Origin of the sequence: Streptomyces sp. NPDC096176 (assembly GCF_044763255.1) — a bacterium.
Classification (GTDB): domain Bacteria; phylum Actinomycetota; class Actinomycetes; order Streptomycetales; family Streptomycetaceae; genus Streptomyces.
This window is the reverse complement of sequence record NZ_JBIWFV010000002.1, coordinates 610591-667368: the sequence shown is the minus strand read 5'-3', so window position 1 is coordinate 667368 and position 56778 is coordinate 610591. Positions and strand designations below refer to the sequence as shown.

General features: G+C 68.9%; 51 protein-coding genes and 3 pseudogenes (2 of these 54 cut by a window edge). 21 read left to right on the top strand and 33 right to left on the bottom strand.

Going from position 1 to position 56778, the window contains the following annotated elements:
• On the bottom strand, positions 1-606 hold the 5' portion of the coding sequence (locus tag ACIQ7Q_RS08285; protein WP_403857836.1) for a helix-turn-helix domain-containing protein. 315 nt of this gene lie to the left of the window's left edge; 606 of the gene's 921 nt are visible here — the first part of the coding sequence; the start codon lies at positions 604-606; its stop codon lies off the left edge, out of view.
• 313 nt (positions 607-919) lie between these two features.
• On the opposite strand from ACIQ7Q_RS08285, the gene ACIQ7Q_RS08280 reads away from it, so the two are divergent.
• A complete protein-coding gene (locus tag ACIQ7Q_RS08280; RefSeq protein ID WP_403857834.1) occupies positions 920-1414 on the top strand; it encodes an ATP-binding protein in 495 nt (164 codons plus the stop codon).
• 41 nt (positions 1415-1455) lie between these two features.
• Here ACIQ7Q_RS08280 and ACIQ7Q_RS08275 read toward each other — a convergent pair whose 3' ends face one another.
• Positions 1456-1692, bottom strand: coding sequence for a DUF397 domain-containing protein (locus tag ACIQ7Q_RS08275; RefSeq protein ID WP_403857832.1), 237 nt, complete (start codon positions 1690-1692; stop codon positions 1456-1458).
• Positions 1693-2021: 329 nt separating this feature from the next.
• On the opposite strand from ACIQ7Q_RS08275, the gene ACIQ7Q_RS08270 reads away from it, so the two are divergent.
• Positions 2022-2507: a hypothetical protein gene (locus ACIQ7Q_RS08270; protein ID WP_403857830.1), complete on the top strand. Its 486-nt coding sequence runs from the start codon at positions 2022-2024 to the stop codon at positions 2505-2507.
• Positions 2508-2574: 67 nt separating this feature from the next.
• Here ACIQ7Q_RS08270 and ACIQ7Q_RS08265 read toward each other — a convergent pair whose 3' ends face one another.
• Positions 2575-4668: an FUSC family protein gene (locus ACIQ7Q_RS08265; RefSeq protein ID WP_403857828.1), complete on the bottom strand. Its 2094-nt coding sequence runs from the start codon at positions 4666-4668 to the stop codon at positions 2575-2577.
• Positions 4669-5074: 406 nt separating this feature from the next.
• Complete coding sequence (locus tag ACIQ7Q_RS08260; RefSeq protein WP_403857826.1) at positions 5075-6217, bottom strand: DUF2786 domain-containing protein; 1143 nt, start codon at positions 6215-6217, stop codon at positions 5075-5077.
• Between the two features lie 155 nt (positions 6218-6372).
• Here ACIQ7Q_RS08260 and ACIQ7Q_RS08255 point away from each other — a divergent pair, with 155 nt between their 5' ends.
• The gene (locus ACIQ7Q_RS08255) at positions 6373-7098 is read left to right on the top strand and encodes an ABC transporter ATP-binding protein (protein ID WP_403857824.1); all 726 of its coding nucleotides are present in this window, start codon (positions 6373-6375) and stop codon (positions 7096-7098) included.
• A complete protein-coding gene (locus ACIQ7Q_RS08250; protein ID WP_403857822.1) occupies positions 7092-9263 on the top strand; it encodes an FtsX-like permease family protein in 2172 nt (723 codons plus the stop codon). Before ACIQ7Q_RS08255 ends, ACIQ7Q_RS08250 begins: the two co-directional genes overlap by 7 nt.
• A gap of 54 nt (positions 9264-9317) precedes the next feature.
• Here the strand turns inward: ACIQ7Q_RS08250 and ACIQ7Q_RS08245 are convergent, their stop codons facing one another.
• Entirely contained in the window at positions 9318-9845 is a 528-nt protein-coding gene (locus ACIQ7Q_RS08245; protein ID WP_403857820.1) for a lipoprotein, read from the bottom strand.
• A gap of 268 nt (positions 9846-10113) precedes the next feature.
• On the opposite strand from ACIQ7Q_RS08245, the gene ACIQ7Q_RS08240 reads away from it, so the two are divergent.
• Together ACIQ7Q_RS08240 and ACIQ7Q_RS08235 are read left to right on the top strand one after the other, a co-directional pair.
• A complete protein-coding gene (locus ACIQ7Q_RS08240; RefSeq protein ID WP_403858015.1) occupies positions 10114-10674 on the top strand; it encodes a sugar O-acetyltransferase in 561 nt (186 codons plus the stop codon).
• 148 nt (positions 10675-10822) lie between these two features.
• Positions 10823-12508 carry a bifunctional 3'-5' exonuclease/DNA polymerase gene (locus ACIQ7Q_RS08235; RefSeq protein ID WP_403857818.1) on the top strand — a complete coding sequence of 562 codons (1686 nt, stop codon included), beginning with the start codon at positions 10823-10825 and terminating at the stop codon, positions 12506-12508.
• A gap of 123 nt (positions 12509-12631) precedes the next feature.
• On the opposite strand, the gene ACIQ7Q_RS08230 is transcribed toward ACIQ7Q_RS08235, so the two are convergent.
• From ACIQ7Q_RS08230 to ACIQ7Q_RS08220, 3 genes are all read right to left on the bottom strand, one after another.
• The gene (locus ACIQ7Q_RS08230) at positions 12632-13888 is read right to left on the bottom strand and encodes a hypothetical protein (protein WP_403857816.1); all 1257 of its coding nucleotides are present in this window, start codon (positions 13886-13888) and stop codon (positions 12632-12634) included.
• 125 nt (positions 13889-14013) lie between these two features.
• Positions 14014-14523 carry a SigE family RNA polymerase sigma factor gene (locus ACIQ7Q_RS08225; protein ID WP_403857814.1) on the bottom strand — a complete coding sequence of 170 codons (510 nt, stop codon included), beginning with the start codon at positions 14521-14523 and terminating at the stop codon, positions 14014-14016.
• A 138-nt stretch (positions 14524-14661) separates the two neighbouring features.
• Positions 14662-14889 (bottom strand): hypothetical protein, encoded by a 228-nt coding sequence (locus tag ACIQ7Q_RS08220; protein ID WP_403857812.1) that lies wholly within the window; start codon positions 14887-14889, stop codon positions 14662-14664.
• Between the two features lie 137 nt (positions 14890-15026).
• On the opposite strand from ACIQ7Q_RS08220, the gene ACIQ7Q_RS08215 reads away from it, so the two are divergent.
• Positions 15027-17600 carry a polysaccharide lyase family 8 super-sandwich domain-containing protein gene (locus ACIQ7Q_RS08215; protein ID WP_403857810.1) on the top strand — a complete coding sequence of 858 codons (2574 nt, stop codon included), beginning with the start codon at positions 15027-15029 and terminating at the stop codon, positions 17598-17600.
• A 307-nt stretch (positions 17601-17907) separates the two neighbouring features.
• Positions 17908-18069, top strand: a pseudogene (locus tag ACIQ7Q_RS08210) (carboxyl transferase domain-containing protein); the annotation flags it as partial.
• 214 nt (positions 18070-18283) lie between these two features.
• On the opposite strand, the gene ACIQ7Q_RS08205 reads toward ACIQ7Q_RS08210, so the two are convergent.
• From ACIQ7Q_RS08205 to ACIQ7Q_RS08150, 12 genes are all read right to left on the bottom strand, one after another.
• Positions 18284-21598, bottom strand: a complete 3315-nt coding sequence (locus ACIQ7Q_RS08205) for a BTAD domain-containing putative transcriptional regulator (RefSeq protein ID WP_403857808.1) — start codon at positions 21596-21598, stop codon at positions 18284-18286.
• A 5-nt stretch (positions 21599-21603) separates the two neighbouring features.
• Positions 21604-22029, bottom strand: coding sequence for a pilus assembly protein TadG-related protein (locus tag ACIQ7Q_RS08200; RefSeq protein WP_403857806.1), 426 nt, complete (start codon positions 22027-22029; stop codon positions 21604-21606).
• The gene (locus ACIQ7Q_RS08195) at positions 22029-22451 is read right to left on the bottom strand and encodes a TadE/TadG family type IV pilus assembly protein (protein WP_403857804.1); all 423 of its coding nucleotides are present in this window, start codon (positions 22449-22451) and stop codon (positions 22029-22031) included. The genes ACIQ7Q_RS08200 and ACIQ7Q_RS08195 overlap by 1 nt, the downstream gene beginning before the upstream one ends.
• 1 nt (position 22452) lies before the next feature.
• Complete coding sequence (locus ACIQ7Q_RS08190; protein WP_403857802.1) at positions 22453-22830, bottom strand: TadE family protein; 378 nt, start codon at positions 22828-22830, stop codon at positions 22453-22455.
• Between the two features lie 29 nt (positions 22831-22859).
• Complete coding sequence (locus tag ACIQ7Q_RS08185; RefSeq protein ID WP_403857800.1) at positions 22860-23084, bottom strand: hypothetical protein; 225 nt, start codon at positions 23082-23084, stop codon at positions 22860-22862.
• 78 nt (positions 23085-23162) lie between these two features.
• The gene (locus tag ACIQ7Q_RS08180; RefSeq protein ID WP_403857798.1) at positions 23163-24050 is read right to left on the bottom strand and encodes a hypothetical protein; all 888 of its coding nucleotides are present in this window, start codon (positions 24048-24050) and stop codon (positions 23163-23165) included.
• Positions 24047-24958 (bottom strand): type II secretion system F family protein, encoded by a 912-nt coding sequence (locus ACIQ7Q_RS08175; RefSeq protein ID WP_403857796.1) that lies wholly within the window; start codon positions 24956-24958, stop codon positions 24047-24049. The genes ACIQ7Q_RS08180 and ACIQ7Q_RS08175 overlap by 4 nt, the downstream gene beginning before the upstream one ends.
• The gene (locus tag ACIQ7Q_RS08170) at positions 24955-26475 is read right to left on the bottom strand and encodes a CpaF family protein (RefSeq protein WP_403857794.1); all 1521 of its coding nucleotides are present in this window, start codon (positions 26473-26475) and stop codon (positions 24955-24957) included. The genes ACIQ7Q_RS08175 and ACIQ7Q_RS08170 overlap by 4 nt, the downstream gene beginning before the upstream one ends.
• Positions 26465-27301: a hypothetical protein gene (locus tag ACIQ7Q_RS08165; protein ID WP_403857792.1), complete on the bottom strand. Its 837-nt coding sequence runs from the start codon at positions 27299-27301 to the stop codon at positions 26465-26467. The genes ACIQ7Q_RS08170 and ACIQ7Q_RS08165 overlap by 11 nt, the downstream gene beginning before the upstream one ends.
• Positions 27301-27990, bottom strand: coding sequence for an SAF domain-containing protein (locus tag ACIQ7Q_RS08160; protein WP_403857790.1), 690 nt, complete (start codon positions 27988-27990; stop codon positions 27301-27303). The genes ACIQ7Q_RS08165 and ACIQ7Q_RS08160 overlap by 1 nt, the downstream gene beginning before the upstream one ends.
• A gap of 40 nt (positions 27991-28030) precedes the next feature.
• Positions 28031-28984, bottom strand: coding sequence for a hypothetical protein (locus tag ACIQ7Q_RS08155; protein WP_403857788.1), 954 nt, complete (start codon positions 28982-28984; stop codon positions 28031-28033).
• Complete coding sequence (locus ACIQ7Q_RS08150; RefSeq protein WP_403857787.1) at positions 28978-29553, bottom strand: hypothetical protein; 576 nt, start codon at positions 29551-29553, stop codon at positions 28978-28980. The genes ACIQ7Q_RS08155 and ACIQ7Q_RS08150 overlap by 7 nt, the downstream gene beginning before the upstream one ends.
• A gap of 465 nt (positions 29554-30018) precedes the next feature.
• On the opposite strand from ACIQ7Q_RS08150, the gene ACIQ7Q_RS08145 reads away from it, so the two are divergent.
• The 8 genes from ACIQ7Q_RS08145 to ACIQ7Q_RS08110 all read left to right on the top strand — a co-directional run bounded on the left by ACIQ7Q_RS08145 (position 30019) and on the right by ACIQ7Q_RS08110 (position 40151).
• Positions 30019-30864 (top strand): hypothetical protein, encoded by an 846-nt coding sequence (locus ACIQ7Q_RS08145; RefSeq protein ID WP_403857785.1) that lies wholly within the window; start codon positions 30019-30021, stop codon positions 30862-30864.
• 228 nt (positions 30865-31092) lie between these two features.
• Complete coding sequence (locus tag ACIQ7Q_RS08140; RefSeq protein ID WP_403857783.1) at positions 31093-32286, top strand: hypothetical protein; 1194 nt, start codon at positions 31093-31095, stop codon at positions 32284-32286.
• Between the two features lie 33 nt (positions 32287-32319).
• A complete protein-coding gene (locus ACIQ7Q_RS08135) occupies positions 32320-32694 on the top strand; it encodes a hypothetical protein (RefSeq protein ID WP_403857781.1) in 375 nt (124 codons plus the stop codon).
• Positions 32691-33290, top strand: a complete 600-nt coding sequence (locus tag ACIQ7Q_RS08130; protein ID WP_403857779.1) for a hypothetical protein — start codon at positions 32691-32693, stop codon at positions 33288-33290. Before ACIQ7Q_RS08135 ends, ACIQ7Q_RS08130 begins: the two co-directional genes overlap by 4 nt.
• Before the next feature lie 33 nt (positions 33291-33323).
• Positions 33324-35945, top strand: coding sequence for an ATP-binding protein (locus ACIQ7Q_RS08125; RefSeq protein WP_403857777.1), 2622 nt, complete (start codon positions 33324-33326; stop codon positions 35943-35945).
• On the top strand, positions 35942-38335 hold the full coding sequence (locus ACIQ7Q_RS08120) for a hypothetical protein (RefSeq protein WP_403857775.1): 2394 nt from the start codon (positions 35942-35944) through the stop codon (positions 38333-38335). The genes ACIQ7Q_RS08125 and ACIQ7Q_RS08120 overlap by 4 nt, the downstream gene beginning before the upstream one ends.
• 23 nt (positions 38336-38358) lie before the next feature.
• Positions 38359-39522 (top strand): C40 family peptidase, encoded by a 1164-nt coding sequence (locus ACIQ7Q_RS08115; RefSeq protein ID WP_403857773.1) that lies wholly within the window; start codon positions 38359-38361, stop codon positions 39520-39522.
• 29 nt (positions 39523-39551) lie between these two features.
• Positions 39552-40151 carry a hypothetical protein gene (locus ACIQ7Q_RS08110; protein ID WP_403857771.1) on the top strand — a complete coding sequence of 200 codons (600 nt, stop codon included), beginning with the start codon at positions 39552-39554 and terminating at the stop codon, positions 40149-40151.
• Positions 40152-40963: 812 nt separating this feature from the next.
• Here ACIQ7Q_RS08110 and ACIQ7Q_RS08105 read toward each other — a convergent pair.
• Positions 40964-42186 (bottom strand): annotated as a pseudogene (locus ACIQ7Q_RS08105) (transposase); the annotation flags it as partial.
• 341 nt (positions 42187-42527) lie between these two features.
• Here ACIQ7Q_RS08105 and ACIQ7Q_RS08100 point away from each other — a divergent pair.
• Positions 42528-43067, top strand: a pseudogene (locus ACIQ7Q_RS08100) (transposase).
• On the opposite strand, the gene ACIQ7Q_RS08095 reads toward ACIQ7Q_RS08100, so the two are convergent.
• From ACIQ7Q_RS08095 to ACIQ7Q_RS08040, 12 genes are all read right to left on the bottom strand, one after another.
• Entirely contained in the window at positions 43015-43269 is a 255-nt protein-coding gene (locus ACIQ7Q_RS08095; protein WP_403858031.1) for a hypothetical protein, read from the bottom strand. The pseudogene ACIQ7Q_RS08100 and the gene ACIQ7Q_RS08095 sit on opposite strands and share 53 nt — an antisense overlap.
• A gap of 15 nt (positions 43270-43284) precedes the next feature.
• Entirely contained in the window at positions 43285-43542 is a 258-nt protein-coding gene (locus ACIQ7Q_RS08090) for a hypothetical protein (RefSeq protein ID WP_403857769.1), read from the bottom strand.
• A 315-nt stretch (positions 43543-43857) separates the two neighbouring features.
• Entirely contained in the window at positions 43858-44937 is a 1080-nt protein-coding gene (locus tag ACIQ7Q_RS08085) for a glycosyltransferase (protein ID WP_403857767.1), read from the bottom strand.
• Entirely contained in the window at positions 44934-45983 is a 1050-nt protein-coding gene (locus ACIQ7Q_RS08080; protein ID WP_403857765.1) for a glycosyltransferase, read from the bottom strand. The genes ACIQ7Q_RS08085 and ACIQ7Q_RS08080 overlap by 4 nt, the downstream gene beginning before the upstream one ends.
• A gap of 92 nt (positions 45984-46075) precedes the next feature.
• The gene (locus ACIQ7Q_RS08075) at positions 46076-47224 is read right to left on the bottom strand and encodes a glycosyltransferase family 4 protein (RefSeq protein WP_403857763.1); all 1149 of its coding nucleotides are present in this window, start codon (positions 47222-47224) and stop codon (positions 46076-46078) included.
• Between the two features lie 21 nt (positions 47225-47245).
• Positions 47246-48010 carry a phytanoyl-CoA dioxygenase family protein gene (locus ACIQ7Q_RS08070; protein WP_403858013.1) on the bottom strand — a complete coding sequence of 255 codons (765 nt, stop codon included), beginning with the start codon at positions 48008-48010 and terminating at the stop codon, positions 47246-47248.
• Positions 48010-49299, bottom strand: a complete 1290-nt coding sequence (locus tag ACIQ7Q_RS08065; RefSeq protein WP_403857761.1) for a hypothetical protein — start codon at positions 49297-49299, stop codon at positions 48010-48012. Before ACIQ7Q_RS08065 ends, ACIQ7Q_RS08070 begins: the two co-directional genes overlap by 1 nt.
• 20 nt (positions 49300-49319) lie before the next feature.
• Positions 49320-50027: a polysaccharide deacetylase family protein gene (locus ACIQ7Q_RS08060; RefSeq protein WP_403857759.1), complete on the bottom strand. Its 708-nt coding sequence runs from the start codon at positions 50025-50027 to the stop codon at positions 49320-49322.
• Complete coding sequence (locus ACIQ7Q_RS08055; protein WP_403857757.1) at positions 50024-51073, bottom strand: glycosyltransferase family 2 protein; 1050 nt, start codon at positions 51071-51073, stop codon at positions 50024-50026. Before ACIQ7Q_RS08055 ends, ACIQ7Q_RS08060 begins: the two co-directional genes overlap by 4 nt.
• Positions 51066-51797, bottom strand: a complete 732-nt coding sequence (locus ACIQ7Q_RS08050; RefSeq protein WP_403857755.1) for a hypothetical protein — start codon at positions 51795-51797, stop codon at positions 51066-51068. The genes ACIQ7Q_RS08055 and ACIQ7Q_RS08050 overlap by 8 nt, the downstream gene beginning before the upstream one ends.
• A gap of 11 nt (positions 51798-51808) precedes the next feature.
• Entirely contained in the window at positions 51809-52771 is a 963-nt protein-coding gene (locus ACIQ7Q_RS08045) for a UDP-glucuronic acid decarboxylase family protein (protein WP_403857753.1), read from the bottom strand.
• Between the two features lie 533 nt (positions 52772-53304).
• The gene (locus ACIQ7Q_RS08040; RefSeq protein ID WP_403857751.1) at positions 53305-54231 is read right to left on the bottom strand and encodes an NAD-dependent epimerase/dehydratase family protein; all 927 of its coding nucleotides are present in this window, start codon (positions 54229-54231) and stop codon (positions 53305-53307) included.
• A 130-nt stretch (positions 54232-54361) separates the two neighbouring features.
• On the opposite strand from ACIQ7Q_RS08040, the gene ACIQ7Q_RS08035 reads away from it, so the two are divergent.
• The 4 genes in view from ACIQ7Q_RS08035 to ACIQ7Q_RS08020 are tightly spaced (at most 29 nt apart) and all read left to right on the top strand, a layout consistent with a single transcriptional unit that may run on beyond the window.
• Complete coding sequence (locus ACIQ7Q_RS08035) at positions 54362-55201, top strand: aspartyl/asparaginyl beta-hydroxylase domain-containing protein (RefSeq protein WP_403857749.1); 840 nt, start codon at positions 54362-54364, stop codon at positions 55199-55201.
• A 29-nt stretch (positions 55202-55230) separates the two neighbouring features.
• Positions 55231-56100, top strand: coding sequence for a hypothetical protein (locus ACIQ7Q_RS08030; protein WP_403857747.1), 870 nt, complete (start codon positions 55231-55233; stop codon positions 56098-56100).
• Positions 56097-56702, top strand: a complete 606-nt coding sequence (locus ACIQ7Q_RS08025; protein WP_403857745.1) for an LOG family protein — start codon at positions 56097-56099, stop codon at positions 56700-56702. Before ACIQ7Q_RS08030 ends, ACIQ7Q_RS08025 begins: the two co-directional genes overlap by 4 nt.
• A protein-coding gene (locus ACIQ7Q_RS08020) for an orotate phosphoribosyltransferase (protein ID WP_403857743.1) crosses the window boundary here: on the top strand, positions 56699-56778 show its beginning. 463 nt of this gene lie beyond the right edge of the window; only the first 80 of its 543 coding nucleotides appear in the window; its start codon is at positions 56699-56701; its stop codon lies beyond the right edge, outside the window. Before ACIQ7Q_RS08025 ends, ACIQ7Q_RS08020 begins: the two co-directional genes overlap by 4 nt.

Sequence of the window (56778 nt, the reverse complement as noted above, 5' to 3'; positions counted from 1 at the left end):
CGGGCGGCGCAGCGCGGCCTCGTCCAGCACGACGTGCAGCCGCGGGGAGCGTTCGGAGACGAGGGTCTTCTGCCGTTCCAGGCGCAGCGCGACGCGGCGGTCGATCTCCGCCGGGGGCGCGTCGGGCATACCGCGGGTGACGACGGCGTGCGCGTACGCCTCGGTCTGCAGAAGGCCGTGCACGAACTGCACTTCGTAGATGCGGATCAGCGAGGCGGCGCCCTCGAGGCCGATGTAGGTCTGGAACCAACCGGGCAGGACGTCGCCGAAGCTGTGCCACCAGCCGGCGACGTTGGCCTCCTTCGCGAGGCCGAGGAGGGAGTCGCGCTCGCGGTCGTCGGACACGCCGTAGAGCGTCAGCAGGTCCTCCACGTCCCTCGCCTTGAAGCTCACCCGGCCCAACTCCATACGGCTGATCTTGGATTCGGACGCACGGATCGAGTAGCCGGCCGCCTCCCGCGTGATGCCTCGCGACTCCCTCAGTCTGCGCAGCTGTGAGCCCAACAGGATGCGCCGCACCACCGAACCTCCGCCCGGACCCTCGGCGCGGGGGTCACCCCACGACCACGCTGCCTCGCCTGCCGCCACGACTTCGACCCTCCCCATCCCTGCTGCACTTCGCTCTGTTCGCGCAGCCCCGATGCTGCCTCGTGGTCCCCCCGAACCCCAAGAGCCGGATTCTGCCACCAAAAAGCTTCAGCCCGTACTCGTTCGGTTACGGAAACGAGAGGCCGCCAGGCTGGGAAGGAAAGAGATCCAGGGAAGAAATGAGCAAGAAACGGCACGGGTTCGGACAGGACTGGCACGTGCACGTGCATCTGCCCTTGCATCTGCCCTACGCATTCGGAACCATGGCTGTCGCGCACCTGCGTGCTCGTTCGTGTTGTAACGTCAGCCGCGATTTCCGGGAGTGCCTCGCATGGGACCGAATGGATCGACCATGCTCGAGCCGTTACGGCAGGGCCTCCCCCCGATCGACCCCTCGGCCGTCTCCACTTCGGCCTCCTGCGCCCTGCCGGCCCGCTACGAAGCGGTGCGCGGAGCCCGGCACTTCACCCGGAACACACTCCGCCAGTGGGAGCTCGACGAACGTTTCGACGATGTGGCTCTGGTCGTCTCCGAACTCGTCACCAACGCCCTGCGGCACGCCCTGCCGGCCGACAGCACCCCGCGTGAGCCCGCCAAGGAACCGCCGGTGCGGCTGCACCTGATGCGGTGGACGGGCCGACTGGTGTGCGCGGTACGCGACCCCAGTCACGACGGTCCCAGGTCACGGCAGTCCCACGAGGACTTCTCCGCCGAGTCCGGCCGCGGGCTCTTCCTGGTCGACTCCTTCAGCGACGGCTGGGGCTGGCACCCGCTCGCCGGGGCCCTGCGGGGCAAGGTGGTCTGGGCGCTGTTCCGCCTGGGCTAGGGCAGTGGTCGGTGGCCGCGGCCGCGGTTTCGACCCCCGGCTCACGCCACCAGATGGTCGAACTCGCCGTCCTTGACGCCCAGCAGCAGGGCCTCTATCTCCGCCGGCGTGTAGACGAGCGCCGGTCCTTCCGGGTGCCGCGAGTTGCGCATCGCGACATCGCCGCCCGGCAGCTTGGCGAACTCCACGCAGGAGCCCTGCGAGTTGCTGTGCCTGCTCTTCTGCCAGACGGCCCCCTGAAGCTCCGTGGCCGCCATGCCGTTGTACACGTGGTGCACAAGTCGCTCCCGGGGTGCAAGGTGCAGGTGTCAACTATCCCGGATCATAGCTCTGTTCATATGCCGATGCATGAGTCGTCTGCACGAGCAGATGCACGTGCACGGCGGGTGTTCCCGCGGTTACAGCGGCAGTTCCGGACGGATAGACGTCCCTGCCCGGCGATCGGTGCCGTCCCCTGCGCACTTTCCGGCGCCGCGCCTGGACACGCAGGAGCGGGGCCGGTTCGTTTCAACCGATGCGCGTGCAGGCCCAGCCGGATTCCTCCTGGCGTCCGCAGGTCCTCCTGGTAGCTTGGCGCGGTCTTGCTACCGATCAGGGGGACTGATTAGTGCTCAAGCTCGTACGTACGGCGGCCGTCGCGGCGGGTCTCGCCGCCGCCCTCGCGCTCACCGGCTGCGGCAGCAACGACAGTGACGACGCCGGGAAGGACAAAGACCACGCGTCGGCCTCGCCCACCGAGGCGGGCGGCGACGCCGACAGCGGTGGCGGCAGGCCCCGCGACATCCAGGGCACCTGGACGGGGGTGAGCGACGGGAAGCCGGTCGCCCTCTCCGTCAAGGACTCGAACGCCGCGATCGTCGCCGACGGCCACGCCTGCATCGGCGAGGTGCAGGACATGGGCGAGCAGACGCTGGCGCTCAAGTGCGCGGACGGAAACACCGACCGCACGATGGGCTCGATCGAGTCGAACGACGGCACGACGCTGGTCATTTCGTGGAACGCCGGCAAGAAGGACACGCTCAAGAAGAGCGAGACGGGCGAGCTGCCCGAGGATCTGCCGACCGGCCTCCCGACGGAGTTCCGAATCCCCTGACCGAGCGACACGACGCGCCGGGCCGCGCCCCCCGCCGCGCGTCACGGACCACACATCCTGTGGTGCGTCAACGGCCCGCGGACCCGTCACGGGTCCGCGACCCTTCGCCGTCCGCGGCCCTCGCCAGGGCGTCACTCAGGTCGTCCAGCGCGGCGAGGAGCTGCACGGCGCCGCCGCGCAGCACCGCGTCGGACACCTCTCTCGTGTCCCAGCGGTCGACGACCTCGTGGACCGGGCCCCAGTCGGGCACTCGGTACTCCCGTACCGCCTTTGCCGCCTCCTCCGTCGTATGGCGCAGCACCTCCGCAAGAGCGGCGGCAGCGGGCACCGGATCGGCTCCCTGCTCCGCGCCGGGCTCGGGCAGGTGCGCCTCGATGAGCATCGCGACCCGTCCGGCCTGGGCGAGCGCCTCGCCCGCCGCCTCGGCCGTGTCGCGGGTCAGGGTCCGGGCGCGCACGGGTTCGTCCCTGGCCTTCGCCAGCGCCTCCCGCCAGGCGATCCGGGCGTCGCGCGCGGCGAGCAGAGCCTGGCGTACGTCGACGGTGTCCTCGGGGTCGGCATAGCGGTCAAGGACCGCGGCGGCGTAACGGCCGTTCGCGACCAGCCAGTCGGCGAGCCGGTGATGCAGACGCGGGGTCTCCCAGGCGGGGTAGACGGCGTAGGCGAGCATCGCGAGCAGCCCGCCGATCAGAGTGAGCAGCACACGCTCGGGAACGGTCTGGTCCCACTCCTCGCCGCCCGTGCCGAGCAGGAAGACCACATACGCGGAGATGAAGACGCTGGCCGCGGCGTAACCGGTACGCATGACGAGGAACATGCCGAAGGCGCAGAGCACGGCGATCGAGGCGGACAGGTACGTGCCCGGGTCGGCAGCGCGGACCACCGCCGTGGCCACGCCCACACCGACGAGCGTGCCGCAGAAGCGGGCCACCGAACGGGAGTAGGTCTGTGAGAAGTCGGGGCGCATGACCATCACCGCCGTCAGCGGCGCCCAGTAGCCGTGGCCGAGCGGCAGCACGCTACCGAGCAGATAGCCAGTGGCCGCGACCGTCGACGAGCGGATGGCGTGCCGCAGGAACGGAGAGTCCGGACGCAGTTCGGCGCGGACCTCGCGCAGGGCGCCGGGGAGGAGCCGCAGCAGCCCCTGGCGCGTGCGGTGGTCGGATTCCACGACGCCCGTCCCGCGTACCGTTTCGACGACGTCGTCGAGCAGCGCCGCCAGCCGCACGGCGGCGCGGCGCGGCGGGCCGGAGAGGATCGCGCCCGTGTCGGGCGTCCGGAGCGCGGCGACCGCGGCGGGCGGCACCTGCACCGCTTCCCCGTGGCGTACGGCGCGGGCGGCGGCGTCGAGGACGGTCCCGGCGGCGTGGAGGAGTTCCCGCACCCGATCGCGGGCGGGCCCCTCCGCCGGGACGCCCACAGCCGGATCGGCGAGGGAGGCGAGCACGGGCCTGATGCGTTCGGCGACCCCCCGCGCGCCGTGCAGTTCGGCCGGACGGCGTCGGGCCTCGCGCGCAGTGATGGCGGCGGCGCTGCGGGCGTGCATCAGGGGGGCCGGGTCGAAGGCGGCGGTCGGGTCGTCCCGCAGCCTGCGCGCGTAGTCGGCCTCCGCGGCGAGCGCGTCGGCGAGCGCGTCGCGCTGCGCGCCCCAGCGGCGTACCGGAAACAGCACGACGAGGGCAGCCTGCACCACACCGCCGACGGCGATCATGGCCGCGTGACCCGCGGCGGCGGCGACCGAGGTGGGCAAAGTGACGGTCACCAGCATGATGGCCACGTTGGACGACGCCATGATCCCGACGGTGGGGCCGAGAGCCCAGGCGAGACCGCCGAGGAAGGTCCACAGGGCGAGCAGCGCGACGAACAGGCCGATGTGCGTGCCGGTGAGATAGCCGAGGAACGTGGAGACGGCAAGGGTCGCCCCGGAGAGAAGCGCGAGGACGGGCCTCGGCCGCCAACTGCGCTGGAAGGTCGCGATGGCGGCCTGGAACGCGCCGAAGGCGGAACTGACGGCGACCGCAGGCCCGAAGAGGGCGAGGGCGACGCCGACGACGAGCGCGAGCCCGGCCGCGCCCCGGACGGCGATGAGGGGCTCCAGCCGCTGCCGCTCGATCTTCAGCCCCGAGCGAGCGGTGTCCTTCAGCGCCCGCAGCCAGCTCATGGGCCCGAGCGTAACGGCCTCCACGGACATTTCGCCGGGGGACGAGGGCTGCTTCGGCCTGTGGCCCGGAGACACGGGGTCGCGCCGGACCCCGACATCGGCCTGCCTGCGGCCCGGAGACACAGGGTCGCGCCGGACCCGGACATCGGCCGCTACGGCCCGCGTTCCGCCGGCGAGACCCGTCCGGCCTGCGGCGGCGCGCTCACGGCACGCGCTCGGGCAGGATCTGGAGATCGGCCCCTACGACCGCCTTCTGCCAGCGAGTCCGGGTCGGCCTGCTGCGCCATGGCGCACGCGCGGCCAGGATCCGGAGAACGCGGCACAGGCGCACGCGCTCGGGCAGGCTCCGGAAACCACCCCGCCCGCGGCGTCACGGCGCGCGCGGCCACGACCCGGAGATCCGTCCCTACGATCCCCGTCTGCGGGCGAGGCCGCCCGACGGCCCGCCCGGGCCGCGACGCTCGGCGCGGTCGGCCGCCGCGCGGCCGTCCTGCCAGCCGTCGGGGTCCGTCGCTCCCCGGACGCGCGTGGTCGTCGTCTGCGGGAACATCCGGTCGGTGTGCGACGCCACCGCCACGTCCCGTGAGGCCAGCACCGGGAGCAGGTCCGCCGTCACCACCTCGTCGGCGACCGCTGCAAGATGTTCGCCCAGTCGACTGGCGTACGCCGTCCAGAACGACTGCCGGAACGTCTTTGTCCGCTTGCGTCCGCCCGCACGCTGAGCGGACTCCGCCTTGGCCAGCGCGCCCGCACCCTGGACGAGCAGCGAGGTGTAGAGCAGCTCGACCGACTCCAGATCGCCGTCGAAGCCGACGACGGTCGAGAAGTCGAAGGAACCGTTCCACACGGCCCGGCAGCGGTTCGCACGGGCGACCGCGTCGAGGAGGATCGCCTTCGCCGTCTCGTACGGCGCATCCACCCCGATCCGGCACGCGGACGGGGCGTCCGGACTGTGCGTGCGGGCCGCCAGCAGCGCGTCGTCGATGCTGTGGCGCGCCATCAGCTCCTGCGCCTTGGCGGTGAGCGCCTCGGCCTCCTCCGGGTAGCCGGTGGCCTCCGCCTTCGCCAGCAGCGCCCGGATACGGGTGAGCATGCGCGGTTCGTGAGGCGACGCGGGCACCGAGGCCAGGGCGGCGCCCGGGATCGGGCCGACCGGCTCGATGGCGGGGAGGCGGGCCAGCAGGCGGTACAGCTCCAGCAGGGCCGTGGCGTACGAGAAGCGGTCCGCCCGGGGCGGCTGGGCGTGGGCCAGTTCGGCGAGCTGGGCGCGGAAACGGGGGGCCAGACGCTGCCCGTAGCGCTCGGTCTCCGCCGTGATCAGCCCGGCCGCCAACTGTTCGTGCACCTCTTCGAGGTCGCGGCGGACCAGCCGTACGACGTCGGCGGGCTGCCAGCCGCGCTCCCAGGCGCGGCGCAGGAGTTCCTCGCCCCGCAGGCGCAGTTCTTCGTCGGCGGACGGGTCGGCGGCGAGCAGGGAAGCACCGGTGTCGAGCGCCTCGTCACCCTCCGCGTACAGGGCCGCTGCCAGCGCCTTCTCGACCGTGCTCATACCTCGGATGGTCCCATGGCCGCCTCCGACGGTCCCAGGGGGTTCGGACGCTCCGATGGCCGTCTTCGACCGGTCAGGAGGTAGTGCCTGCCCTACCCCAGGAACACCCCTCAGTGGTCGTGATCACTTCGCCTGGGAACGGAAGCCTTGAGCCCATGACCACACCAGCCGTACGGCTCACCGCGCTCCGCCGCGTCCACCGTGACGTCGCCGCGCTCGACGGCGTCGACCTCGACTTCTCCGCGGGCTCCTTCACCGCTGTCATGGGGCCCTCCGGGTCCGGCAAGTCCACCCTGCTCCACTGTGCGGCCGGGCTCGACCGGCCGACCTCCGGGACCGTGGAGATCGACGGCATCGCGCTCGGCGCTCTGAGCGAACGGCGGCTGACGCTCCTGCGGCGGGACCGCATCGGCTTCGTGTTCCAGGCGTACAACCTCGTCCCGTCTCTGACCGCCGCGCAGAACGTCGGCCTGCCGCTGCGGCTGGCCGGCCGGCGGCCGTCTCGCGCCGATGTGCGCGAAGCGCTCGCCCGGGTGGGCCTGCAGGGGCGGTCGGGGCACCGGCCCGGGCAGCTGTCGGGCGGGCAGCAGCAGCGGGTCGCCCTCGCCCGAGCCCTGGTCACCCGGCCGGCCGTGCTGTTCGCCGACGAGCCGACCGGGGCGCTCGACACCGTCACCAGCCGCGAGGTGCTCGGGCTGCTGCGAGGTCTGGTGGACCGGAAGGGGCAGACGATCGTGATGGTCACGCACGATCCGGTGGCCGCCTCCTTCGCGGACCGGGTCGTCTTCCTGGTCGACGGACGGGTCGGCGGCAAACTCGCCGCGCCCGCGGCCGAGCAGATCGCGGCGCGCCTCGCAGGTCTGGAGGCCGTCCCGTGCTGAGCGTCGTCGTCGCCTCACTGCGGGCGCGCTGGGCCACGTTCGCCGCGAGCTTCGTCGCGCTCGCGCTCGGCGTCGGGATGCTCACGGCGATGGGTCTCGGCCTCGCCTCGACGTTCGACGCGCCGCAGCGACCGCCCGAGCGGTTCGCGTCGTCACCGGTGGTCGTGATGGGGCAGGACAGACTGACCGTGGAGGTGCGGCGAGGTGCCGGCACCACGGAGGTGTCGAAGCGACTGCCCCATCCACACCCTGTGGACACCGATCTCGTTCGGGAGCTGCGTGAGCTGGGCACCGTCGTGTCGGCCGGCGGCCCGGACGCGGTCGGCGTGGACGCCCCCGTCGACACGGTGCGTCCACTCGTGGGCGACAGGGCCCAGGTGCTCACCGGGGACGAACGGCGCCGCGCCGACCCGGATCCCGAACGCGACGCGCAGGCACTCGTCGCGCTGAACGCGCTGCTCGGCACCGCCGGGGGCGTGTCCGCGTTCGTCTCCGTCTTCGTCGTCGCCTCGACGTTCGCCTTCGCGGTGGCGCTGCGCCGGCGCGAGTTCGGACTGCTTCGGACGGCGGGGGCCACGCCCGGCCAGGTCCGACGGCTGCTGCTGACCGAATCGCTGGTCGTCGGCGCGCTCGCCTCTGCTGCGGGTTGCGCGCTCGGCGGGCGGGGCGCGCCGGTGCTCGCCGGAGCGCTGGTCGACGGGGAGGTGGCACCGGAGTGGTTCGCGATCCGTGAAGGCGTCTCCTGGCCGTTCCATGTCGCCTTTTGGACAGGGCTTCTGGTGGCACTCGCCGGCGTCTGGGCGGCCTCGCGCCGGGCGGGCCGCATCGGCCCCGCCGAGGCACTGCGCGAGGCGGACGTGGACACGGGGGTGCTGCCGCCCGGCAGACTGCTGGCAGGGATCGTCCTCGCGACGGCCGGCCTCGGGCTGCTGGTCTGGGATCTGGCCACGGACCCGGCTGAACTGCTGAAGCGCAAGACCTACACGACCCGGCCGATGATCCTGATCACCGCCGTGGCGCTGCTCGCCCCGCTCCTTGTGCGGCGCACCGCGAGACTGCTGCCGCTGCCGGGCGCCGCCGGGATGCTCGTACGGGAGAACACGGCCGCGTCCGTGCGCCGTACGGCGACCGTCGCCGCCCCCGTACTGGTCACGGTCGCGCTCGCCGGGTCGCTGCTCGGCGCGGCGCAGTCGGTGAGCGGGGCGCGGGAGGCCGAGGCGCGCGAGCAGACGGCAGCCCAACTGGTCGTCACCGGCGAGCGGTTGCGGGTACCGGAACTGCGTGGCGCGACCGTCTCCCCGTCCGCGTCCACCGCCGTCTTCGTACGGGAGGAGGGCACGGCGCTCGTCGGGTTCGAAGCACGCGCGGTCGGCGACCCGGCCGCGTTCGCGCAGTTGGCGCGGCTGCCGGTCCGGGCGGGCGACCTGCGGGACCTGGACGACGGGTCGATCGTCGTCAGCGAGGAGTGGGAGCACCACAAGGTCGGCGACCCCGTCGACGTGTGGCTCGGTGATGGCCGGCCTGCCAGGCTGCGGGTCGCCGCCGTACTGGCGATCGGGGCCGGCGGCAACGGCGCGTTCGTCACCGCCGCCAACGCGCCGACGGCCCCGGTGGACCGGATCGACGTACGGGCCGCGGGGGCCACGACCCCCGCCTCCCCCACTGCCCTGTCCGACCTCACCGCCTTGTCCGACCTCACCGCCTTGTCCGACGAACTGCGGCACACCACCGGCGGAACGGTCCGTGGCGTGGACGACTGGGCCGCAGCGACGCACCCCCGCACCAGCCCGCAAACCCGGCTCGGACTGCTCGTCGTCCTCGGGATCGCCCTCGTCTACACGGCGATCGCCCTCGCGGGAACACTGCTGATGGCCACGTCCGCCCGGAGGGGCGAGTTGGCCTCGCTGCGCCTCGCCGGAGCCACCCGCGCCCAGGTTCTCCGGGTGGTCGCGGGCGAGGCGGTGCTCGCGGTCACCGTCGGGGCGGTGCTCGGCGCGGCGGTCACGGCGGTGAACCTCGCGGGGCTGGGTGCGGCGCTCGCCTCGCTGTCGGCGCCCGTCACCATCGCGGTGCCCTGGGGAACGACGGGGCTCTCGCTCGGGGCGTGCGCCACGATCGCGGTGCTCGCCGCGTTGGTCAGCTGCCCGCGGGGGCAGGGCTGGTGAGGGCGGGGACGGTGAGGGCAGGAACGGTGAGGGCGCGCCCGCCACAGGCCGCTCTCAGGAGGTGCGCAGGGACTTCCTGGCCAGTTCGTACACCGGGAGCATCTGCTCGTGCTCCTCCGAGTCGAATCCACCGAGATCCACGATCACCACGCCCTTCGGCGTCGACACGGCGAAGGCGCGCTCCTTCTTCGGCTCGTCGAGGAACTCGTTGGTGTTGAGGTACGTCACCTCGGTGGCGGCGAACTTCCCTGCCTTCGTCTCCCTGTACGCCTCGTCCTTGCGGTCCTTGGCCCCGTCGGCGACGAACGCCTCCAGTGCCTTGCGGGTGTCGGCGCCCGCGTCGGCGCCGACCCACACACGGAGGAAGGCGATGTTCCCGGCCGGCTTCGCGTCGATCTCGCAGACGAGAGACACCGGCCCCTGCCCGAAGAGGGTGGCGAATTCGTCGTCCGGGTCGTTCTCGACCGGGTCCGGCTTCCAGTCCACGGCCAGATCGAAGGTGACCGGCATGGGGCACGGCGAGCCGGGAGCGCCGACCGTGCCGGCCTTCGCCGCTACCCCCGTGTCCTCCGTGTCTTCCATGTCCTTCGCATCGGCCCGCTCCGCCGTCCCCGGCTTCCCGCTCGTCGAACTGCCGGCGTTGGCCCCCCGGTCCACCTCCGACGAACAGCCGGTCACGGCACCCGCCACGAGCGCCGCCGCAACCGCCCCGAGAGCCGCGCCACGCACGCGCCGCCCCCGCACCACGCCTCTCACCGAACGATCCCCGCCCTGTCATGACCTCGCCCTCGCCGTCGTGGGCGTAGAAGGATCGATCCACGGAGAGCGGGCGCGAGGAAGGACCGAATGGATGGGCGAGAACAAGGACCGGATGCTGGCCGGCAAGTGGTACCTGCCCGACGACGAGGAGTTGGCCGCCGACACCCACCGCCGATTCGAGCTGTGCGCCGCCTACAACGCGAACGGCGGCGCCGCACCCGCCGACCGGGCAACGATCCTCGGTGAACTTCTCGGCTCGCTCGGCAAGGACGTACGCATCCGGCCGCCGTTCCAGTGCGACTACGGCTACCACATCAGCATCGGGGACCGTACGTTCGTCAACTTCAACGCGGTCTTCCTCGACGCGGCGCCCATCACGATCGGGGCCGACGTGCAGATCGGGCCCGGTGTCCAACTTCTCACTCCCACCCACGAGATGGATACCGAGCGCCGCCGGGCCGGCTGGGAGAGAGCGGCACCGATCACGATCGGCGACAACGTGTGGCTCGGCGGCGGCGTGATCGTCTGCCCCGGTGTCGCCATCGGCGCGAACACGGTCGTCGGGGCGGGCTCGGTGGTCACCAGGGACCTGCCCCCCGGAGTGCTGGCCGTCGGCAACCCGGCCCGCGTCGTCCGGGCCCTCTCCCCGTGACGGGCCCACGCGCGGAGCCTGAGCGGCCGCGAGCGGAACGGCACCGGCACCGTTGGACAAGGGGGGCACCGGTTCCCCGCCCGCACATGTCCCGTGGCCCTCGGCTCCCACCCCGCGGTTGTCGTACCCGGGTGCCACACTCGACCCCATGGGCGAACGGTGGGCTCTGGCGGCGGCTGAAGGGGGCGGAGCGCGACTCGTCCCCCTCGGCTCCGACGGCCTGCCCGCGGGACCGGCGCTGGACGAGCCGGATCTGGTCGGGGCCGTGCGGTCCCGCCCGGAGGTCGGCAGGTGGGTGTGGCGGTCCACCGCGGAGATCTATCCGGCACTGCTGGCGGCCGGCGTCCGGGTCGAGCGGTGCTACGACATCGAGGACGCCGAGCTGCTGCTGCTCGGGCACGAGGGACGGCTCGGCGAGCCCCGTTCCGCGGCGGCGGCGTGGGCGCGGTTGCACAACGCTCCCGTACCGCCCGACCCTCCGGCCCGCGCGGCCGAACCGGGCTCGCAGTCCTCGCTCTTCGAACCGCGACCGGTCCACGTGCCGCTGGAGGCGCTGCTGGAGGTCTACGCCGATCAGCAGCGAAGACACACGGCCGCCGAGCACGCCGGCCGAATGCGTCTGCTGACGGCCGCCGAGTCCGCCGGGATGCTGGTGGCCGCCGAGATGAACCGCGCGGGACTTCCGTGGCGGGCGGACGTGCACCGCGAGGTGCTGCACGAACTGCTCGGTGAGCGGTACGCGGGCGGCGGTGAGCCACGGCGGCTGGCTGAGCTCGCGGACGAGGTGTCGGCGGCGTTCGGCCGCCGCGTACGGCCCGACCTGCCGGCGGACGTGGTGAAGGCGTTCACGCAGGCCGGGATCAAGGTGCGCTCGACGCGCCGCTGGGAGCTGGCCGGCATCGACCATCCGGCCGTGCAGCCGCTGATCGAGTACAAGAAGCTGTACCGCATCTGGACCGCGCACGGCTGGAGCTGGCTGCAGGACTGGGTACGGGACGGCCGGTTCCGCCCCGAGTACGTGCCCGGCGGCACCGTCTCCGGCCGCTGGACCACCAACGGCGGCGGGGCACTGCAGATCCCGAAGGTGATCCGGCGTGCCGTCGTCGCGGACGAGGGCTGGCGGCTCGTCGTCGCCGACGCCGACCAGATGGAACCACGGGTGCTCGCCGCGATCTCGCGGGACCGAGGGCTGATGGAGGTGGCCGGACATGACGGCGACCTCTACACCGCCCTGTCCGACAAGGCCTTCTCCGGCGACCGCGACCACGCGAAGATCGCGCTGCTCGGCGCGATCTACGGCCAGACCTCGGGCGACGGCCTGAAGAACCTGGCCGCGCTCCGGCGCAGGTTCCCCCGTGCCGTGGCCTATGTGGACGACGCGGCGAAGGCCGGCGAGGAAGGCCGGCTCGTACGGACCTGGCTGGGGCGCACCAGCCCGCGAGCGGTCGGCGCGGGCGACGACGACGAGGCGGGCATCCCGCAGGATCCGCTCGAACAGCCGTCGGCGGAGGACGAGTTCGTCCCGGGCTACGCCTCGACGAACGCCAGGGCCCGGGGCCGCTTCACCCGGAACTTCGTGGTACAGGGCAGTGCCGCGGACTGGGCACTGCTGATGCTCGCGGCACTGCGCCAGGCGACCGCGGGGCTCCACGCGCAGCTGGTGTTCTTCCAGCACGACGAGGTGATCGTGCACTGCCCCGCCGAGGAGGCCGAGGAAGTGGCGGAGGCGATCCGCTCGGCCGGTGACCTGGCCGGGCGGATCGCTTTCGGAGACACTCCGGTGCGGTTCCCGTTCACGATCGCGGTGGTGGAACGCTACTCGGACGCGAAGTGAGGCGGGTGCGGCGTCCCGGCGGCTGCTCGCAGCGTTCTTCCGGGCCCGCTCCGGCGTCCCACGGTGCGCGGAGCGTGCCGGCGCGCCCCTGCAGTGCTCCCACTCACTGGGCGGCTGTGCGTCTCACTGGGCAGCTGTGCGCCACTTCTTGTCGAGGACAACGGCCTTCATCTGCTCGATCGTCAGAACCGGCTCGGCCCGGCCGGCATCCTGCCCGTATCCCGGCGCGTTGAGCGCTGTCATCACGACCCGGAAACCGTCCGGGCGCAGCGTGTCCACCGTCCAGCCGACCACGCCGGCGCCGCCCTTCTGGTCGGGGTCGTTCTCCTTCTTCACCATGACCAGAGTGCCGTCCGGGAGGGTCGTGACATCGCCGCTGAAGACGTCCTGGACGATGTCCTGCATGCCGGACTGGGCGTTGACCCCGAGCATGCTCCCGCCCTTGCCGTCGTCGGCGACGACGAAGCCGTACCCCGGGTCGCCCTGCTTCTCGACGATCTTCAGACCCTTGGGAAGCAAGGAGGCAAGGATCTCGTCCACCCGGGCGCCGCCCGGCGGGTCCGCGACGGGCTTCTCCTTGGGCGCCTCGCCCAGCGCCGCCCCGACCGCCGACCACGCATCGGCCGTGACCAGGGCCTTCAACTGCGCTGCGGTCAACGGCGGGTTCGGCCGGCTGACCTGGGCGCCCTTCTGAGCGGGAGCGTTCCACTCGCTCGCTCCGACCATGACACCGGCCGGGGTGATCAGGGTGGCCCGCCAGCTCTTGGTCTCCTCACGCCGGTCGGGGTACTCGTACCCCTGAAGCAGCATGTAGGTGGATCCGTCGGCGAGCGTCTCGGAGGTGCAGGAGTCGTGCTGCACAAGAGCCTGGGACGGACAGCTGACGGCCTCCTCGGCCGTGCGTCCGCCCGGGTCCACGGCGTTCAGGCCGATGCTTACGGCCGCCGCGCCCTTGCCGTCGTCGAACACGACCGAGGCGTAGGGAGACTGCAGGTCTTCAGGACCGTCGTGGATGCCGCGGCCCTCCTCCTGGCTGACCTTGCCCTCGGGGAGCAGCTTCTTCAGCGTGTCGATCATCTTCCGCCTCGTCACCTCGCCCTCGGGGGCCGGCGACGGCGGGGCCGTGGGCCTGTCCGCGACCGACGGGGCCTTGCCGTCCGCACCGCCGCCGCCCGAGCCGGACGCTCCGGTCATGGCCGCGCCGGTCACAGCGACCGCTGCCAGCGCCAGGACGCTGCCGGTGACGGCGACCGCCCGGCGCCGGGCCAGTCGGCGGCGGCCGCGCGTCAGGCCGCCCTCCACCAGCCCGGATCGGTCGGACGGCCGGAAGGTGTCTCCGGTGCTGCGCATCGCGTCACCGAGCTCGTCCTCAAAAGGCATGGGAGACCACACTCTCTGATCGAAACAGACGGAAAGAAGCTGTCGGGTGAAGGGCCCGGAGGCCTGGGCCAGGGGGCGAGAGCCACGCCTGCCCGGGTGCCGCTGGGCCCGAGCGCGCCGAGGCCTCAGCGAGCCGCGAACTCGACGAGACTTCCGCCGAGTTGCTCACGGAGCTTCGCGAGCGCCCGTACCGCTCTGGTGCGTACGGCGGCCGAGCTGACGTTCATGGCGTCGGCGGTCTCCTCGATGCTGCGGTCCTCCCAGTACCGCAGCACCACCACCGCCCGGTCCTTCGGCGAGAGCCGCCCGAGCGCTCCCAGGAGCGCAAGGCGCAGCTCGGGGTCGTCGCCGGAGAGCAGAGCGGAGTCGGGCAGTTCACCGACGGGACGTTCCGAAGCGGAGCGCCGGCGCTTATGGGTGAGGAACGAGCGGACGAGCACGGTCTGGGCGTATCCCGCCGGATTGTCGATCCGGGCGAGGCGGCCCCACAGCACATACATCCGGCCGAGCGTCTCCTGCACGAGATCCTCCGCGAGGTGGGTGTCCCCGCTGGTCAGGAGGCACGCCGAACGGTAGAGGTGGGTGGCGCGGCTCGCCGCGAACTCCCTGTACTCCTCCGCCCGGGACGCTCTCATGCCCGTTCTCACTCTCCCCCGTAGTGCGCCTGCGACCCCTTCACCTCATTGACGCGCCGACGCCCTCACAATGTTTCAACTTCTTCCAGCTGTCGTCCGGCCGGGGGGCCGCGCCGGCCACGGGTCACCGGCAACCGGTCACGGCAGCAGCTCCAGCGGCTGGTACTGGTGCGGCCGACCGCCCACCCACTCCACCAGGGTCGGATCCGCCAGGAGGTCCTCGCCACCGCTGATTCCTGCCTGCGCCACCAGCTCCAGCACATCGAAGTCGGAGTGCGCGAGCCCCATGATCCGTCCGCGCACGGTGATGCGCCGGCCGCCGGAGGCGGAGATCCGGTGGACGACGATCGGCGGGTTCCCGGCCATGCCTCCAGCGTGCGCCGCCGACCGTGTCCACGGCTACCCGGACGACACCGCTGCCTGTCCCGCGCCCGTTGACATCGCGGAGACCCCGTTGCTTGTCTGGCGGCAAGCGCTTTCCGACCGAACCTTGGAGCGTTCAGGTGGAGTTCTCGCGTCGTTCCGTGTTGTCCATGATTCCCGCCGCCACGCTGCTTGCTGTGGCAGAGCCCTTGCGAGCCCGGGCAACACCCCGGTCAGGCCCGGCCGCCGCCGGTGACGCGACGGCGGCGGGCGCCGCCTCGGATCACGCCGTACTGATCGGCAACATCGTCGCGATCTTCGCAGGCACCGCCGAGTCCAACGCCCGTCCCGAGGTCCGCGCGAAACTCGCGTCGATCGAGTCGACGGCGCGGGCCCACCTGACGGCGATGGACGGTGCCGGAGAGGGCGAGCTCTTCAAGGGCGTTCCGCTCGGCACGAGCGACCCGAACCTGAACAAGTCGTTCCAGAACCTCTACGAGATTGCCCTCGCCACCCGCACTCCCGGTCCCGCGGCGTCGGACCTCCGCGACGACGTCACCGTCCAGCGCCGGATCATCGACGGTCTGGTCCGCCTCCACGACGACTACTACCGCGACCAGTCGAAGGGGTACTACGGCAACTGGTTCCACTGGGAGATCGGCATCTCCACCCATGTCAGCAAGATCCTCGTGCTGCTCAAGGACGCCCTCGCCGCGTACCGGCCCGAACTCCCCGCCGCCTACGTCGCCTCGATGGACGCCTACCTCCGCAACGGCAAGGACGGCGACGTCGACCTCGACTCGCGCTTCCACACCGGCGCCAACCTCGCCGACATCACGACGAACCGCATCCTCCAGGGTGCCGCCCTCGGCGATGACGCCCGCGTCACCAAGGCCGTAGCCGACCAACTGACCGTCTTCGCGACGATCGACCCGTACGACCTCCGACACGGCGTCACCGACGGTTTCTACGCCGACGGTTCGTTCATTCAACATTCCTCCGTCGCCTACACCGGCTCCTACGGCAAGGGCCTGCTCACCCGTGTCGTCCAGACCGTCAAGATCCTCGACGGCACGGCCTACGTCCCCGGGGACGATCTCGTCGGTGTCGTACAGGGCTGGCTGGTCGGCGGTTTCGCCCCGCTGATCTTCGAAGGCTGGATGATGGAGATCGTCAAGGGCCGGAGCGTGTCCCGGACGACGACCGGGTACGCCGATGTCGCCGCCGTGGTCGAAGCGGTCGTCGACCTCTCCGGCCATGCGACCGGTGCGGACGCCGAAGCGCTCGAGGGTTACGTCAAGTACGTGCGGCAGACCTCCAGGACGGCGATCGACCCGACACGCTTCGTCTCCCCCGTCAGCGTCGCCCGCCACGCCGAGATCCTCGCCTCGCCCGCCCCGCCGAAGGATCTCGCCGCCGCCGAGTGCACCGTCGCCTTCAACGCCATGGACAAGACCGTCCACCGGCGGCCCGGTTACGCCTTCGCCCTGGCCCGCAGCTCACAGCGGATCAGCAAGTACGAGTACATGAGCGGCGAGAATCTGATGCCCTGGTTCCAGGGCGACGGCGCCCACTATCTGTATCTCTCCGGCGAGGACCAGAGCCAGGCGTTCGGCGTCGACTATTTCACCGCTGTCCCGCCCCACCGCCTCGCCGGCGTCACCGCCCCCGCGGAGGAGCGCCGCACCGTCCCCGAGCTCTACGGCACGCTCTGGTACGACAATCCGGAGCGCGGGTTCACCTCTTCCTCCGAGTCGCAGAACACCTACGTCTACTTCCCTTGCGGCACCAACACCCTCTCGGGCGGTGCCGTACTCGGCGCCTACGGTGCCGTCGGGCTGGTCCTCGGCGACGACGTCGCCTACGCCGCGAAACAGGCCGGCACCCTCCCGGACGACTTCGTCGCCTATCGGGGCGCCCGTGGCACGAAGTCGTGGTTCCTGCTCGACGAGGAAGTCGTCGTCCTCGCAGCGGGAGTCGGCGACCCGGCGGGCCGGGCGGTGACCAGCACGATCGACGCCCGCATCGCCGACGCGTCGGAGGCCGTCACCCTCACCGGCCAACTCCGCGACGGCACCCCCTGTTCCGGCACCGGCACCGCCCCACTGGCCTGGCTCCGCTACGCCAACGCCGACCGGAACACCGCCGTCGGCTATGTCTTCCTCTCCGGCCGACAGCCCACCGTCGCGCTGGACACCGTCACCCGCAACCGCCGCGTCGTGCGCCTGTCGAACCCCGACACCCCCGTGACCAAACAGCTCTTCACGCTCTCGCGCGACCAGGCACCCGCCGAACCCCTGACTTCGATGGCCCACGCCCTCGTACCGAACGCCTCTGAGCACCGCCTCCGGTCCTACGCCCGGGGCCCGCTGTCCGTCCTGGCCAACACGCCCCGTGTCCAGGCCGTCAAGCATGGGCGTCTGGGCCTCGTCGCGGCCAACACGTTCGTGCCCGGCACACACCACGCCGAGCGCCTCTCGATCGACGGCCCGGCCTCCGTGATCCTGCGAAGGTCCCGGAGCGGCACCGTGTCCATCGCGGTGTCCGACCCGACGATGGAACGCCCCACGATCTCGGTCACGCTCCACGGCCGGACCCTGAAACCCCTGTCGACGGACGACGGCGTCCACATCCGCCACGTCCCCGGCGGCACCCGCATCGACGTCACGACCCACCAGGCGTACGGGCGGAGCTTCAGGGCCACGCTGCGCTGACGTCCACATGAGAAAAAGCCGGGTCGGACAGAGTCCGACCCGGCTTCCGGTGGAGCCGCCTTCGGGATTCGAACCCGAGACCTACGCATTACGAGTCAGCACGTGATCAACCCACTCTTGATCGACATTGCCTGACTCTGATGAGAATTGCAGGTCAGACTCGGTGCAGGTGCCCGCTGTCCGCTGTCCGCTGGGGCTTGCTGCATCGTTCCTGATCCTTCTGTTCCCATGAGGTTCCCATCAGTTCCCGTGCGGAGGCCCGAGAACCGTGATGAACGGCAGGTCGCTGGTGGGAGTGGGGAGCTGAAAGAGCGAGCTGGTGCACCCCGATTACGCGGCCGAGCGGGGCCTGGTCGACGACGTCATCGACCCGCGCGACACCCGGCAGGTGCTCAGTCGCGCGGTGTACATGCTCGCCTCCAAGACCGCCGACGTTCCGAGCCGCAAGCACGGCAACCCGCCCCAGTAGGTCACCATGCGGGGTGCCATGTTCCCTCGGGGCCAACCTCCTTCAGGCACATGTACCACGGCCGAAAGTGCAAAGAAGCCGCAGGCCAGATTCTGGCCTGCGGTTTCGGGCGGAACCGAGCCGACTTCGGGGTACGAACGCCGGACCTGCGCAGGGCACCTGCGCCGTCTTCATGGTTCACCGGCAGATGTCGCGCGGCCGGCTCTTCTCCCGCTCAGGCGGCGGAGCTGCTGTCCATGTCCGGAATGGTCGCCAGCAGTTCCCGCAGCAGATCGATGGTCTCGTCCGCGGCATCGGTGCCGAGTTCCTCGTTGAGACGGTTGAGCCGATCTGCGGCCTCGAGGATCGCGGTGCGGTCGCCCACCGCCGCATGCGCACGGAACAGATCCCGCGAAAGCAGTTCGCTCTCCGGAGATGCAGCCAAGCCTCGCGTCGCCGCCGCGACCGCTCCGGTGTGGTCGCCTGCCGCAAGGCAGCGACTCGCCAGTTCATGCGCAACGTCCACGATCGCCGACAGCATGTCGTGGAACATGGCGTCCGCCCAGAGGTAGTTGCGCGGATTGGTGGCGGCGAACGGACTGCCCTGGACCAGCGCCAGGGCCTTCGCCAGAGCGGCATCGGCTGCTTCACCCTTGGCATGCATGCCGTCCCGGTACAACTCCTGGAAGTCCGACCAATCACAGCGCACGGAAGACGCAAACATGTAGCGGCCGTCCGAGACGAAGGGGAGGTACGCCTGCCCGCCAACCCATGCCCGCAGCTTGCTCATATTGGAGTTGCGCAGCGAGTGGCCGACCTGGCGCCCGGGCCAGATCGCCTCGTCGAGGGCATGGTGCTCCAGACCCGGGTGCAGCACGAGCCATGCTGCCATCTCGGTCAGTCGGCCGCGGCGGTTGGGCTCGACAGGACCTTCTGCGGAGACCAATTCCACTTTGCCGAGTACACGGACGTACGGCGCCGCGGGAGCAGGCAGCGAAGCCGAGATCATTTCGGCGACAGGTAGGCCCGTGCCTTCCTCGTGCTCGTCAGCGGGATCCAGGTCCGGAACCGCCGCCACAGTCAGTGCCACACGGGGGTCCTCAGGCCGCGCCCATGCCGGCGTCGGCTCGTCCCCGGAACGGCCGGTGATGTCCATGAGCCCCAACAGGCCTTCGTACTGGGCAGGTTCAAGTCGCTGGAGCGCTACCTCGAGCTCGGTTTCGGGGAGCCCGATCACGACGTCGGGTGCCGCCGCCATGGTCCAGGTACCCGGAACAGCGAGCGCCTCATCGGCGCTCGTCACTGCCGCCAGCGAGGTTCGCGGCTGGGCCCCGATCAGGTCCACCAGATCGAGGGCGCTCTCGTCCGCCTCCGTGAGCGGCAGCGAGCAGAGAACGATCTGCGGGGCCCACGCATCCGCCCCCGTGGCGAGCAACCGCGCTTCGCGCAGGCTCTCTGCACCGCTCTCCGCAAGCGCACCGCGCTGTGCCGCGTCATGTCCGCGCAGCCCGGCGATGGCCGAGGCCAGGGTTGCATGGTGGACGACGCGGCCGGGGAACGCCGCTGTCAGCTCCTGGCCGAAGCCGACCAGCCGGATCGTGTGCTCCGCGTGAAGTGAGTCGGAAGCCAACTCAACGGCCAGGGCGAGGAGTACGGCCCGAACGTCGTCCTCGTCGCCATCGAGCCGGAGCATGCCGATGCGTTCGAGGTCGACGAGCACCGGATGTCCGTCGGAACTGGTGCCGAGACTGATCAGCGCGGGGTACGGCAACGCGGTGCAGGACGCCTCCTCGGCGGAGAGAAGCGAGTCCGTGTCCTTCGGGCACCACCAGATGTCGTCCCCGCTGATCACCGGTGTGAAGGGCCGCATCGCCGGAGCCGGCTCGGAGAGATGGAGGGCGGTCCCCTCCGGGGTGATGACGGCGGCGGTGATCGGCGGAAGGGCGCTGTCGTCCTCTGCCAGGCCGGCGGCAAGAGTGCGCAGCGCGCGATCCAGCAGGTCGAGGCCCTCGGGCACGTCCGCTGAGGCCGCGCGCATCTCCCGCTCGAGTGCCGCGGCTTCACCTTCGGGCAGTGAGATTCGGCGTCGGGGGCGACGCCGACGTTGCTGAACGATCCGTCGGACACCGAGCACGCCGAGGACGCCGGCGGCGAGCAGGGCGCCGAACCCTGCGACGGTCCGGATGGCCCCGTCCTCGTCTTCCTCCCCGTCCTCGGCCGTGTCGACGGTGTCCGACTCGCCCGTCTTCTCGTTCCCGGCCGACGCCGACGGCTTTCCCTCACCCGCGGACGGGGCGTCGTCGGGCTTCGCGGTCTCATCGGGCTGAGCGGGCGCGGGCCCTTCGCCCTTTCCGCCCTCTTCCGGTTTGGCGGTTTCCTCGGGCTTCGCGGTCTCCTCGGGCCTGGCGATCTCTTCCGGCTTCGCGGTCTCTTCCGGCTTCGCGGTCTCCTCCGGCTTCGCGGTCTCCTCCGGCTTCGCGGTCTCCTCCGGCTTCGCGGTTTCGGTCGGCCCGCCGGCCTCCCCTCGCTCGGCACCACCCGCACCGTCTGCGCCACCGGTTTCACCCGAGTCATCGGCGCCACCCGTATCCCCGGGCTTCGCCGACTCGGCCGGTTCTGAGGGCACTGTCGGCTCCGAAGGCCTCTCTTCGCCTGGCTCGGGCGTGTTCCCGTCGTCGGAGGCGTCGGCCCCCGCCTCAGGGAGCTGCAGTTTCTGTCCCGGAAAAATGAGGTTGGGGTCGGTGAACGTACCGCCGCCCGGCTGCGGAGCGCCCCGGTTGAGATCGAAGATCTCGGTGTAGCGGGCGGGGTCGCCGAATTCGCGGTCCGCGATCGAGCCCAACGAGTCGCCGGGACGCACAATGACGGTCTCCTGGACAGGCGCCGCGCTGGTGCCTCCCGGCATACGGAGCTTCCAACCGGGCTGGAGGAATCCCTGCGCGTGGAAGACGCTGCCGTCGGTCATCACGCGGCCTTCGTTGAGCGCGGCGATCTCGTGCCAGCGGTTTCCGTCGCCCATCCGGCTCTCAGCGATGCTCCACAGGCTCTCGGCAGGCCGGGTGTCCCGCACCGTGTAGGTGTTCTCGTGTGCCGCCCGGTCCACGGCTCGGGCCTCCGATGCGCTCGTGGCGTCGGAGGCCCGGGCCTGGGTGTAGGACTGCGACACCGTGGTCGGTGCCGCGGCAGGCGCCGCGAAGGCCGCGCCGGCGGTCGGCAGGAGCACAAGGATGCCGCCGATCAGCGAGGCGGCGGCCCGCTGGCTCGTCCCGAGCCCGCTCACCCGCCGCGCGGTGCGGCCGCGCAACTGGGCGGGAATCTCCAGTAGTACGGCAACAGTGAAGCCTGCCCAGCCGATCCACCCCGCGGCGGCGAGCAGGAGCAGGAAGGCACCTCCGGTGTCCTGACGCGAGAACAGATGAGTCAGGTCGTCCAGACCACTGTCCAGAAAAAGCCCGGTGGCCCACCACAGCAGCACGGGGAGGCCGAACACCAGAACGATCAGTAGGGCCAGACTCAGCAGAGCTCTCAGCAGATGACGGAGTGTACGCATCGCGATCAGGCTCCTTCCGGGGCGACGACACCGTGGATCAGCGTGGCCTGCCCGTGCCCGGTGACCGGCATGGAGCCGACGCCGACGACGCTCAGGAAGCGTGTGGCGTACGTCGTGTCCACGCGGACGGTGAGGGTCTTCCCGTCACCGGAGACGGTCACCGAGCCGGTGACCCCGGCTTTGTTGAGATAGGCGGTGGCGGCGGCGCGCGCGCCGGCGGGGTCGACAACGACAGCATTGCCGGGAATTGCCTGGCCGGGGTCGATGGCCTGGCCTCCTGCCCTCGCTGCTTCCATGGCGATGGCGTCGGCGCGTTCAGTGGCTCGCAGCTTTCCGCCACCGTCCACCACGACGCCGATGACGGCCAGCAGTGCCACGGTGATGATGGCGCAGTAGATGGCTATTCCGCCGCGGTCGTCACACGCACGCATCAGTTGCGCTCCCGGTAGGCATCGACCGCCGAGGTGAAGGTCGAACTGAGTGTCTGACTGCCGGGCGCTCCCGGCAGCACCAGATCGGACAGCGGAACGGTGCAGCGGACGGTCACGGTCACCGTGCCGACCGTGCCGAGCGGGGCGTTGAGCCCTGAGGCGTCCACCGAGACAGCGGTTCCGGCGCACTTGAGGCCCTGGTCCGCCAGCGTCTCGTTGGCCGCCGCGTAGGCATTGGCCTGGGCCGTCCCTGCGGTGCGCGCGATGGATGCTTCGCGTGCTGCGTCCTCTGCGGCGGCGTCCACCTTGCTGCCGGCGGTCACCACGCGGCCGGCAGCAAGTGCCATGCACAGGAACATGATCATCAATGGTGTGACGATCGCCGCCTGGATCGCCTCACTGCCCCGGTCGTCCCAGTTCAATTCATCCCCCGGTCGTCCAGCGTTCCACCGGCCCGGACGCGCTCTGTGTGATGGTCAGGCCCGGAACCCCAGGCAGCAACGACGGTGCGGTACCCGAAACCTGTATGCGGATGCGCTCGGCCGAACTGCCCGCTGTCGACACGGTCGGGCCGAGCAGGCTGTTGCCCGCGACACGGTCGAGCACGTCCTGAGCGCGCGCCGCGCCGGCGCCCGGGCCTGATTCGTAGACCCGGGCGGCGGCCACACCCTCCCTTGCAGCGGTGAGAGCCACATTGCGGGCGTAATACCACATCGACGCCTGGACGACCGCGATCGTCAGCAGGATGACGAACGGGAAGACGATCGCCATCTGGATCGATGTGTCGCCGCGATCGTCCAAAGGCCGGCGCGCGACGGCCGGACGGTGCACTAGATGCCCGCCAGCCGGCCGTTGTACCTGGCGACGATCACAGCGATGGTGCCGGCGATCAGCAGGGCGCCGGCGACGGCGGCGACCCAGATGATCACTGTGGTGATGCTGATGTCGCCGCGCTCGGGGTCCTGGGTGCCGCGCTCAACGCGCTCCGCCAGGACAGCGAGCACGATGGCCAGGGATGCGCCGGCCCGAGTCGTGAGCCTGTTGAACATTTCCATAAAGACAACCCCCTTGTTGTTCGGACCGTCAACTCTGCGTCTTCGCGAGCTGGTTGACTGCCTAAATGTTCTGTCTGGTTACGTGGTCAGGATATTGATCACGGCCGGGAAAGCGACAAGCAGCATCACGAGCACCGCCAGCAACGCGCCCGGAGCGGTCATCTTCTCGCTGTTCTCGTTCGCTTCGGTCGCCTGCTTCGACAGCAGTTCTACCCGCAGCGATTTGGCCCTCGCCCTCAGCGTCGTGTAGACCGCCGCACCGTCGTGCGCCGACATTCGCATGATCTCGGCGACATCCTCCAGGACCGGCAGGTCGAGCTCTTCGGTGAGCTGCACCAGAGCCTCCCACGGTGGGATCTTGTCGACGCGTGCCCGCAGCATCGCCTCTTGGAGCCTGGTGAAGGCCCAGCCCTTGCCGATTGCGGCAGCCCGCTCCAGCGCTTCGGTGGGGCCCGAGTCGGCGGCTCGCTTGAGCGCTACAAGATCGAGATAGGCGGCCACCGCGTGGGCGAACTCCTCGCGCGCCCGGATGGCCTGATCCCGTACGGACAGGTCGGGAATGAACCACAGCAGGCCGCCCAGTCCGAGCCCCACCACGACGGGGATGTAGAACGGTACGCCCAGGCCCATCAGCGTCCAGGCGCCCACAAGCAGCGGAGGGATCAGCAGACCGAAGCCGGCCAGGGCGGACTTGAGAAGCAGGAAGCGCTCGGCCGACTGTCCGACCAGCGCCAAGTCCTTGCGTGGAATGGTGACGCCGGGAAGGCCTTGCAGGTTCTCCAAGAGCCATGCGCCCCACTTGTCGTCGCGGTTGGCCGGGGCGAGGGCTGCATCCTCGAGTGCGGAGGTGTTGAGCCGGCGCACTGCGGCGGCCAGATCCGGCTGCGGCCGGACGAGCTCGCGCACGAGCAGGGCGAGACCTCCACCGACAGCGAGGCCCGCGAAAATCGCGGCGGGCGGGATCACGAGACCTCCTGGAGCGGATCGGGCAGTTCCGGCAGCTTGACCCGGCTGCGGGGATCGGCGATGAGGAATCGCGGCACCGGCTTGTGGTCGGCGAGAGAGCGCATCCAGGCCAGGACCCCTGCGAAGCCGGCCGCAAGCAGGCCCAGTACGAGCTGGCCGAGGAACGTGCCGTAGGGAGCGGTGTAGCTGGGGGTGAGAAATCCGGCCCCGACTACGCACAGCGTGATGATGGTCATCCACCGCACGGTCGTGCGCGGCTTGGCCCGGTCGGCCTCGATCTGTCGGCGTTTGGCGACCTCTTCCCGTACTGCCTCGGACAGATCCTCGAGCGCCTGAGCAAGTCCCGGGCCTCGGTCGGATGCGCAGAGAATCAGGGAGGCCAGGACCTTGTCCGCCGTGACATCGTCGAGCGCGTCCGCGAAGGACTCCAACGCTTCGGCCGGTCGCCAGCCGACCTGCAACCGGTCGGCGAGATCGGCGATCTCGTGTTCGAGGTCACTGGGCGCACCCCGGCGGCTGGCGATCATCGCCTGCTCCAGGCCCATGCCGAGGCGCAGCACATCGGAAAGGCGCTGGGTCCATTCCCCGAGTGCCTCCAGCTTGTCGATGCGTACGGAGGCGTTCTTGGTGGGGGACAGCAGCCAGGGCACGCCGACAACGGTGAGTCCCGCGAGGACACCGCCCACGAAGACACCGCTGAACAGCCATACGCCCAGACCGATGACTGCAGCAGCGGCCCAGCGGGTCCGGCGCCGCATGGACGCCTCGTGATCGGCACCCCCGCCCTTGCCCCGTGCGAAACGCCGGGGCGTCCGCGGGGCGGTCGTTCCGACGAAACCGGCCACCACTCCTACCAGGCCGCCGACGGTGGCCAGCCCTGCGAGCACCCACAACAGCATTGTGCTCATCCGGCCATCACACGAAGATCCAGCGGACGCTGCCAGGAGCCGCGCGGGTTGTCGAGGAGATGACCGGGAAAGCCGACCCGCACAAGATCCTCCAGGCAAGCGGGGTGCATATGCGGTACGGCCCTCGGCTCACCGGGCGCCGGGGCGAAGATCCTGTTGGTGGCGGGCCGGCCGTTCTCGCCCATGCCCGTGACCTCCAGGACGTGCGAGACGAACCTGTGCCGCTTGCCTTCGATCCGGGTCTCGTCCCGCATGGACACGAAGACGATGAAGTCGAGGCCGTTGGCCGCCTGGCGGTAGGCGAGTTGTTCGGTCATGTTGGCCTGAGCCAGGAGATACAGCTCGGCGATGCGGTCGAAGACGATCTCAGGACGGCGGGCGTGGATCGTGCAGAGGTTGCCGCCCTTTCCATTGGTCATCGCCTGCATCATCGCGACGATCTCCTGACCACGGACCTCCCCGACGACCACCCGGGACAGTGACATGCGCAGTGCCCGGTGGATGAGGTCGAGCAGGGTGATCTCACCCGCGCCACGGCCGTCCGACCCGCGCTCGCCGTTGGACTCCCGGGACTCCATCGGCACGACTTGACGATGGAAGTTGTTAGTGTGGGCGAAGAGTTCGAACTCGGTCTCGATGGTGGCGAAACGCTCGTCCGGGTCGATCTCCTTGAGCAGCGCACGCAGGAGCGACGTCTTGCCCACCGCCTGCTCGCCGGTGATCATGATGTTCTTCTCGGCTCGCACGGCGGCGGAGAGAAAGGCCGCCAGGGTCTCGTCGATGGCCCCGAGCTGAACCATGCCGGCCAGGTCCACGTCCTTGACGCGATGCCGGCGGATGGTGACGAACGTCTTCGGCGTGACCCCGGTGACAGCCTGCAGGCGGGACCCGTCCGCGAGGCGCAGGGCGAGGAACGGGTCGGCGGTGGAAAGGGTGCGCTCGCTCTGGCCGTTGCGCCGAGCCAGATCCCGGAGCATGTCCTGCAGTTCCTCGTCGGATTCCGCTACGGGCGCGGCACGGACCCGGTGGCTGTCGCCGTAGTCGAGCCACACGTCGTCGTAGCCGTTGATGAGGATGTTCTCGACCCGCTCGTCGTCCAGGTAGGGCTGGAGACGGCCGGCCCGGAACAGCATGTCGTACACGGCCGCGGCAAGGGCGGTGTCCTCTGCCTTGGTGGTGCTCGCACCGCGTTCGACGGCGATGGCGTCCGACCAGACAGCGACAGCCTCGTTGATCAGAGCCCGGCCGCGCTGTGCCTGTGACTCCAGGCCCATCCGGCCGGAGGACTTGATCTCCTGCGCGAGACGGTCGGCGACGCCCTTCTTGATCTCTCCGGCGACGCGATAGTCAACAGTGATCTGCGGAAGCGCGTTCTCGCCGAGCGCACGGAAGGAGGACGCCCCCGTCGGCTCGCTCCCGGCGGCCGGCGCAGCGCCGAACCGCCCGAGGATCACGGTGCGTTCGGCGGTGGGCTCGGCATGCACCCCAGGGTTCGGGTGCAGGGGATTAGCGCGCACGGGCCGGCTCCTCTCCTCCGTAGGGTCCCGAAGGCCGCGGCGCGAGACGGTCACGGCGAAGCAGCACGCGCTGCCGCAGCGGACCGGTGACCGAGCGGGCAGCGCGCATCAGATCGGAGCGCGCGAAGCGGCTACCGCCGTCCGCTCCGTCGGACAGCACCGCGGCCTGCTGCGGCCGCCATGGCATCGCGCCCAGAACCGGCGCGTGCAGCACCTTCTCGACCTCACTCGGTTTGTACGGCCCGCTCTCGACCAGGAGCACGGCGAGTGCGTCGGCACCGGTTCCACCGGGTCCGGCCAACTCCTTGCGCAGCGTCTCGGCTCGCACCTGTGCGCTCTGGACACCGCGCACGGTGTTGCGGACCACCAGCACCACGACGTCCGCACGTCTGGCCAGTACGGCGGAGGCGCCGAACGCGCCACGTCGACCGAGGTCGACCAGGACGTCGTGATCGTGATCCTCGATCCTGGCGAAGAGTTCGGCGAGGCTCCCCCATGCGGGGTCGAGACCCGCTGCCTGCGCGGGATCGGTGATCCCCGGGAGAAGCAGCCGCGTGTGGCTCTCGTCCTCGGAGAGGTCGACCAACTGCCGCCAGAACGCCTCGACCAGTTGATCCTTGCGCGAAGCCACGGCCAGATTGCGCAGTCCGTAGCGGGAGTCCATACGGCCCTGGAGAGCGCCGGCGAGCACGGCACCGCCGTCCGGGTCGCACTCGGCCAGGATCAGTCGCCGCCCCGGCTCCACGGGCCAGGCCAGCAGCAGCGCAAGTGCTGTGCTGGTCACCCCCGGAGCTCCGGTGCTACCGACGAAAGCGATCACTGACATCAGGAACCGCTCCCGCTCTTCACCACGATGGCGACCCGGCCGGTGGCGGCACGCGCCGCAAGCGGTGGACCGTCCGTCGCCGGTACGGCCACGTCGACCGTGACGATCCCCGTCGCGTCGGCAGCCTTGCCGACCGACACGACGGTGGCCGCAATGGTCTGGGGCGGGGCCGACGCCACGTCTTCGTCCTGGCCCGGTGTGCTGACGATGAGTACCTTGCGTCCGGGGAACAGCCCGGACGTGGGGCGTTGGGACGGCTTGAGGGATATACCGACCAGTGTGTCACCCTGCGCCAGCAGGGACTTGTCCGTGACCTGGTCGCGGGCGAGCAGTGAACCCGGCGTCAGCTCGACCGCAGCACGCTTGCCGACGACACTCTGCCTGTCTGCTGCCTTGACCGGCTTGAGCGCCGGGTCGAGAGAGATGGACGCCTCGGTGAGATCGCTCTCCTCGATCACCTCACCGGCCGGTACCTCACGGGCGATCGCGAGCACCTCCGTCCGCTCCCCGGTCGCCGTGAACAGCACCGCGCCCGAGAGGCCTCCGGCTGCGGTCAGCGCGAGGGACAGCGCGATGAGCGCCGGCCGTCGCCGTCGCTGCTTCAAGGCCCGCGGCGGTGCCACGGGGGTGTGGGCGGAGCCGCCGCTCCCGCCCTGGACGGGTGGGGCGGCGGTCTTCGTCCTGCTCAATTCGTGCCTCCAGCAGATCTGTTGCTGCTCATGCTCGCCACTAGCCCACGACCTGGAGTTCGCCGATGGCGATCTCGGTGTCGGACTCCCGGATCTCGGTCAGCTCCCCGGTCTCGCCACCGCCCTCCCAATGGATGGTCCAGGTGGCAGTCGTGGTGATCTTGTACTTGTTGCCGCTCTTGCCCTTGGAGGTGCGGCTGTAGACGTGACCGCAGTCGGGCGACTTCCGCTTGCCGTAGTCGGCCTTGTACGGCGTGCCGGGCTTGGTGCAGGTGACGGAGGTGCCGTCGCCCATGTTCCAGACGACCTTCTCCACCTTTGCGGATGCGGTGACGGTGACAGCTCCCGCGGAAGCGGTCACGGTCTGTGGTCCGGTGGTGGTCTCGCCCTCGTTGTTCCACATCCACACCGGAAGACCGACCAGGCCCGTCTTGCCGGGTTCGGGGACGATGCCGATGTCCGGCCCGTTCAGCGTCATCTGCTCGACGGCGCGCTGAGCGACCTCCGCCGGGGTGACCGTTGGGGCCGCGCCAAGTTCACCGTCGGGGAAGAACGTGTCACGGGGGACGAATGTGCCCGCGCCTTCGTAATCGAAATCAGGGCACAAGGTCGGACGGTAAATGGCGCCCTCGCTGGGCTTGTTGTCACCCCAGACGAGGGCATCGGCCGGCGGCTGGGGATCCACCAGCAGCCAGTAGCACGTGTTGCCGCCCCAGTCGCCGAGTCCCGGAACGGAGCACGGGATCTCCTCTCCGTTCGCCCGTCGGCACCCGCTCGAGGAGCCGCCGTCGCCCGACCCGCCGCCCGACCCGCCGCCTCCCGGGTCGCTGTCTCCGGTATCGCCAGGGTCCTCAGCCGTCACATCACACTTAGGTGCACTGGGCGGGCACTTGACAGGGTCGGCGGCGGTTGCCGCCTGCGGTCCGGCGAGCATCAGGCCACCGGAGGCCAGGAGCACGAGGGCGGCGCGCAGGATGCGCGCTCCGCTCAACATGTCCTGTCCTTGTCAATGGTGTAGTCGGAGATCCGCCACTCGGTGCCACCCGCCTTCGCGGTGGTGGCCGTGGCGGTCCAGGGACGCCGGTTGTCGTCCTCTGCCACTGCGACAGGTTTGCCCGAGGTACGCTTGACCAGGACGTAATCCGTCGTATCAACGCAGTCGCTGATCGTGGCCGTGTAGGGGTCGGACTTGACGTCGATTGCGGTCACCTTCGGGGTCACCTTCGGCTTCCCCTTGAACGTGAGACCACGTCCGTTGTAGTAGGTGAAGGCGCTGATGACGTTCTTGGCGGCCTCGCCGGTCGTGTAGTCGCCGAGCCGGGCGTTCTCCATGCTGCCCGTGGAATAGGCCTTGACCTGGGCGTCCCACATGCCGCGGTATGCGGCCAGGGCCCCGCGCTCTGCCGCCGACCTCTCCTTCTGCTCCTTGCCCTGCGCGGTGCTGCTCGCCTTGGGCGGACCGGGTTCCTCCTCACCCGACGAGCTGCAGCCCGTCAGCAGCAGGAGTACAGCCGCGGCCGCACCTGTGCAGGCTTTCAGGGCAGCGTTCTCCCCGTGCGCCATCAGACCCCCTTGGTCATGCGACGTAACGCTTCTTCTGCGTCTGTAAAGTGACCCGCCGTCATTCTGTATCAAACACTGCCGCCACTACGGTGCTGTTCTGTCACAACCGTGTGCCCCTGTGGTCACAAAAAGTCGCTACGGGTGCACAGTTGGGGCAGACTTCGATCATCTCATGGGTCTCTGAGACCACTTGGACAACCGTGCCACACCGGCGGAGCCGGGTCGCGCGGATATCCAGTGCCGCCCGACCACCGGGACCTCGGCCGTAGGCCTCCTCCAACAAGATCAGGTGCCCGCGCCAATATCCGTGTGACAGCGCCGAGTTGACCGGCCAAGATCTTGACCGGCCCGCGTCCGGCAGCGTTTTCCCTGGACCGCATGGGTGCCGCCGGTGGTCCCGGAAGCAGACAAGGGGGGAGTGGAACCATGGTCATGTTCCGCAGCACGACACAGGGGGGACCATCCGTGCGCAACGAAACCGCCCGCACCCACACCCAGGGACTTGTCGCCCGCCTCAACGCCGAGTGGGCACTGCTGAGTCAGGACGAGACCGCGTTGCTCAGCGTGCCTGACTGGTACGGGGAAGGGGAGTTCACCGGCCCGCAGCACGTGCTCGATGCCTTGCGTGCCTGCCAGGACCACACCGGCCAGGACCGCCTTCTGTTGCCTGCCCTGCGCGCGGCGGTCGTCGGCGGCCCCGGGTCTCAGCTCGCCGCACGCATGGTCGTACAGGCGATGCTGCCGAAGGCGATACGCATAGCCCGTAGCCAGATGAGTCCGCAGTACGGCTGGGAGGAGACGATCTCTCTGACGATCGGCGCCTTGTACGAGGTCATACGGACGTACCCCGTCGACCGGCGGGTGGAGCGCATTGCCGCCAACCTGGCCCTCGACACGCTGCGGCTGACGCACCGTCTGATCGATGCGGAAGCGGACGCTGTGCCGCTGGAGGGCGGGACCGCCACCCGGCTCACCGCACCTGACACCTGCCCGGCCTCACAAGCAGAACTGACCTTGCTGCTCGCGCAGGCGGGCGAGTACCGGCTGCTCGCCGACGACGAGCCCGGCCGGGTCAACGGGTGGGACGCCCGCGCGGAGCTCGTCGAACTCCTCGTATGGGCGCTGGACACCGGTGCCCTCGACGTGGAGGACGCCCGTCTGATCACCCGCTACTACCGGGACGGTCCCACTCCTGACCTGATCACTCCCGGGCCTTCGGACCGGGTGGGAGCCCGTCAGCGTCAGCGCCGGAGTCGGGCCGTCCGCCGCCTGGCGCACGCAGCTTCTGGCAGATTCGCGACAGCGAAGTGACAGGTCCGTGACACAAGTCACTCTAAATTTGGGTCCGTTGAGTGTCACACCAGTCCCGTCGGGAGCACCTCCCCCACGAGGAACCCAATTTCCCGCCCACCATCCCAGCCATCCGAGAAGCCCCGGAGGACCCGTGACCGCCATCCCCACCGCGTCCCTGGACGAGGGCGGACGCACTGGCGTCGATCCCCGGCGCTCGGTGCTGTGGACCGCCCATGGAGGCATGCGATGAAGCGCGGCCGGAAGCTCAAGACCAAGGAGCAGGAGAGGGAGCAGCAGCCGCCCGCAGGCCGCACGCCCGGCCGGGCGGCGCGCTACCAGGCACGGCCGTCGGAGGAGCTCGACGAGGTCAACGATGTCGATGAGCTCGACGAGGCCAACACCGGGTGGCAGCAGACCACGGCCAAGATGGCCGGCCTCACCAGGCTCGTCACCGTCGGCATCTGGGCACTGCTGCTGGCCGGCCCGGCCATCGGTCTCGTCGCGGTGGCCGCCAGCGGCTCTTCGGCTTCCGCGCCGCCCGCGACGAGCACGCAGAAGGCAACCCAGCCCTCGGCCACCGGACCTGCCGGCTTCGCGGAGCTTTACCTGGCGGCGTACATCTCGGCGGGCGAAGGCACAGAGGAGAGTCTCGCGCCGTACTATGCGGAGCCCGTGACGCTCGCCAACGAGCCGGGCTCGCGCACTGCCACCCGCGTCGTCACGGTGGCGGCCCAGCCGGTCAGCAAGGGCTATTGGGCCGTTACGGTCGCAGCGCATGTCTCGGCGAAGGACGCGACCGGCAAGACCGCGGACCAAGGTCTGCGTTACTACCGGGTCGGCGTTCAGGTCGCCGGGACACCCGAGGCCGGCGGTGCGGCGAAACCCGCGAAGTCCGGCGGCGGGCAGGCGCTCTACGCGGCGACCTCGCTGCCGGCCGAGGTCAACGCGCCGACTGCGGCGAGTCACGGAGACCTTGGTTACGGCTCCGACAGCGGCGTGAGTTCCAACGATCCGGTGGCCGACACGGTGAGCCGTTTCATCGCCGCGTACCTCACCAGTCAGGGGGAGTTGGGCCGCTATGTGTCCCCCGGTCTCCAGGTCGCACCGATCGTCCCGGCCCCCTACACATCGACGCTCGTCACCAGCCTCCGGGACGACCAGGAGGACGGGAGCGCCTCGGACGACGAATCCGTACCGGCGGACGGCGCACGGCGTCGTGTTCTGGCCACGGTGAGCGCCACGTCGGGAGACCAGGACTACACGCTCAACTACGCACTCACTCTGAGCACCCGGGACGGACGCTGGGAGGTCGCGGCGTTCGACATCGCGCCCGCCCTCTCCGCCGAACAGACTGGACCCGTGGCCGGGAGCGCCTCGCCGACGCCGAGCCCCGCCCCGACCCCGGACACCGCCTCCCCGTCGGCTCCCGCCGGGAACTGACAGAAACACAGCTCATCAACGAGGGGAACACACATGAGCTACGCGAGTACTGAAATGGTCCAGCTGGCCGCGAACGGCGACGTCTTCGATTGGCTCAAGGACACACTTGCCAACGTCAAGACGCTGGCCACCACGGCGGCCGGTGTGATGGCCATCGTCGCCACCGTCATGGCCTACTGGAAGACGCGTTCGTGGGCGGGCACGCTGACCGCGGCCATCCTCGGCGCAGTGGTCGTCTACGCCGTCGCGAACATGGATGACCTCAGCAACATGGTGGACAGCGAAGTGCCTGACGCGCCCGCGAAGGCGGCGAGCGTCAGCGTCGTCGACGGGGCGTCGGACCATGTCTCCGTGGCGGCGGTCCAGCAGTCTCTTGCGAACCCCGACAAGGGCGCTGACCTGGCGTGAGCAAGCCGGCTTCCGAGGAGGGGGTGCTGGTCGGGCGGTCCTACACCAGGGCACGCAAGCACCCCCTCGTCATCGGCAAACTCCCCGGTGGCGGGCGGATCCCGGGTGGCCCGTACACGATCACGCAGATCGTCACCATGGTGGTGGTCTTCGTGCTGCTACTGGCTCTCAGGGATCTGTGGGCGGTCTTCGGACTCGGTAACGCGTTCATCATGATCGCCGTCCCCTGGGGGCTCGCATGGATGGCGAGGTACGCGCGGATGGACGGCCGCGACCCTGCGCGGGCGCTCCTCGGTCTGATCACCTACGGCACCGCTCCGCCGGGTGGTCGGCTGGGCGGACGACCCCAGCGGCCGTTCCGGACGAAGCTGGTCACCGGCCAGGTGACCATCCGGCTGCGGCCACCGAACCCGGCGCAGGCGGCCGACGCCCCGTCGGCACAGCACGGCGGCACGGCACGACGAAACGTTACGACTGGTGCCGCGCAGACCGTCCCCGCCCAACGTCCCGCGGGCCGGTCCGCGGACCGGCCCGCCCCTGTGGCCCGGCCCCGCACCCGCCTCCAGGAACTGCTCGACGAAGCAGAACGGCAATGAACCGGCTCTGAACGGAAGGATGGACCACCTGCCATGCGCCTACCTGTGCGCCACATCAGCGGCAATCTGATCTGGACCACCAACGCAACAGTGTGGGCTGTGTGGCGGGTCGACTCCGACAACTACAGCCACGCTTCGCGGGCAGCCAAGCGCGAGCGGTTGAACGCGCTGGAAGCGCTGTTCAAGTCACTCAAGGGCGAGGCCCTGCTGCTCAGCCTCTGCCCGCAGGTGGACGCCGCGAGCGTGGTGACTCGTATGACGGCGGGCATCGACCTGGACGCCTCCCCGGAATACGTCGACCTCTCCCTGCGCGTTCTTGACGAGCTGGAGGAGATGGAGCTCTCGGGGAGGGTCGACTTCCTCGCGGTACCCATGAAGCACGCCGACTTCAAGCAGGCCGCCAAGTCGGTACTGTCGTCCGCCCATTACGAGGTGATGAGCGGCTTCGGCCTGCCCACGACGCCGATCGGAACGGCCGAGGAGGAACGACGGATAGAGCAGGCACGGCATCTGGCCGCAACCTGGCCGTCCGCCGTGCGCCTGCGGCCGGCAACGGAAGGGGAGATCCTGTGGATCTATGGGCACTGCGCCCGTCGGGGGCTGGCGGAACCACTCCTTCCTGAACAGGACGAGCCCCGCGGTGTGGTGGGCCGCGGCCGCGCCGTGACGGCGTACTCTGAGGTGATCCTTGACGAGGGCGGCCGCAGCGACGGCATCCAGGAGCGCCGTGGCGTGCCCATCAATCCCTTCCAGCACCGGTATGTGAAGGCGACGACCGAGTTCGGGGACAGCTACCAGTCCTTCTCCATCCTTTCCGAGATGCCGGACTCCTTCGCCTTCCCCGGCAGCGAGTACCTCGCAGCCCTGGACGACTTCGGCTTCCCGGTGGACTGGGCGGTGCGGTTGCACATCGAGCAAGGCTCCAAGGCGGAGCCCAAATCCCGCCGTCAGGCACGCGAACTGGCGCATCAGCGAACCGAGTACGACGGGGAGACTGCCGGGATTCCGGCCAGCCTGGACAAGGCCAGCGCCGCCCTGGACGACTACCGCTCCCGTCTCACCTCGTCGTCCACCGAGGTGGAGATCCGGGCGAGCGTCGTCACCTGCGTATGGGGCCCGACCCCCGAAGAAGCCGAGGAGAAGGCGTCCGCGCTGATCAATCACTTCGGTGGCAACGATTACACCCTGGTACGACCGATCGGCGAACAGGCGTCGCTGTTCCACAGCATGCTGCCCGGCACGCCCACGCCCCGGGTGATGAACGACTATGCGCAGTACCTGCTCGCCAGGGATTTCGCGATGGCGCTGCCCTTCTGCGGCCAGCAGCTCGGGGACGACGGCGGATCGCTCTACGGGCTGCAGCTAAACGGCGGTGGAGTGCGCCCGGTCCTGGTCGACTTCAGCCTCGGGCCCCGGCTGAACGCCTCGGCTTCTGCCGTGTTCATCGGAGAGCTGGGCTCGGGCAAGTCGGTGGCCATGAAGACGGCCATGTACTCGATCCTCACCACGGGCCGCCGTATCGGCCGGGCACGCAGCCGCGGCCGTGCACTGGCCATCGACCGTACGCCGCAGCAGGAGTGGGCCCGCTTCGCCCGCGCCTGCCCCGGTGAGACCCAGGTCATCACCGTGGACGAGGACGCCGAGGTGTCGCTGGACCCGCTGCGGGTATTCCGCGGTCCGCGTGCCGCCCGCTACACCGAGTCCTTCCTCACTCCCCTGCTGGACATCGCGTCGATGAGCACGGAGGGCGTCACCCTCGCGGATGCCATCGACGCCACGCACAAGTCGCCGAACCCCAGCATGCGACTCCTCATGGAGACCCTGGCGGAACGGGCCCAGACGCCGGACCCGAAGGACCCGGACGACCACAACGTCCGGGCGTCGGCGAGCGAACTGTCCCGCAAGCTCCGGTCACTGGCCAAGAAGGATCTGGGACGGGTGGTCTTCGACCCCGACCTGCCGGTCGTGGAGATCTCTGACGCCGACACGATCGTCTTTTCGGCCGCGAACATCGGGCTGCCCAAGAAGACGGAGCTGGAGGGCCATCGGCTTTCCAGCCTCGAGGTGGAGAAGAAGTTCGGCTGGCGGCTGATGTATCTGGTGGCCGCCCTGTGCCGGGAGGTCGCGTTCGCCGATCCCGAGGAGTTCGTCGGGGTCTTCCTCGACGAGTGCTGGTGGCTGACATCCTCGGCCGAAGGCACCGAACTGCTGCTGGAGATCATCAACGACGGCCGTAAGCACGGCTGCGGTGCCTTCGCCGGCTCTCACGATCCCTACGACGTCGGTCCGGCGAACTCCGAGTACGGAGAGAAGATCCGCGGTCTGGTCTCACACCGCTTCCTCTTCCGTCACCGCAACAAGCAACTGGCCGCACGGGGACTGGAGTTCCTCGGCCTGGACGGCGGCGACGCCCACCTGGTCAAGCTGGTGACCGAGAACCTGTCGCCGATCAATGTCTCGGACGACGAGCGGCTGCTGCGGGCAGGTGAATGCCTCTACTACGACCTGAAGAAGCGGATCGGTGGCATGAAGGTGCTCATCCCTGCCGACGAAGCGGCAGCCGAGGCCATCCACACCACTCCGGGGCGCGCAACGCTCGACGAGCCGGTGGAGGCTGCCGGGCCGGCAGAGGAAGACGAGGTAGCGACGATATGACGCTGCTCACGGGGGCGGTCCGGCAGCCGCGCTTCTGGTTGCGCCTGCTGGTCCTGGTGGCGGTTCCGCTCATGGTCACATTGCTGCTCGGGCAGCAGGCGTGGGCGGCGCCCGCGCCCGAAGACCCATGCAAGCCCAACCATTCGATACCGAACCTTGAATGCGAGCCACCGCCGCCGCCCAAGAACCTCGGCAAGGTGCTCGGCATTTTCGACGTCGTGGACGAGAACGGGGTGCCGCTCAGCGCCTACGGCCTCAACGTCGACCAGGGCGGCACTCTCGATGTGATCAGCAAGATCATTGCATTTCTCATCGGTCTCGGCTTCAACGTCATCAAGGTCGTGATCGGCTTCGCCTGCTGGCTCGTCGACTGGGCCTTGGGCTTCGGCCTTGCCAAAGCACTGCTCAACCCGGTGTCGGACATCGCCGGCACCATCAGGGCACAAGTGATCGACAATCTCGGTCTTCCAGGGCTCTTCCTGATGATCGTTGCCCTGTGGGGCGGGTACCACATTCTGTTCAAACGGCGGTCCAAGGGATGGTCCGAGATCGCCATGTCTCTCGTCATCGCTTCGATCGCCGGCGTGACGCTTGCGGACCCGGGCCGTGTGCTGATCGGCAACGCGGATGACTCCGGCGTGCTGGGGACTACGAAGCAATTCTCGATGCACATTGCTGATGTCGTACTCGATGACATGTGCAAAACCCCTCCGGCTCCTCCGCCGGGCGAGGAACCCAAGAAGAGGGAGGATCTCTCGACCACCTGCACCGACGAGGCGAAGAAGTCCTCGGAGGCGCAAGCGGTGAGCCGGCCGATCACCGACGGTCTGGTCGATGCCTTCGTCCAGCGTCCGGTCTGGGTTCTATACACGGGCAAGCCCATTGACAGTGCGTGCAGCGACGCGTACGGCAAATCCGTCCTTGTCCGGTACAACTTCAACCGCCTCGTCATGCCGAAGCTGATCGAGGAACAGAAAGACAAGGAAGACGGCTGGCTGAACGGCCTCCGCGAGGTGTTCAGCGAGGCATTCTCACTCGATGGACTGACGGACAGCCTGCTGCTCGCCACCGGCAACCCCTGGGCCATCTACACGGTGATCGAAGGAGAGCAGCAGGAGGCCGTCGAAAAACTCAAGAACGTGGCGGTCAACCACGACGCCTGGAAGCAGTACGTCGTACCGGCGGACGCACAAGTCAAGGAGAAATGTGGCGGCGCTGAGGGCCCCGTCGAGGACCAGCAGATAGCCGCCTCCGTGGACAACCTGATCAGCGTCTGGTTCATCGCGATCGCCGCGATCATCGTCGTATGTCTGGTACTTGCGGTCTCGATCACCTTCCTCGTCTCGCAGGTCTGGATGGCCGTCGAGGTCATCCGGGCACAGCCTGCCCTGGTCGCCGGCATCCTGCCGGGCGGTGGCCGGACGGTGATGTGGAACTGGGTCGCAGGCGTATTCCGGGTGGTCTTGGCGATCTTCCTTTCGGTGATGTTCCTGGTCTTCTTCCTCGTCATGGTGATCGCGCTGTTGAATGCCGACACCGGCGAGGTCATGACGGTCAAGTTCCTCGCCATCGACTTCCTCGCCCTGGCATTCCTGATGTTCCGCAAGAAGGTCACCGCGGCCGCCAAGACCATCTCCAAGAATCTCGGCGACAAGCTGAACTCGAGCACCGGAGGCGGCGGAGCCTCGGTCTTCAACGGCGCGGCGTCGGGCGGGCCCAAGGCACTGGACCAGCTCAAGAACGACGCGTCGACCCTGAGCAGTGTGGGCCGAGGGGCCCGCAGGCTGTGGGCCGGCAAGCCGGGGGGTGGTGCAGGCGGTGGCGGCGGCCAGGCCGGTGGCGACGGAACGGCCGGCAAGCCCAAGAAGAATCTCAAGCAACGCGTCCAGGGGGCCGTCAAGTTGGGCACCCAGGTGGCCGCAGCCGTCGGAACCGGAGGTACGACCGCCGCGGTGCAGGCAACCGCCAAGACCGCCCTGAAGAACCGGCTCAAGAACGCGGCGAAGAAGCGTCTGGAGAAGAACCGGGTCGGACGCGCCACGCTGGCGACCGCGCGCACCGGCCGCTACCTCGGCAAGGAAGCACCCATCACCCGCAGCCGGTTCAGGAATGCGGTCGCAGCCGAGCGGCGCAACCTCGAGGATGCCTCGCGGCCGCCGGCGGACAACAGTGCGCGGCGTACCCGCGACGCCCAGCGGGATGCCTCCAGGCGTATGCGTGACGCACGGAGTCAGACACGCGACGGTGGCCAGCGGTTGAACGGGGCCGTGAACGGACGGCGGAGCCAGCAGCGAAACCAGCGCCGCTCGTCTGGTTCGTCAGGTTCGTCCGGTGGAGGCAGGGGGCTCAACAACCGTCCCGGAAGGGCTGGTGGAGGTCGTGGCAGGTGACCACGGCCGACTCGAAGGAGCCGATGAGTGGTACCAAGAAGGTGCTCATCGCGCTCGCCATCGCCACTGTTCTCCCCTGGGTGGTGCTCTTCCTGGGCTTCTCCATGGCGGCGGGACTGCTACCCGGGGGAGAGGACGACCAGAAACCGCAGGTTCCTGTCGAAGTCAGCTGTGTCAAGGTGGCCGGCATCCCCAAACCGACGTGTGAGGCGTACCTGGCAGCCGAGATCAAGATCAAGGAAGTCCGCCCGAAGTGCAGGAAGCTCAGCTGGACGCTGCTGGCGGGCATCGGAAAGATCGAGTCCAACCACGGCCAGTATGCCGGCGCCAAGGTCATCGACAAATACGGGGAGAAGTACGGCAACGTCGAGCCACCGGTCATCGGCATTCCGCTGAACGGCAGCGAGGGCACCCAGCTCATCTACGACACCGACAACGGCAAGTACGACAAGGACACCGTGTACGACCGGGCGGTCGGCCCCACCCAGTTCATACCCCAGACCTGGGAGAGCGTCGCCCAGGACGGTGACGACGACGGTGACACCGATCCGCAGAATGTCTTCGACTCGGCGCTCAGCACCGCGGCGTACCTCTGTGGGACGGGCGAGGCGGACTTCTCCGACAAGAAGACGGAGCACGACGCCATCCTCCGCTACAACCACTCGGAGAAGTACGTCTCCGACGTCCTGGCGGCGAAAGCCGAGTACGACGCCCTCGGTGACGTCTCTGGTCCGATCGACGCCTCCGAGAAGGCCCAGAAGGTCATCGCGGCGGCGCGGAAGCACAAGGGCGCCGACTACTCCTGGGGAGGCGGCGACGCCAGCGGCCCCTCCTACGGCATCTGCTGTTCCCCGGGTGGGCACGACGCCCGCAAGACCTTCGGCTTCGACTGCTCGGGCCTGACCGAGTACGCATATGCCCAAGTCGATCTCCTGATCGGCAGCACCGCGCAGGCGCAGCACGACAGTGGCAAGGTTCGGGTCACCAGCTCACCCAGAAGTCTGGCCGGCGCAAAACCAGGTGATTTGCTGTTCTTCTCGGACAATCCAGGCAGCGGCAAGGGCCTCTACCACGTCTCCATCTACCTCGGTAAGAACATGCAGATCGAGGCACCGCGGACGGGGGACGTCGTCAAGGAGTCCCGAGTACAGACAGGCAAGCTGGACAGCATCGGACACCTCGAATGATGACTCGTGCGGAGCGCCAGGGAGTGGCGATGCTCGCGGCATCCGCTGTTCTCTCCGTGATCGGCGTGATCCTCCTCTGGCCGGACCTCAGGCCCAGCCCCTCCGCCGCGGCCGGGCCGCCGACGCCCCCTCCCACAACGTTGGCGTCCCCGACCGTCCGGCCGACGGTCCCCAGCGACCCGAAGCCGGCCCCCTCTTCGCCGTCCCCTACGCAGTCCGTCACGTCCTCGCCGGACGGTGACGCGCTCGCCGGCGAGGTGAGCGACGCCGCGCTCCAACGGGCACTGGAGCAGAGCCGACCGGTATCTGTCCCACCCAGCCTCGAGAGGCGACTGGTAGAGCTCGGGGGCAAGGTCCTGCTCGCCGATGTCACCGGCGAAGGCCGCAATGCCTTCCCCGAGTACTTCAGGGGCCAGCCCGCCACGGACCGCTGGCGTGACAGCCGCATCCGGGCGGGCGTCGCCGAACGCTACAAGGACCGTTCCGACGCGGTCCAGGTCCACCTCGTGTGGGCCGGCACGAGCCCCGAGGGCGTGCGCGAGGATCGGCAGCCGACGACGGTCCTGCTGGTCAGGGATCAGGCCAGCGGCGTCTGGGCGCCACGGCCGTTCTCGGTCGAGCCGGATTGACCCCGGTATTCTGAACGTGCCGTACGTGGTCCAGAAGGAAAGGCAGCGGAGGACCGGCCCCGAGAGGCGTCGTGCTCCCCACACCGGTGCCAGCTATCCCGCGGGATCGTTCACTCCAAGAATCACCGGTCCAAACACCCCACGTATCAGGGAACTCGTCGCGTTGCGTCGCCAGCGGTCTCGGCAGAAGCCATCCCCCGAGGAAGTGGACGAGCAGGTCCGTTTTGATTTCACTTGCTCGAATCCAGCTATTCGAATCGGAACGCCACAGCTGCACGCGATGCCCCGTATGTCGACGCGGGGGATCGCGCCGTCTGTCCGGCCAGGCCTTTGTGCCGAATGCCCAGTCCGATGCACCCTCGACTGCAACCAAATCCAACTGATTGCACCTCATATCCCCTGTAGAACCTGAACTGCGAGTTCAACAGGGCTCAACGGAACTCGGTCTACTCTTGATCGACATGAGCAACCTGAGTGAGTAGAGAACCATGTGGCTGGATCCACTATATGAGTGGACATCAGACATGGTGCATGTGTTGCCACAAGCGGCTGGCACCACCCGATGACCGCTCCGTTCGGGACCGTTGCTCACCGCGCCATCAAGGCCAACCGACGTGCCTGCCTCAGCCCGGATCCACCGGCTTGATTCAGGAGTGATCATTCCGGGGGCGTTCGAGTGGTCTGGCGGCTGATCTGCGGTTTCGGGCAGGGAGTATCCGCTGGTCTGCCCATCTCTTCCACAGGTCTCGGGCCCCTTCGGGCGGGTTGGGCAGGGCGCGCCAGGCGGTCGGTGGTGGCGCGTGCACTGCGCGGAACAACTGGCTGAAGTCCTCGCTCGAGGGCCAGCGTTCGGGCAGGTGGAGGGTGAGTCGGCGGGCGGAGCGGGCGAGGCGGGCGGGCACGTTGATGAGGTGGTCGCGGATCGTTGCGGTGGTCGCTCTGGCTTGGAACGTAGAGGCCAGTGCGCCGGCGGCGCGGGTGAGGTTGTGGGCCAGGGCGGCGAGGGTGAGCCAGGCGGCATTCGCCTGGAAGTGTCCGGACGGCGCGCGCCCGAAGGCGCTGTTCTTGATGTCCGCGATTACTTGTGCCACCACAGCGTGCCGCCGGTGCTCACGCTCGGCGTCCCTCATGGAGAGCGGAGAGTCGGTGAACGCGGCGTGGTAGCGCCAGGTGTCGAAGAGCGTGCCCTGCCCGTCGGGCTGGGCAGCAGTGCCCAGGCGCGACGCGACGCACAATCAGACGGGTGGTGACCTGCTGTTTCTTCGGTTTGGAACGGAGGCGTTCATCCGCACCGTGATGGAGAAGCGGGCGTTCAGGGACCGGCAGGCGTTGATGACGTCGGCGCCGTAGAACGCGGAGTCGGCCCGCACCACCAGCAGGCCGCTCGCGCCGCAGGCGCGGGCGGTGCGGATGGTCTCGGCGACGAACGCGGCCGCCCCGCGTGTGGAGTTCGAGGGCCCTTTGTGCAGCCTGGTGGCGGCGATCACCGGGGCGGCCAGCGGTGTGGAGACGACGCCGAGCAGCGCGTTCACCCCTTTGACCTTGCTGTATCCGTATCCGGTGCCCTGCTTGGCGTAGCCGTGGGTGCGGCGGATGGTGTCGTCGATGTCCACGTAGGCGACCTGGTCCGCGCCGGGCAGCAGCGGGGTGTGCGCCGCGAGACGGGGCAGCAACCGGCGGGCTACGGCGTGCAGTTGCTTCACGTGGCCGTGGGTGAAGGAGCGCAGGAACGAGCCGAGCGTGGACGGGGCCCGCACTCTGGTGAACAGGCGGGGCATCGCGCCGTGCCGCAGCCGGTCCATGTCCTCGATGCTGTCCGCGCCAGCGACCATGCCACCCACCAGCGACATGAGCTTTGCGGCGGGGAAAGCTCCGGTGCGTCCTTCGAGCACGGCAGGTGGATGTGCTCGTTGGCCAGCGCGGGCAGACCGCACCGCTCGACCAGCCGCACCACCGGCCCCAGCCCGCCGTATGCGATCAGATTCGGGTCATCGAACGCGGACGAGACCGCCGCCGCGGCATGGGAGGATTGCATCTCAGAAGTGCCTTGCCGATCGTGCGTGCTGGAAGCTTAGAGAACCCCCATCATCGTCCGGACCGGGTGCGCCGGTATCCGTCGGACATGACGGACGCGGAGTGGGCGGAGGTCCGGCCATTGCTGCCGGTGCCGGCCTGGCTCCAAGGCCGAGGCGGGCAGCCCGAGGGCTATTGCCACCGCCAGATGCTGGACGCGATCCGCACCTGGTCGCGGGCGGGATCTCCTGGCGGGCGATGCCCGCGGACTTCCCCGCATGGGCCGCGTTTACGCCTTCTTCCGCCGCTGGCGCGAGCACGGACTGATCACCGAGTTCCACGACCGGCTGCGCGGGACGGTCCGTGAACGCGAAGGCCGTGAGGCCGAACCCACAGCGGGGATCACCGACGCGCAGTCGGTGCGGGCCGCCGCGACAGTCCCGGCCCTCCTCGCGCGGCTACGACGGCAGGAAGAAAGTGCCCGGGCGAAAGCGGCACATCGTGACCGACTGCCTCGGTCTGCTCCTGGTCGTCGCGGTCACCGCCGCGAACATCGGCGACCGGGACGCCGCGGCGGGCCTGTTGCAGCGGCTGCGCCGCCTGCACCGCGACATCACCCTCGTCTGGGCAGACGGCGGCTACACCGGCGGCCTCGTCGGCTGGTGCCGGGACAAACTCGCCCTGACCTTGGAGATCGTCTAGCGCACCGACGACATGACAGGGTTCGTGGTGCTCCCCAGACGCTGGGTGGCAGAGCGCACGTTCGCCTGGTTGATGAACTCCCGCCGTCTGGCCCGTGATTACGAGACTCTGCCCGTGTCCAGCGAAGCGGTGATCCGGTGGTCGATGGTCACGCGGATGGGCCGGCGTCTGGCGCGGCCACGGGCCGCCGGCCGGCGCTGAACATCCCCGACGTCTCCTGCAGGAGCCCCCCGCGCTCTGCCAGGCGCCTGGCCTTCGAGCGCACCCCCTCGACCTTCGCAGGCGCCGTCCCCAGGCCCAGCCCCACCGCGATCTCCTTGGCCTTCGCCGGCCCCCTGCCCGCGGACCGCCGCTCCTCCAGCACGCCCAAAATCCGCTGGTAGTCCGGTGTCAGCACCGTCACCGGCAGCCCGTCCCGTCATGGCGGCACCGTCGAGCCCGGCACCGGTGCCGGTGAGCACGCCGTTTCCTTCTCCGCCCCGGTCACGGCAGTCGTCCCGGCGGCGGACACAGCCAGGGCCTCGACCAGCTCCTCCCGCGCGATCACTCGCCGGTCCAGTTCGATCTCCGCGGCCTCCAACACCTCAGCCAACCGCGCAGCTTCCTCCCGCAAACCCTCCACCCGCACGCGGGCAGCCGCCTCCCGCTCCTCCAGCATTCCCAGCACCGACGCCACCGCGCACCCCTTGGTCAGCAAGCGGACACAAGACGCCGCACGCCTCCCTCACCTGGAGGGAAACCATGCCTGACCAGCAGGAATCATGGGATCACGTTCGGTTGAGATACTGCTTCTGAGCTTGGCGTTTATCCTCGGCGGGCTTGGTGTTCCTTGATCGACGCGGCGCGTTTGACGGTCTGGGCGCCTGCCAACGCCGCCTGTTGGCAGGCACATGCGCTGCTGCATTGCTGAGCGTGACGGTGATCAATTGCTGCTGTTTCCGGGCAGCGAGGGAGCGTCGACGGGGCGGGCCGCGGGACCGTGCGGCTGCCGTCACGGCGCCGCGAGGCCGAGCGCTGTGCGGTAGAGGGCCGCCATCCGGTGCGCGTCGCCGCCGACGTCCGTAGGAGGTCCGCACCGCGCGCCGAGCAGCCCGACGACTCCATCCGCCAGGGACCCGGGATCCATGGGGCGGGCCAGGAACAGCGGGTGTCCGGGAGTGTGCCCCTCCCGGGCATAGGGCGCGTTGGCGGAGACGACGGGGAGACGTTTGGCCACCGCTTCGGCGAAGGTGCGCGGGTATCCCTCGTACAGCGACGGGTGGAGCAGAATGTCGGCCCACTCGTAGAACGCGTCCACGTTGGGTGTGGAGCCGGTGAAGGAGACGTTCTCGGCGATTTTGAGACGATGCGCCAAAGAGCGCAGTACGTGGTGTTCGGGTCCCGCGCCGAGGACCACCAGATGGACGTCCGGATATTTCGCTTTCAGGGCGGCCGTGGCGCCGAGTGCGTCCCTGACCCGTTTGTGGGGCGTCAGTCGGGAGACACACAGTAGCCGTGGCCGCGCGGTGAGAGGCGGTGCCGGCACGAGGCTTCCCGACGCGTCGGATCCGGGCATCGTGGGTCCATGTCGCAGGATGTGCGTCCTGCCCGCGGCACGAGGGTACGTCCGCGCCAACTGGAGCCCCACGCTTTCGGATACCGCGTGGAGGGCATCGGACCGGTGGGCGAGCAAGGCTTCGAGGAACGTCTTGACGGCGTCCTGTGCCGCCAGGGGCGTGAACGGGCGGTGCCGGTGAAGGCAATTGGTGTAGCTGTATACGAAGGCCCCGCGAGTCAGCCTGGCCAGCAGCAGCCCCACTACCCCGGCGGTAGGCATCGCAGCGTGGACGACAGGCCGCTCCCGCGTGGCCAGTGTGTGCAGCAGCCGACCCACCCGCATGGGATGGAGCAGACGGGTCACGGTGATTCCCGCGTCGCTAAGCCGCCGCTCCAGGGCCGGATGGACCGAGCGAAGCAGAACCAGGACGTCGACGTCGACGCGGTCTGCCGCGAGCCCCTCCGCGAGGTCCACAGTCCGTGTCTGGGCGCCGGCCAGGCGGAGGTCGGGCAGTACGAACACGACACGCGTCACGTATGTGGCTCCACTCGCCTGACCCGGCCCATCAGATGGTCCCGAAACTCGTTGAATCGGCGTTCCGCGCTGAGAACGTCCTCGACATAGCGGCGGCCGGCTTGACCGAGCCGGGCACGGAGGGCGTCATCGCGGTGCAGGGCCAGCAGGCAGTCCCGCCACTCCTCAGGAGTGGTGGCCTGGAGTCCGGTGTTGCCGTGGCGCACCATGACCGCCTGCGTCCCGACAGGGGAGGCGATGACGGGCAATGCGGCGGCGAAGTAGCCGAGGATCTTGCCACCGCACTTGGCACGGGCCCAGGCACTGTCGTCCAGGGGTGCCAGTGCCGCGTCTGCACGCGCCAGCGCGAGGCGCTCTGCATCCTCGGACCATTCGGTGAGCCTGACCTGAGCTCCGTCGAGCACATTGTTAGGCAACTCCCGCAGGCGGGTGACCAGCTCGACTTCCAGGTCGATGACGTCACGCAGTTCACGCAGGGCCGGATTCACCTGGGCAAGGTGGAGCGCGTTGGTGGGGGTGCCGGCCCACACGAGGCGCAGTCTCGAGCCCGGTTGGTGGTAAAGCCGCCGCGGAGCTTCCCCCGGTTCGATACAGGTTGGGTAGATATGCAGTTGCCGCGCGTGCGGAGCGAGGTTTTCGGCTATCGCCCAAGAGCCAGCGAGCACCACGCAGGAGGATCTGGCGATGAACGCGATCTTTCGCCCCATGTGTGCCAACTGCCGCTGTGAGGTGCCCAAGTACACGGCATCGTCGAGATCGAAAATCACGCGGACGCGGCGTCGGCGTGCCACGAGGAACAGCAGCCGTTCCAGCAACTTCACCCGGGTGCGGAACAGCAGGTCCTTCTGGAGCAGTACCACGTCGACACGGGGGACGACAGTGAGGATGTGCCACAGCCGCTGCGCCACGATGGCCAGCATTCCGGCCACCAGATAGGCGAGACGGCACACCCGAACGTCGGGCAGCCACCCAGGCGGCGGTAGGTATTTCGAGGGCCGCACTGCACACACCTCGACCTGGATGCCGTTCTCGCGCAGCCGGTCCACGTACAGCAGGGCCCGGAGTCGGCTGGAGGCGGACGTGCGGTCCGCCAGGAACATCGCCACCGCTGGCCTCGGGCCCCGGATCGTGCCGCTCCTCACCACAGTGAGTCCAGGAGTTCCGCGTAGTGACGGACCAGTCTGCGGGGTGCGTGATGCCGTGCCCTGGCTCGTGCCGCACGGCTCATCCGGATCCGCTGCTGCCGGGGCAGCGCGAGGAAACGTACCAGGGCACCGCCCAGGGCGGCGGGATCGGGTGTGTCGAGGAGGAGGCCGTTGCTCCCGTCCTCGACGAGGTCGCTCACCGCGGTGCGCGTCCCGATGACCGGCAGTCCGCTCGCCATGGCTTCCAGCGCCGCGTTGGAACAGCCCTCCATGTGCGACGCAAGCACGAAGACGTCGTGGCGGGCGTAGACCTCGGGCATGTTCGCGCCCGCGACACGTCCGGGGAGTTCCACGTCGGCACCCGACCGGGTCACCCGCGTGAGCAGCGTGTCCCGCAGCGCCCCGGCCCCGACCACGGTCAGCCCTCCGCAGCACACGCCGGTGCGGGCCATCCCGCCGAAGGCCTCCACCAACACCTCGGGATTCTTGTGCCGTTCGAGCTGGCATACGGACAGAAACCGGGGCGGCCGGTCATGTGTGGGTATGGCGGCGTCGAAGTACCGCTCGTTCACGGCGTTCGGCACCAGGTGGATCCGATCGCGGGGCACCTGGGCCGCAAGCAGGGACCGCTCCAGCTCCGACTTGACCACCACGGCATCGGCTCGGGCGAGCAGAAGGTGAGTACAGGGCCTGAGGAGGGAGGTGGTCCGAGGATAGCGGCTCCAGGACGACGACAGTTCGGGCCCGCAGGTGCGCACCACGTGCGGGACTCGGTGGGCACGGGCGAGGAGGCTGCCCGGGAGGGCCGCCGGCAGAGGCTGCCAGCTGATCACCACGTCCGGGCGGGGGAGAACGCCGGCCAAGGCGCCGACTGCGGCTCCGGCCGCGTAAGCGACCAGCCGGAGCCGACGGCTCGCGGTCGGCGACGGGTGGATCGCGATCTGACGCAGACGGGTGTCCGGGCGCCACTGCCCGGCACACTTCTCCCGGGGAACGACCAGGACGAGCTCCCAGTCGGTGTGGCGCAGCACGGCGTCGGTGAACGTCCTCAGGGCCGTCGCGGATCCGTAGCCGCTGGTGAGGGGTTCACCTGAGAAGATGAGGATCCTGCGACGGCGCTGGAGTGAGGGCGTGATGGTCATGAAGGTTGTGCGGAACGCTGATCAGTAGTGCCCGAGCTTGTCGATTGAGTCCGACCTGATATCGATCTCGGCCCAGTTGGCGACGAATGCGGGGGCGTAGCTGAACGCCATGAGCAGACGCTCGCCGTCGCTGCTCTTCGGCAGGGTGCCGTGCAGCAGTGCCTCGTTGAGGAGAATGGCGTCTCCGGCACGTACCGGGACGTGGTCGAGGGACGGGAAGTTCTCCTTGGTCAACTCGGGTTGGCGGCCGGATGCGGCGGAATCCGGGAACCAGGGGTAGTTCGCCTTGTGGGACCCCTGCAGGTAGCAGAACGGCCCGTCCTCCGCGTGCTCCACATCGCTCAGGTACACGAGGACCTTCACGAACATGCAGAGGATTCTGCCGTCCTGGAAATCATGGCTGAAGCTCATGTTCCGCTGAACCGAGCGGCCGTCCCCGTACTCCAACACCTCGCTGTTGCCGTTGTGCAGGTAGAAGACGCTCTGGCTTTCCCGGCGCAGTGCGTAGCTCTCGATGAGCCGGTAAGGCTGATTGACCACGGGCTCAACCAGATTGCGCACGGCATCGCTCTCGGCGAAGTCCTTGACCAAGGAGCTGCGCACCGCGAGGTCGTCGAAGCGCTCTTTGTCACCCCGGCCTTCCATGAAGCGCGAGGGGAAGGAGAGCAGCTCCTCGCGGTAGGCCATCGCAGTGTCACGGGAGACGAACCCAGGGACGCGCAGGAAGCCTGTCGTGTCGAACAGATAGAGCTCCTGACGGGACAGCGGTTCCTTGCGCAGGGGCATCAATGACACGAGGACTCTCCGATCTCAAGGGTGTAAGCGGCGACCGTGCCAGCGGCTGCCTGAGGGAGGAAGGAATGCTGTACGAGCAGGGCACCGAGGCCCGCTGCCGGCAGGCCGATAACGCTGACGGTCTCGGCTCCGGCGTGAGGGAGCGTCACGTTCACGGCTGCGTCACCCACGCTCACCCGGTCGCTCAGGTGACCGTCCACATAGAAATGGACCGCCGCTTCGCCGCTGGCGGCCACCCCCGCCCCGTTCTCCCGGGCCGCCACCGGTTCCAGGATGAACTGCGATCCGTGGGACTCGGCCGGGACGAGCCAGGTCAGACACAGAGGGAGAGCCAGAGTCCCGTACGAAGCGGCAGGTGCCGCGGGGGAGGACTTGGACAGCGCTGCAGTTCCACGCAGCAGGGAGCGGGCGCCGTCCGCGGTGTCGCTGGTCGACCCCCATGGATACAGGTGTTCTTGTGAGACCCCCGGAGGCAGCAGACGCACGCTGTCGTCCAGCACCATCGCCTTCGCACGGTGCCCGCCGTAGTGGGCTGCGCAGCCGAAGACGCCGGGGTCCTTGACGGCGTCCGTGATGTAGTTCCATTCGTGCCCGAGCGGTAGCAGCCGCTCCCAGCAGGGCCCGCCCTCGCCGAGGAGGGCCGACACCACGCACATGTCGTCCCAGGGCAGTTCGGTGAGCATGTCCGACTTGGCTGCCTGGATGGCGAGCCGCCAGAAGTGCCCGTAGAAGTGGCCGTCGTCCCGGGGATTGCTGTAGATCATGCCGGCTTGGAGCAGCGGCCCGCCGCTCCCGGCCGCCGGCAGCAGGCCCGTGCCGGGGGCTGCCGCGGTCGACGCCAGCCTGCCGTAGTACTCGATGCTGGACTCGTCGACTGCGGCGGCGATGCGCCCTCGGGACAGGGGCCCCAGGAGTGCTCCCAGGTCCATCGGCCGCAGAAACAGGATGTCAGCGTCGCAGTGGACGTCGTAGCGGTCGGTCGGCGGGAGGGCGTCCAGCAACTGGGGCGAGTGCCGCCAGTAGAAGAGGTGGTGCCGGGCGCCCCGGCCCACGGCCTGTGCGACCTCGTCGTTCGAGGGGACCACGTGCAGCACGGTGACACCCGGAATGTTCCCGAATTCCTCCTGTCGTAGTGCGGGGGTGTCGTTGGCATCCACCACGACCACCTCGACGGCGGGGTGACACAGCTTGAGGGACCTCACGGCGAGGACGGAGAGCCTGGTGGCCTTCTCCCCACGCACGACGAACCGGAACCGGAAGTGTTCGGAGGCGCCTTTCATCAGCTCTCTTTCGATAGGCGTCAACGTTTGAACCACTCTCGGTAGACCGGGCTCCCGTGGATAAGAGCATTTGTCAGCGAACATCCCTGCCAACCGCGTTGGGCGTATGCATCCAGAACGCGCCGGGTCAACGCACCGCGGTCGAACACCGGTGCAGGGCCGTCTTCGACCCCGTCCTCGATGGCTGCGAAACCGTCGTGCGCGAGGAGCACGGCCCCTGGGTGGGCTCCGTCGAGCCCGTTTTCCACGTGGTCATCCGCGTCCAGAGCGTGCCAGTCCTGCAGTGCTGGGCCCCAGCCGACGGACGTCAGACCGCATCGGGCGATCGCGCTTCGAGTCTCCGGTGTCTGAGCACCGTACGGAGGGCGGAACCAGACGACTTCCCGTCCCAGGACGTCCTCGAGCTCGGACTTCGCGTCCCGGATCCGCGCCTCCACCTCCTCCGCGCCGAAGCGTGACAGCCGCTGGTGGTCGGGACCGTGCAGACCTATGTCGTGCGGTGAGTCGGCGAGCCGCTGGAACAGTGAGGGGTGTCTGCGGACACGGGACAGCAGGACGAAGAAGGTCGCCGTCGCGCCGCGGTCGGCCAGCGCGTCCATGACACGGTCCGTGCCGCCGGGTTCGGGACCATCATCATAGGTGAGCACGATGTGCGGCAGGTCGGCCGTGACCTCGACTATTGTCCCGGTCATCTCGATCGCCGGGGAGCCGTCGCGTACCTCGCTCATCCGCCTGTCCCTCCAGACACCACCGTGTCCCCGGTGGCCGCCGACGACGTCCATGGGGTGCAGGCCTCGCGGGCCCTCTGCTGCAGAACGTCGTCCCGCGACACCGTCTCGGTGTGCCGGCGCCAACGGAGAACGCCCTTGGCCATTCCGAGGGTTGCTCCTGTGGCACGCAGCGAGTAGCGGGCCGATGCCCGCCGCAGCCCCGGACGTTCGGCCACGGAGAGTGCGAGGCGCACAAGGAGCCCGGGGCCGACGAACGCGGCACGGGCGAGCCGGGACAGCGTATCCGCCGTCGAGCGGTGCCGTACTCCCGTGTACGTGGCAGCAAGTTCGCGGATCAGCCGTTTCGACACCTGGGCCCGGTAGCCGACCGTGTACCCGCTGCGCCATGTCATGCCGCGCTCGTAACTGATCACGGCGTCGTGTACGAAGGCGACTGAGTGGCCGTCCATGACGAGGTCCACGACGAAGGCGCGGTCCTCGGCGTACATCAGGTCACGGAAGGGATGGGCGAGCGCGGCCTCCCGGCGGAAGGCACAGGCTGAGTTCGAGAAGAGCGCGGCCTCGTAGGGATCGGTGCCCCGTGCGCACAGGTCGACGAACCTCTTCTGGTCCAGGACGCGATCGCCGGCGGGAAAGACGCTGAAGCGTCTCATCTCCAGGCGGGACCTCGGGGCCGGGGGAATCTGGTTGCAGAAGACGGCGGCTGTGGTCGGGTCGGCCTGCATAGGCGCGATGAGCTTCGCCAGCCAGTCCTCGTCCTGGGGGATCGAGTGCGACGAGAGCAGCACCACATACCTTCCCCGGCACAGTTCGACTCCGAGGTTGATGGCACGTCCGTAGCCGAAGAGCGCCCGGGGGAGGGTGAAAACCCGCGCTCCGCGTTCCTCGGCTGTGTCGGCACTCTCGTCCGTCGACTCGTTGTCGAGGACGACGATCTCCATGGGCAGGGAGACGCGTTGGCGTCGCAGTCCGTCGATTGCCTGACCAAGTACGCGTGCCTCGTTGCGGTTTCGGATGAATACGGAGATCAGCGGCTCAGTCATTCCCGCCCTCCGCCGCCAGTTTGGCCGCTGCCGCAAGCGGAAGTGTGCTGCGGTTCCAGAAACCGATATCGCCACGGCGCTGTGCGAAGAAATACTCGGTCTCCTGGTCCGGCTCGTGGGGATCGCGGTACCAGGGCATATGGCGAGCCAAGTAGGGTGCGTCGGTCCGCAGCGCCTCGGTGACCTTGTACGGCGTACCGGGCCGATGGACGGAGAAGGTGGTGTCGACGTGCGCAGCGAAGACTCCCTTTTCGACCTCCTTCTCCCAGAACGGCCTCTCCCAGGTAATCACGGCCTCTTTGTGCGGGTACCGGTCGGGGATGTCGTCGATATGGAGACCGAACCCCGTCTTGTCGAAGTCGGGGTGGCGCAGCAGAAGCTCCTGGAAGTATTCCACGGCGTCATCCGGGCACGATGTGTCGGGAAGGACGTCCGGGTCCGTCACGACGAAGGGCTGCTCGTGGCCCAGTCTTTGCGCCAGTCCGCTGAGCCAGGGCGCCTCATGGCCCAGATTCTCGGGGAGCGTGATGACGTTGTGCGGAGTTGATCCGAGGTATTCGAGCAGCGGAGGGTAGGTGGAGGCGTTGTCCAGGAGGTGAATCTCCTCGTGACCCGATTTCTCCAGCCACGTGACGAGCCTGCGAAGATCCGACAGGAGATTGTGACAGATGATGATCACGGGTATGTCGGCGCGCGACACGGGTTTGAATTTGTTTCCGTTCATGCGTCCACCTTTTACAGACCGGCTGGCCTGTTTGCCCCTTCCGCCTGCTGACGGAACCACTCGATGGTGCTCTTCAGCCCGTAGCCCAGATCGAACGAAGGAGTCCAGCCGAGCAGCTCTTTGGCCTTGGTGATGTCAGGGCGCCGCACATTGGGGTCGTCCACGGGGCGCGGGGTGAAGACGATGGGCGACGGGGATCCCACGGCGTCCCGGATGCGGTGGGCGAGGTCGATCATCGATATCTCTTCCGGGTTACCCAGGTTGACCGGGCCCGGCAGATCAGAGGCCGCCATGAGCAGGACGGCCTCCACCAGATCGTCCACGTAGCAGGTGGAGCGGGTCTGGGAACCATCGCCGGCCACCGTCAGGGGCAGCTCGTTCAGCGCCTGCCAGATGAACGTCGGGATGGCGCGCCCGTCCTCCGCCCGCATGCGCGGACCGTAGGTGTTGAAGATGCGGATGATTCCTGTGTCGACCCCGTGGACTCGGCGGTAGGCCATGGTGAGGGCCTCCCCGTAGCGCTTTGCCTCGTCGTAGACGCTGCGTGGCCCGATGGGGTTGACGTTGCCCCAGTACTCCTCGTGCTGAGGGTGTATTTCCGGGTCGCCGTACACCTCCGAGGTGGAGGCCAGGAGGAAACGTGCCCGCTTGTGGCGGGCCAGTTCCAGGGCGGTCTCGGTGCCCGTCGAACCAGCGCGCAGGGTTTCCAGGGGCAGCCTGAGGTAGTCGACGGGAGAGGCGGGACTCGCGAAGTGGAGGACGAGGTCGAGCGGACCCTCCAGGTGCAGGGGCTGCGCGATGTCGTGGGTGAGAAGGGTGAATGCATCCAGGGATGCCAGTGGCTCGACGTTCCGTCGGTCGCCGGTGGAGAAGTTGTCCACGCAGATGACCTCGTCACCGTTTTGTAGAAGACGCTCACAGAGATGCGAACCGACGAGTCCGGCTCCTCCGGTGACGACTACGCGACGACTCATCTCCGCGGGCTCCGTTCGTTGTGGCAATGCTGTGGAAGTAAGAGGCGTGACGGGCGCTACTGCGAGCCCGCAATGTGACGCCCTCTTGCGAGCGAAAGGGAGTAGCTTTCCTGGGCAATACGTATCCCCCGTATGCGGCCCATGAGTTCGGAAGTCGGCAGCATACCGCAGTGGCACTGCGCCGCAACTGGGATGACATCAGCGGGAATTGCTGCCCTCGCCCCGAGTCCGACGGGTGCAGTGCGCCGGGTGTTCACACCCCCGCATCGGCATCAGCCCCGGCAACACGCTTTCACTGGCGGCCAGTCAACTTCTGCTGCTGTACCTCATCTTGAGCGTGGCAGGCGGAAGGATGCCCCTCGTCCGGGCGGCTGAAACCCGGTTAAAAGTCGGCAACGTCACAGGTCAAGTTCACCGATACGGCACGCAAAGTGATTCCGTGATCACCCTCCGTAGGATGGCTTGAGGGTCATGTCCCTACTGTGCTTAAACTGGCCCGAGTTGACGGTCGCCAACAGGCTCGACGGACTTTCTCACGGGGGAAAGGCAGATGCTTGACTGTAGCCCTTGAATGCGCGCTTGCACGAAGCCACTTGGCGTTCCACCAGAGCTTCCAGGTCGGTCTTCGGTACCCATCCCGTAATCGCGGCAAGGCGTGAGGTGTCGGCGCGTGTGTGTGGCGGATCATCGTGCGGAGCCGGTGCCGACTGCACTCGCGGTTCGCGCGACAGCGCCCGGCCCACGGCGGCGACGAGAGAGGCGAGTGTGTGCCCGGTTCCGGTTCCGATGTTGACGGTTCCGCAAAAGCCTCGCTCGGCGAGTACCGTCATCGCGCGGGCCACGTCACGGACATCCGAGACGTCCCGGGTGCGGCCCGCGGATCCGAGGATTCGCACGGGCCGGTCCTCGGCCACGGCGGAGATCCACTGCGCGAGGGCCATGTCGGCCCGCTGGTTCTCGCCGGCGACGGTGAAGGGTCGGCACACGGCTACGCGTCCCCCGGCACACAGACGTCTGGTACAGAGCTGCTCCACCTCCGCCTTGGAAGCGGCGTAACCGCCCCGAGGACGCAGTGGATCGTCTTCATGGCTCGCACCACCGTCCCGGGTGCCGCCGTACACCGACGAGGACGATGTCACCACTAGGGGGACAGAAAGGGGAACTCGCTCCAGAACAGCAGCCGTTGCCAGGACATTGTCCTGCCTGCGCCACTTCTCGGCCTCGGGTGATCGATCTCGTACTCCGGGGCGACCCGCGAGATGGAACACCGCGTCGGCGTGACGCAACGCCCGTATCAAGCCCGAGTCGTTGTCCAGCAGGTCCGCGGTGATCCCGGTGAGACCTTCGCGTGCAGCGATCGGACGCCTGTCGATGCCGGTGACCCGGTAGCCCGCACCGAGCAGGAACTCCGTCAGATGTGAGCCGATGAATCCGGCCGCTCCCGTCACGACGACTGGCACGTCGCCTCCTTCGCTGCCCTGTGGTTCCGTACTGCGGATCTTGCGGTGTCACTGTACGGGCCACCGATCCACATCAGGTCACCAGTCGTACGACGCCCAGCTTCGACCCCGTTCCCGAAGGAGTTGTCACGTGCTTGCCACTGACGCCATGAATTCCGTGCTGCAGAACCAGGTAGCCCGCGTCAGACCGGTGGACAGCCTCGTGCTGGATCGGCTCCGTCACGAGGCGCTGACGGTTCCCGACGAGTGGGTCGCCGAGTACGGCCAGTTTCAGTCCGGCGGCTGGTGGACCGTGTCCCTGCTCAACGACAGCGGTGTGCCGACCGACGTGGAGATCAAGGACTGCGACCCCGTCGAGACCTCACTGCTCCAGCGCATGCCTGCAATGCGTAAGTTCCTCTCAGAGCTGGGACTTCGCTACATGTGGGTACGGCTGGCGCGCCTGGAGCCGAACTCATTCCTGTGGGAGCACCGGGACTACACCGAACTCGACGAGTCGGAGCACCAGCGACTGCACGTCCCGCTGGTGACCAACAGCTCCAGCGCTCTCGTCACAGGTGGCGCGCGTGTCCACATGCGGGAGGGGCACCTCTGGCGGCTCAACCCCACTCATGTGCACGGTGCCTGTAACATGCTCGGCCCGGACCGCATCCATCTCGTCATCGACTGCTACGCCGATGACGTGCTCGCTGACATGAGGTCCGGCGAGGCGCTCACCGACGACGACGTCACCTGTCTTCACCCGGTCACACGGGAGCAGCTCGATCAGTACGTCGACGTCGCCCGGACCCTCATGAAGCTCGGGTACGACCAGCAGGCCGAGAGCTACCTCCTGCGACTCTTCTACCAGCACGCGCTGCCCGAGGGAGAGATCTACGACCTGATCGCGTCGCTCCACGAGCCGTTCGGCCGGGTGGAACACGCCGCCACCTGGCTCGCCAACAAGTCCGTGCTGCTCGGCCGGGCCTGAGGGCGCCCGGTCGTCGAAGGAGTTCGATCGTGAACAACGCTGTACTGGATTCGCTGGCGCAGGCCAATCGGCCCAACCAGTTCGGGCTGCTGGAAAGAGCCATGGGGCTCTTCACAACGAGTGAGGCGGTCACCCACCTGTTGGTGCGCGGCTCGCTGGCCTCCGGAACGGCCGACAGACTGTCGGACGTGGACTTCGTCGTTGCCGTACGGGACGAGTCGTTCATCGACTTCATCGCCTCGCTCGATGCGCTCGTACAGGTCGACCTCGGCGGCATCCTGCCCGGCTGGCGGGACACCATCGTGGGCAACATGGGCGGGCTCGGCTTCGTCTTCCTCGTTCCGTGGGCGGGCCACCTCCAGCAGATCGACCTGTACGTCATCCCCTCGAGCCGGGTGGAGGACGTGCACCGGCACACTGTCGCGCGAACGATATTCGTTCGCGACCCGGACGCCGAGTACGAGCCGAGCGCGACGGTGCCAGAGTTCGTGGCCGAGAGCCTCGCCGCGCCGCGGTCCTGTACCGACCTGCTGATCGAGGTGCTCGTCCTCGGCTATCTGATCCGCAAGCGCATCGCCCGTGGACAGGACTTCATCGCCTACTCCGAGAGCTACCGTTTCAACGAGGCGACGAAGAACCTCATCAAGGCCGCGCTCGCTCCCACCTCCCGCTTCTACGGCTGGTATCAACTGCGCGAGGAGGTCGGCGCGACGCCGATCGGCCGCCAGTGCCTGCAGGATCTCAGCGCGATGGTCGCCGCGTCCCCGGTCCCTACGCTCGCCTCGCTGACCGACGGGCTGAACCGGGTCGATGCCATCGCCGAGCGGGCGGCCCCGGAAGCGCTCGACTCGCTGCGACCGGCGATTCAGGCCTACCGATACCACCTGGAGCTGTCATGACCGTCGAAGAGATGCAGCGCGGGCAGTTCCGGGCCACGTTCTTCGGCGGCGTCGTGCCGGCCTCCAAGGAGGAAGAACTGCTCGCCCACGGCATCGGGAGAGCCCTCGGCAAGGCCGGCTTCGTCGTTCAGCACGGCGGTTACAACGGGCTGATGGAGCAGGCGGCGTGCGGAGCAGCGGAGGCCGGGGGCACGGCAGTCGCCGTGACGTTGACCGACGTCGAATGGGGGGCTTTCAACCCCCATGTCACCGAGGCGCTCCGTTTTCCCACGATGGGCGAGCGGCTCCACCAGTTCCTTGACGGCGTGGACCTCGTCGTGGCGATGGGGGGCGGAGTCGGCACCCTGCACGAGCTCACCGCCGCGATCTGGTACGCCGGCAACATCCGGCCGGTACCGGTGTGGCTTGCGGGCGACACGGCCCTGCGTCTCCTGGCGTTCTTGAAAGAGGACCGCTGGGTCTTCGAACGGCCCACGCGCCCCTTGGGCTTCCTGAAGGAGTTCCAGGACCTGGGCTCCTTCGAGTCGGCGCTGTCCGACACCTTTGTTTCCCGCGGCGACAGTTCGCTGCCGAGGCCGCAGAAAGGGTGGAGGACGACATGACTTCGGCAGGTCTGCTGGCCCGCATACGCGAGACCGCGTTCCGGCAAGGGGAGTTCCACCTCCCTTCGGGACAGGT

Coding starts and splice junctions, on each gene's coding strand:
- ACIQ7Q_RS08230 (WP_403857816.1), bottom strand. CDS start 13,888: ATGCCTTTTGAGGACGAGCTCGGTGACGCGATGCGCAGCACCGGAGAC.
- ACIQ7Q_RS08070 (WP_403858013.1), bottom strand. CDS start 48,010: ATGCCCCTGCGCAAGGAACCGCTGTCCCGTCAGGAGCTCTATCTGTTC.
- ACIQ7Q_RS08115 (WP_403857773.1), top strand. CDS start 38,359: ATGAGTGGTACCAAGAAGGTGCTCATCGCGCTCGCCATCGCCACTGTT.
- ACIQ7Q_RS08060 (WP_403857759.1), bottom strand. CDS start 50,027: ATGAGCGAGGTACGCGACGGCTCCCCGGCGATCGAGATGACCGGGACA.
- ACIQ7Q_RS08245 (WP_403857820.1), bottom strand. CDS start 9,845: ATGGAAGACACGGAGGACACGGGGGTAGCGGCGAAGGCCGGCACGGTC.
- ACIQ7Q_RS08135 (WP_403857781.1), top strand. CDS start 32,320: ATGAGCTACGCGAGTACTGAAATGGTCCAGCTGGCCGCGAACGGCGAC.
- ACIQ7Q_RS08110 (WP_403857771.1), top strand. CDS start 39,552: ATGCTCGCGGCATCCGCTGTTCTCTCCGTGATCGGCGTGATCCTCCTC.
- ACIQ7Q_RS08225 (WP_403857814.1), bottom strand. CDS start 14,523: ATGAGAGCGTCCCGGGCGGAGGAGTACAGGGAGTTCGCGGCGAGCCGC.
- ACIQ7Q_RS08120 (WP_403857775.1), top strand. CDS start 35,942: ATGACGCTGCTCACGGGGGCGGTCCGGCAGCCGCGCTTCTGGTTGCGC.
- ACIQ7Q_RS08205 (WP_403857808.1), bottom strand. CDS start 21,598: ATGCGTACACTCCGTCATCTGCTGAGAGCTCTGCTGAGTCTGGCCCTA.
- ACIQ7Q_RS08265 (WP_403857828.1), bottom strand. CDS start 4,668: ATGAGCTGGCTGCGGGCGCTGAAGGACACCGCTCGCTCGGGGCTGAAG.
- ACIQ7Q_RS08175 (WP_403857796.1), bottom strand. CDS start 24,958: ATGAGCACAATGCTGTTGTGGGTGCTCGCAGGGCTGGCCACCGTCGGC.
- ACIQ7Q_RS08065 (WP_403857761.1), bottom strand. CDS start 49,299: ATGAAAGGCGCCTCCGAACACTTCCGGTTCCGGTTCGTCGTGCGTGGG.
- ACIQ7Q_RS08055 (WP_403857757.1), bottom strand. CDS start 51,073: ATGACTGAGCCGCTGATCTCCGTATTCATCCGAAACCGCAACGAGGCA.
- ACIQ7Q_RS08025 (WP_403857745.1), top strand. CDS start 56,097: ATGACCGTCGAAGAGATGCAGCGCGGGCAGTTCCGGGCCACGTTCTTC.
- ACIQ7Q_RS08150 (WP_403857787.1), bottom strand. CDS start 29,553: ATGGCGCACGGGGAGAACGCTGCCCTGAAAGCCTGCACAGGTGCGGCC.
- ACIQ7Q_RS08165 (WP_403857792.1), bottom strand. CDS start 27,301: ATGTCAGTGATCGCTTTCGTCGGTAGCACCGGAGCTCCGGGGGTGACC.
- ACIQ7Q_RS08185 (WP_403857800.1), bottom strand. CDS start 23,084: ATGGAAATGTTCAACAGGCTCACGACTCGGGCCGGCGCATCCCTGGCC.
- ACIQ7Q_RS08125 (WP_403857777.1), top strand. CDS start 33,324: ATGCGCCTACCTGTGCGCCACATCAGCGGCAATCTGATCTGGACCACC.
- ACIQ7Q_RS08045 (WP_403857753.1), bottom strand. CDS start 52,771: ATGAGTCGTCGCGTAGTCGTCACCGGAGGAGCCGGACTCGTCGGTTCG.
- ACIQ7Q_RS08260 (WP_403857826.1), bottom strand. CDS start 6,217: ATGAGCACGGTCGAGAAGGCGCTGGCAGCGGCCCTGTACGCGGAGGGT.
- ACIQ7Q_RS08235 (WP_403857818.1), top strand. CDS start 10,823: ATGGGCGAACGGTGGGCTCTGGCGGCGGCTGAAGGGGGCGGAGCGCGA.
- ACIQ7Q_RS08280 (WP_403857834.1), top strand. CDS start 920: ATGGGACCGAATGGATCGACCATGCTCGAGCCGTTACGGCAGGGCCTC.
- ACIQ7Q_RS08050 (WP_403857755.1), bottom strand. CDS start 51,797: ATGAACGGAAACAAATTCAAACCCGTGTCGCGCGCCGACATACCCGTG.
- ACIQ7Q_RS08200 (WP_403857806.1), bottom strand. CDS start 22,029: ATGCGTGCGTGTGACGACCGCGGCGGAATAGCCATCTACTGCGCCATC.
- ACIQ7Q_RS08240 (WP_403858015.1), top strand. CDS start 10,114: ATGGGCGAGAACAAGGACCGGATGCTGGCCGGCAAGTGGTACCTGCCC.
- ACIQ7Q_RS08155 (WP_403857788.1), bottom strand. CDS start 28,984: ATGTTGAGCGGAGCGCGCATCCTGCGCGCCGCCCTCGTGCTCCTGGCC.
- ACIQ7Q_RS08220 (WP_403857812.1), bottom strand. CDS start 14,889: ATGGCCGGGAACCCGCCGATCGTCGTCCACCGGATCTCCGCCTCCGGC.
- ACIQ7Q_RS08140 (WP_403857783.1), top strand. CDS start 31,093: ATGAAGCGCGGCCGGAAGCTCAAGACCAAGGAGCAGGAGAGGGAGCAG.
- ACIQ7Q_RS08255 (WP_403857824.1), top strand. CDS start 6,373: ATGACCACACCAGCCGTACGGCTCACCGCGCTCCGCCGCGTCCACCGT.
- ACIQ7Q_RS08075 (WP_403857763.1), bottom strand. CDS start 47,224: ATGACCATCACGCCCTCACTCCAGCGCCGTCGCAGGATCCTCATCTTC.